The 56,084-nt window shown below is 74.6% G+C and carries 52 protein-coding genes (2 of these 52 only partly in view); 37 read left to right on the top strand and 15 right to left on the bottom strand.

Annotated features, from left to right (window positions below; all coding sequences use genetic code 11):
* A protein-coding gene (glmM, locus tag AC0VX2_RS08625; protein ID WP_029248315.1) for a phosphoglucosamine mutase crosses the window boundary here: on the top strand, positions 1 to 1,179 show its 3' portion. Its footprint begins 177 nt before the window's first position; only the last 1,179 of its 1,356 coding nucleotides appear in the window; its start codon lies beyond the left edge, outside the window; its stop codon occupies positions 1,177 to 1,179.
* Positions 1,180 to 1,187: 8 nt separating this feature from the next.
* Positions 1,188 to 1,415 carry a hypothetical protein gene (locus AC0VX2_RS08620; protein WP_010080407.1) on the top strand — a complete coding sequence of 76 codons (228 nt, stop codon included), beginning with the start codon at positions 1,188 to 1,190 and terminating at the stop codon, positions 1,413 to 1,415.
* Between the two features lie 94 nt (positions 1,416 to 1,509).
* Here the strand turns inward: AC0VX2_RS08620 and mscL are convergent, their stop codons facing one another.
* From mscL to coaA, 3 genes are read right to left on the bottom strand one after another with little or no spacing between them, the layout of a single operon-like run.
* Entirely contained in the window at positions 1,510 to 1,932 is a 423-nt protein-coding gene (gene mscL, locus AC0VX2_RS08615) for a large conductance mechanosensitive channel protein MscL (protein WP_095353616.1), read from the bottom strand.
* A 59-nt stretch (positions 1,933 to 1,991) separates the two neighbouring features.
* On the bottom strand, positions 1,992 to 2,741 hold the full coding sequence (locus AC0VX2_RS08610; RefSeq protein ID WP_041103280.1) for a M15 family metallopeptidase: 750 nt from the start codon (positions 2,739 to 2,741) through the stop codon (positions 1,992 to 1,994).
* A 3-nt stretch (positions 2,742 to 2,744) separates the two neighbouring features.
* Complete coding sequence (coaA, locus tag AC0VX2_RS08605; protein WP_044659424.1) at positions 2,745 to 3,755, bottom strand: type I pantothenate kinase; 1,011 nt, start codon at positions 3,753 to 3,755, stop codon at positions 2,745 to 2,747.
* 74 nt (positions 3,756 to 3,829) lie between these two features.
* Here coaA and galE point away from each other — a divergent pair, with 74 nt between their 5' ends.
* The 12 genes from galE to AC0VX2_RS08545 all read left to right on the top strand — a co-directional run bounded on the left by galE (position 3,830) and on the right by AC0VX2_RS08545 (position 16,563).
* Positions 3,830 to 4,885 (top strand): UDP-glucose 4-epimerase GalE, encoded by a 1,056-nt coding sequence (gene galE, locus AC0VX2_RS08600; protein WP_144820156.1) that lies wholly within the window; start codon positions 3,830 to 3,832, stop codon positions 4,883 to 4,885.
* Positions 4,886 to 4,935: 50 nt separating this feature from the next.
* On the top strand, positions 4,936 to 6,807 hold the full coding sequence (gene glmS, locus AC0VX2_RS08595; RefSeq protein WP_036315850.1) for a glutamine--fructose-6-phosphate transaminase (isomerizing): 1,872 nt from the start codon (positions 4,936 to 4,938) through the stop codon (positions 6,805 to 6,807).
* A 157-nt stretch (positions 6,808 to 6,964) separates the two neighbouring features.
* On the top strand, positions 6,965 to 9,094 hold the full coding sequence (gene glgX, locus AC0VX2_RS08590) for a glycogen debranching protein GlgX (RefSeq protein WP_036315853.1): 2,130 nt from the start codon (positions 6,965 to 6,967) through the stop codon (positions 9,092 to 9,094).
* Positions 9,091 to 9,822 carry a hypothetical protein gene (locus AC0VX2_RS08585; protein WP_036315856.1) on the top strand — a complete coding sequence of 244 codons (732 nt, stop codon included), beginning with the start codon at positions 9,091 to 9,093 and terminating at the stop codon, positions 9,820 to 9,822. Before glgX ends, AC0VX2_RS08585 begins: the two co-directional genes overlap by 4 nt.
* Positions 9,819 to 10,199, top strand: a complete 381-nt coding sequence (locus AC0VX2_RS08580) for a holo-ACP synthase (RefSeq protein WP_010080417.1) — start codon at positions 9,819 to 9,821, stop codon at positions 10,197 to 10,199. Before AC0VX2_RS08585 ends, AC0VX2_RS08580 begins: the two co-directional genes overlap by 4 nt.
* Complete coding sequence (locus AC0VX2_RS08575) at positions 10,196 to 11,773, top strand: NAD(P)H-hydrate dehydratase (protein ID WP_036315859.1); 1,578 nt, start codon at positions 10,196 to 10,198, stop codon at positions 11,771 to 11,773. The genes AC0VX2_RS08580 and AC0VX2_RS08575 overlap by 4 nt, the downstream gene beginning before the upstream one ends.
* The gene (gene alr, locus AC0VX2_RS08570) at positions 11,770 to 12,975 is read left to right on the top strand and encodes an alanine racemase (RefSeq protein ID WP_036315861.1); all 1,206 of its coding nucleotides are present in this window, start codon (positions 11,770 to 11,772) and stop codon (positions 12,973 to 12,975) included. Before AC0VX2_RS08575 ends, alr begins: the two co-directional genes overlap by 4 nt.
* The gene (gene tsaE, locus AC0VX2_RS08565) at positions 12,972 to 13,598 is read left to right on the top strand and encodes a tRNA (adenosine(37)-N6)-threonylcarbamoyltransferase complex ATPase subunit type 1 TsaE (RefSeq protein WP_036315863.1); all 627 of its coding nucleotides are present in this window, start codon (positions 12,972 to 12,974) and stop codon (positions 13,596 to 13,598) included. Before alr ends, tsaE begins: the two co-directional genes overlap by 4 nt.
* A 10-nt stretch (positions 13,599 to 13,608) precedes the next feature.
* Entirely contained in the window at positions 13,609 to 14,280 is a 672-nt protein-coding gene (gene tsaB / locus AC0VX2_RS08560; RefSeq protein WP_036315870.1) for a tRNA (adenosine(37)-N6)-threonylcarbamoyltransferase complex dimerization subunit type 1 TsaB, read from the top strand.
* Entirely contained in the window at positions 14,277 to 14,864 is a 588-nt protein-coding gene (locus AC0VX2_RS08555) for a GNAT family N-acetyltransferase (protein ID WP_036315873.1), read from the top strand. The genes tsaB and AC0VX2_RS08555 overlap by 4 nt, the downstream gene beginning before the upstream one ends.
* 26 nt (positions 14,865 to 14,890) lie before the next feature.
* Entirely contained in the window at positions 14,891 to 15,982 is a 1,092-nt protein-coding gene (gene tsaD / locus AC0VX2_RS08550; protein ID WP_070708738.1) for a tRNA (adenosine(37)-N6)-threonylcarbamoyltransferase complex transferase subunit TsaD, read from the top strand.
* A 50-nt stretch (positions 15,983 to 16,032) separates the two neighbouring features.
* Positions 16,033 to 16,563, top strand: coding sequence for a hypothetical protein (locus AC0VX2_RS08545; protein WP_036315877.1), 531 nt, complete (start codon positions 16,033 to 16,035; stop codon positions 16,561 to 16,563).
* Positions 16,564 to 16,571: 8 nt separating this feature from the next.
* Here AC0VX2_RS08545 and AC0VX2_RS08540 read toward each other — a convergent pair whose 3' ends face one another.
* The 5 genes from AC0VX2_RS08540 to AC0VX2_RS08520 all read right to left on the bottom strand — a co-directional run bounded on the left by AC0VX2_RS08540 (position 16,572) and on the right by AC0VX2_RS08520 (position 21,582).
* Positions 16,572 to 17,603, bottom strand: a complete 1,032-nt coding sequence (locus AC0VX2_RS08540; RefSeq protein ID WP_036315880.1) for a cation diffusion facilitator family transporter — start codon at positions 17,601 to 17,603, stop codon at positions 16,572 to 16,574.
* Complete coding sequence (locus AC0VX2_RS08535) at positions 17,600 to 18,094, bottom strand: transglycosylase SLT domain-containing protein (RefSeq protein ID WP_036315883.1); 495 nt, start codon at positions 18,092 to 18,094, stop codon at positions 17,600 to 17,602. Before AC0VX2_RS08535 ends, AC0VX2_RS08540 begins: the two co-directional genes overlap by 4 nt.
* 5 nt (positions 18,095 to 18,099) lie before the next feature.
* On the bottom strand, positions 18,100 to 19,131 hold the full coding sequence (locus AC0VX2_RS08530; RefSeq protein WP_036315887.1) for an NAD-dependent epimerase/dehydratase family protein: 1,032 nt from the start codon (positions 19,129 to 19,131) through the stop codon (positions 18,100 to 18,102).
* Positions 19,128 to 20,303, bottom strand: coding sequence for an alcohol dehydrogenase catalytic domain-containing protein (locus tag AC0VX2_RS08525; RefSeq protein WP_036315890.1), 1,176 nt, complete (start codon positions 20,301 to 20,303; stop codon positions 19,128 to 19,130). Before AC0VX2_RS08525 ends, AC0VX2_RS08530 begins: the two co-directional genes overlap by 4 nt.
* An 82-nt stretch (positions 20,304 to 20,385) precedes the next feature.
* On the bottom strand, positions 20,386 to 21,582 hold the full coding sequence (locus AC0VX2_RS08520; protein WP_069941271.1) for a glutamate--cysteine ligase: 1,197 nt from the start codon (positions 21,580 to 21,582) through the stop codon (positions 20,386 to 20,388).
* A gap of 69 nt (positions 21,583 to 21,651) precedes the next feature.
* On the opposite strand from AC0VX2_RS08520, the gene AC0VX2_RS08515 reads away from it, so the two are divergent.
* The 5 genes from AC0VX2_RS08515 (at position 21,652) to AC0VX2_RS08495 (ending at position 27,106) form a co-directional block, all read left to right on the top strand.
* A complete protein-coding gene (locus tag AC0VX2_RS08515; RefSeq protein WP_069941272.1) occupies positions 21,652 to 22,983 on the top strand; it encodes a THUMP-like domain-containing protein in 1,332 nt (443 codons plus the stop codon).
* Between the two features lie 170 nt (positions 22,984 to 23,153).
* On the top strand, positions 23,154 to 24,218 hold the full coding sequence (locus AC0VX2_RS08510) for a siderophore ABC transporter substrate-binding protein (protein WP_069941273.1): 1,065 nt from the start codon (positions 23,154 to 23,156) through the stop codon (positions 24,216 to 24,218).
* Positions 24,215 to 25,273, top strand: a complete 1,059-nt coding sequence (locus AC0VX2_RS08505; protein WP_081339222.1) for an ABC transporter permease — start codon at positions 24,215 to 24,217, stop codon at positions 25,271 to 25,273. The genes AC0VX2_RS08510 and AC0VX2_RS08505 overlap by 4 nt, the downstream gene beginning before the upstream one ends.
* Positions 25,266 to 26,354 carry an iron chelate uptake ABC transporter family permease subunit gene (locus tag AC0VX2_RS08500; protein WP_036315899.1) on the top strand — a complete coding sequence of 363 codons (1,089 nt, stop codon included), beginning with the start codon at positions 25,266 to 25,268 and terminating at the stop codon, positions 26,352 to 26,354. The genes AC0VX2_RS08505 and AC0VX2_RS08500 overlap by 8 nt, the downstream gene beginning before the upstream one ends.
* Positions 26,351 to 27,106: an iron ABC transporter ATP-binding protein gene (locus AC0VX2_RS08495; protein WP_002857584.1), complete on the top strand. Its 756-nt coding sequence runs from the start codon at positions 26,351 to 26,353 to the stop codon at positions 27,104 to 27,106. Before AC0VX2_RS08500 ends, AC0VX2_RS08495 begins: the two co-directional genes overlap by 4 nt.
* A gap of 205 nt (positions 27,107 to 27,311) precedes the next feature.
* Here AC0VX2_RS08495 and AC0VX2_RS08490 read toward each other — a convergent pair whose 3' ends face one another.
* Entirely contained in the window at positions 27,312 to 28,289 is a 978-nt protein-coding gene (locus AC0VX2_RS08490) for a hypothetical protein (RefSeq protein ID WP_070708754.1), read from the bottom strand.
* A gap of 634 nt (positions 28,290 to 28,923) precedes the next feature.
* Here AC0VX2_RS08490 and groES point away from each other — a divergent pair.
* The 3 genes from groES (at position 28,924) to AC0VX2_RS08475 (ending at position 33,013) form a co-directional block, all read left to right on the top strand.
* A complete protein-coding gene (gene groES, locus AC0VX2_RS08485; RefSeq protein WP_002857590.1) occupies positions 28,924 to 29,220 on the top strand; it encodes a co-chaperone GroES in 297 nt (98 codons plus the stop codon).
* Positions 29,221 to 29,328: 108 nt separating this feature from the next.
* Positions 29,329 to 30,936, top strand: a complete 1,608-nt coding sequence (gene groL, locus AC0VX2_RS08480) for a chaperonin GroEL (protein WP_113913789.1) — start codon at positions 29,329 to 29,331, stop codon at positions 30,934 to 30,936.
* Between the two features lie 121 nt (positions 30,937 to 31,057).
* Entirely contained in the window at positions 31,058 to 33,013 is a 1,956-nt protein-coding gene (locus tag AC0VX2_RS08475) for a BCCT family transporter (RefSeq protein ID WP_144860249.1), read from the top strand.
* Position 33,014: 1 nt separating this feature from the next.
* On the opposite strand, the gene AC0VX2_RS08470 is transcribed toward AC0VX2_RS08475, so the two are convergent.
* The gene (locus AC0VX2_RS08470) at positions 33,015 to 34,448 is read right to left on the bottom strand and encodes a dicarboxylate/amino acid:cation symporter (RefSeq protein WP_069941276.1); all 1,434 of its coding nucleotides are present in this window, start codon (positions 34,446 to 34,448) and stop codon (positions 33,015 to 33,017) included.
* A gap of 185 nt (positions 34,449 to 34,633) precedes the next feature.
* Here AC0VX2_RS08470 and guaB point away from each other — a divergent pair, with 185 nt between their 5' ends.
* The 7 genes from guaB (at position 34,634) to AC0VX2_RS08435 (ending at position 44,693) form a co-directional block, all read left to right on the top strand.
* The gene (gene guaB, locus AC0VX2_RS08465; RefSeq protein WP_036317607.1) at positions 34,634 to 36,178 is read left to right on the top strand and encodes an IMP dehydrogenase; all 1,545 of its coding nucleotides are present in this window, start codon (positions 34,634 to 34,636) and stop codon (positions 36,176 to 36,178) included.
* A 92-nt stretch (positions 36,179 to 36,270) separates the two neighbouring features.
* Positions 36,271 to 37,407, top strand: a complete 1,137-nt coding sequence (locus AC0VX2_RS08460; protein ID WP_002857600.1) for a GuaB3 family IMP dehydrogenase-related protein — start codon at positions 36,271 to 36,273, stop codon at positions 37,405 to 37,407.
* 47 nt (positions 37,408 to 37,454) lie between these two features.
* Positions 37,455 to 38,420 (top strand): SURF1 family protein, encoded by a 966-nt coding sequence (locus tag AC0VX2_RS08455; RefSeq protein ID WP_036384661.1) that lies wholly within the window; start codon positions 37,455 to 37,457, stop codon positions 38,418 to 38,420.
* Positions 38,417 to 38,965, top strand: a complete 549-nt coding sequence (locus AC0VX2_RS08450; RefSeq protein WP_010080440.1) for a DUF3817 domain-containing protein — start codon at positions 38,417 to 38,419, stop codon at positions 38,963 to 38,965. Before AC0VX2_RS08455 ends, AC0VX2_RS08450 begins: the two co-directional genes overlap by 4 nt.
* A gap of 22 nt (positions 38,966 to 38,987) precedes the next feature.
* Complete coding sequence (gene guaA / locus AC0VX2_RS08445) at positions 38,988 to 40,607, top strand: glutamine-hydrolyzing GMP synthase (RefSeq protein WP_158530772.1); 1,620 nt, start codon at positions 38,988 to 38,990, stop codon at positions 40,605 to 40,607.
* A gap of 98 nt (positions 40,608 to 40,705) precedes the next feature.
* Positions 40,706 to 44,464 (top strand): DUF4011 domain-containing protein, encoded by a 3,759-nt coding sequence (locus tag AC0VX2_RS08440; protein WP_221845118.1) that lies wholly within the window; start codon positions 40,706 to 40,708, stop codon positions 44,462 to 44,464.
* A complete protein-coding gene (locus AC0VX2_RS08435; RefSeq protein WP_069941280.1) occupies positions 44,454 to 44,693 on the top strand; it encodes a hypothetical protein in 240 nt (79 codons plus the stop codon). The genes AC0VX2_RS08440 and AC0VX2_RS08435 overlap by 11 nt, the downstream gene beginning before the upstream one ends.
* Before the next feature lie 20 nt (positions 44,694 to 44,713).
* Here AC0VX2_RS08435 and AC0VX2_RS08430 read toward each other — a convergent pair whose 3' ends face one another.
* Both AC0VX2_RS08430 and AC0VX2_RS08425 read right to left on the bottom strand, forming a co-directional pair.
* A complete protein-coding gene (locus AC0VX2_RS08430; protein WP_044659459.1) occupies positions 44,714 to 44,992 on the bottom strand; it encodes an FmdB family zinc ribbon protein in 279 nt (92 codons plus the stop codon).
* A gap of 88 nt (positions 44,993 to 45,080) precedes the next feature.
* A complete protein-coding gene (locus AC0VX2_RS08425) occupies positions 45,081 to 45,746 on the bottom strand; it encodes a 5-formyltetrahydrofolate cyclo-ligase (protein ID WP_233490681.1) in 666 nt (221 codons plus the stop codon).
* A gap of 57 nt (positions 45,747 to 45,803) precedes the next feature.
* Here AC0VX2_RS08425 and AC0VX2_RS08420 point away from each other — a divergent pair, with 57 nt between their 5' ends.
* The 3 genes from AC0VX2_RS08420 (at position 45,804) to AC0VX2_RS08410 (ending at position 48,676) form a co-directional block, all read left to right on the top strand.
* Positions 45,804 to 46,430, top strand: a complete 627-nt coding sequence (locus AC0VX2_RS08420; protein WP_100059236.1) for a GNAT family N-acetyltransferase — start codon at positions 45,804 to 45,806, stop codon at positions 46,428 to 46,430.
* Between the two features lie 76 nt (positions 46,431 to 46,506).
* Positions 46,507 to 47,418, top strand: coding sequence for a hypothetical protein (locus AC0VX2_RS08415; protein ID WP_145015312.1), 912 nt, complete (start codon positions 46,507 to 46,509; stop codon positions 47,416 to 47,418).
* A gap of 22 nt (positions 47,419 to 47,440) precedes the next feature.
* Complete coding sequence (locus AC0VX2_RS08410) at positions 47,441 to 48,676, top strand: phosphotransferase (RefSeq protein ID WP_145015311.1); 1,236 nt, start codon at positions 47,441 to 47,443, stop codon at positions 48,674 to 48,676.
* 64 nt (positions 48,677 to 48,740) lie between these two features.
* On the opposite strand, the gene AC0VX2_RS08405 is transcribed toward AC0VX2_RS08410, so the two are convergent.
* Complete coding sequence (locus tag AC0VX2_RS08405; protein WP_144820147.1) at positions 48,741 to 50,576, bottom strand: hypothetical protein; 1,836 nt, start codon at positions 50,574 to 50,576, stop codon at positions 48,741 to 48,743.
* A 158-nt stretch (positions 50,577 to 50,734) separates the two neighbouring features.
* Here AC0VX2_RS08405 and AC0VX2_RS08400 point away from each other — a divergent pair, with 158 nt between their 5' ends.
* From AC0VX2_RS08400 to AC0VX2_RS08380, 5 genes are all read left to right on the top strand, one after another.
* On the top strand, positions 50,735 to 51,211 hold the full coding sequence (locus tag AC0VX2_RS08400) for an NUDIX hydrolase (RefSeq protein ID WP_036316610.1): 477 nt from the start codon (positions 50,735 to 50,737) through the stop codon (positions 51,209 to 51,211).
* The gene (locus AC0VX2_RS08395) at positions 51,208 to 52,344 is read left to right on the top strand and encodes a glycine betaine ABC transporter substrate-binding protein (RefSeq protein WP_036316612.1); all 1,137 of its coding nucleotides are present in this window, start codon (positions 51,208 to 51,210) and stop codon (positions 52,342 to 52,344) included. Before AC0VX2_RS08400 ends, AC0VX2_RS08395 begins: the two co-directional genes overlap by 4 nt.
* Before the next feature lie 83 nt (positions 52,345 to 52,427).
* Entirely contained in the window at positions 52,428 to 53,666 is a 1,239-nt protein-coding gene (locus AC0VX2_RS08390; RefSeq protein WP_036316613.1) for a pyridoxal phosphate-dependent aminotransferase, read from the top strand.
* Positions 53,659 to 54,576: a PPK2 family polyphosphate kinase gene (locus tag AC0VX2_RS08385; protein WP_036316615.1), complete on the top strand. Its 918-nt coding sequence runs from the start codon at positions 53,659 to 53,661 to the stop codon at positions 54,574 to 54,576. Before AC0VX2_RS08390 ends, AC0VX2_RS08385 begins: the two co-directional genes overlap by 8 nt.
* Positions 54,577 to 54,703: 127 nt before the next feature.
* Entirely contained in the window at positions 54,704 to 55,288 is a 585-nt protein-coding gene (locus AC0VX2_RS08380; protein ID WP_010080458.1) for a type 1 glutamine amidotransferase domain-containing protein, read from the top strand.
* Between the two features lie 117 nt (positions 55,289 to 55,405).
* Here AC0VX2_RS08380 and AC0VX2_RS08375 read toward each other — a convergent pair whose 3' ends face one another.
* Positions 55,406 to 55,693: an exodeoxyribonuclease VII small subunit gene (locus AC0VX2_RS08375; protein WP_043281217.1), complete on the bottom strand. Its 288-nt coding sequence runs from the start codon at positions 55,691 to 55,693 to the stop codon at positions 55,406 to 55,408.
* Positions 55,690 to 56,084 carry the end of an exodeoxyribonuclease VII large subunit gene (xseA, locus tag AC0VX2_RS08370; RefSeq protein WP_221846258.1) on the bottom strand. The gene runs 919 nt beyond the window's last position, so only the last 395 of its 1,314 coding nucleotides appear in the window; its start codon lies off the right edge, out of view — the gene reads right to left on this strand; it ends in the stop codon at positions 55,690 to 55,692. The genes AC0VX2_RS08375 and xseA overlap by 4 nt, the downstream gene beginning before the upstream one ends.

Genomic DNA, 56,084 nt, shown 5'->3' with positions numbered 1-56,084 from the left:
ATCGCGGCCGCCGTGCAGGCGGGTCTGGCGTCCTCGGGCGTGGACGTGTGGGACGCCGGCGTGCTGCCGACTCCCGCCGCCGCCTATCTCGTGGGGGACCTGGACGCCGACTTCGGCGTGATGATCTCCGCCTCCCACAACCCGGCCCCGGACAACGGCATCAAGTTCCTCGCGCGCGGCGGCGAGAAGCTGACCGACGCGCAGGAGGACGAGATCATCCGTCACCTCGAGGGCGTGACGCCGCGGCGGCCCCAGGGCGCGGACGTGGGCCGCGTGCGCGTCTTCGCGGACGCCGAGGACCGCTACGTCCTCCACCTCCTGCAGACCCTCCCGCACCGGCTGGACGGGCTCAAGGTCGTCCTGGACTGCGCACACGGCGCGGCCGCCGGCTGCTCGCCCGAGGCGTTCCGCGCCGCCGGCGCGGAGGTCGTGGTGATCGGCGCGTCCCCGGACGGACTCAACATCAACGACGGCTACGGCTCCACCCACCTCGAGAAGCTCCAGGCGGCCGTGCGCGAGCACGGCGCGGACCTCGGCATCGCGCACGACGGCGACGCCGACCGGTGCCTCGCCGTGGACGAGCGCGGCGAGGTCGTCGACGGCGACCAGATCATGGGCGTCATGGCCGTGGCACTCAAGGACCGCGGCGTCCTGCGCGACGACACCCTGGTCGTGACCGTCATGTCCAACCTGGGCCTGAAGCTGGCCATGGGCCGGGAGGGCGTCCAGCTCGTCGAGACCCAGGTGGGCGACCGCTACGTCCTGGCCGGCATGAAGCTCGGCGACTACTCGCTCGGCGGCGAGCAGTCCGGCCACGTGATCTTCTCGGACCACGCCACCACCGGCGACGGGGTCCTCACCGGCCTGCAGCTCGCCTCGCGCGTCGCCGAGACCGGCACCCCGCTCTCCGAGCTGGCCGCGGTGATGGACCGGCTGCCCCAGGTCCTCGTGAACGTGCGCGGCGTGGACAAGTCCCGCGCCGCCGAGGACGAGGCCGTCCAGGCGGCGGTGGCCGAGGCGGAGGCCCGCCTCGGCGAGACCGGCCGCGTGCTGCTGCGCCCGTCGGGCACGGAGCCGGTCGTGCGCGTCATGGTCGAGGCCCCGGACGAGGAGACCGCCGGCCGGGAGGCCCAGGTGCTGGCCGACGTCGTGCAGCGCGAGCTGCGCCTGCACGACTGACCGGACCGATGACGTCGGACGCGGCCCCCCGGCCCCGCCGCTGGACCCTGTTCGCGGGGCTGCTCGCGGGGCTGGCGGTCCTGTGGTCGGCCGCGTTCCTCGCCGTGGACGCGCCCGTGTGCGCGCGGCAGAGCGCCCCCGTGGAGTGGTTGCCGTGCCTGGATCCGGACCGGCAGGACTCGGAGGTCGCCCCGGACGCCGGGTCCAGCGCGGACCGGACGACGTCGCGTCCCTGAGGGCACGGCCCCCGCGCCGCCGCGGGCATGAAGGAAGGGCCCGGGGCGACTCGCGTGAGTCGTCCCGGGCCCTTCGGCGTCGGACAGGGGGAGATCAGAGGGTGGTGGTCCCGGAGGTGGGGCCGCCGCGGCGCTCGGCGAGCAGGTCGCGGATCTCGGTGAGCACGGCGACGTCGGCGGGCACCTCCTCCTCGGCGGGGTCGATGCCGAGGCGGCGGTTGCGGGCCTCGGTCATCTTGTTCATCGGCATCACGATGGCGAAGTACACGGCCGCGGCGATGAGCAGGAAGTTGACGATGGCGGTGAGCAGCACGCCGAACTTCACGTCGTTGCCGTTGACCGTCAGCACGGCGAACGAGTCGAAGTTCGGCGAGCCCACGGCGGCGGCGATGAGCGGCATGAGGACCGCCTCGACGAGCGCGTTCACGATCTTGCCGAAGGCGGCGCCGATGATGACGGCGACGGCAAGGTCGAGGACGTTGCCCTTCATGATGAAGTCTTTGAATCCCTGGAGCATGGGGAGAATCCTACGTGTGGCGAATTCGGCGCGGTACACCGTCGAGCGAGTCGTGCGTCTCAGTCCGCGTAGTCCGGCGCCGGAGGCAGGCCCCACGCGGTCTCGAGGACGCCGCCGGCCGCCTCGACCCGGGCCGCCTCCGCGGACCCGACGTAGCGCAGGTGCCACGGCTCGTGGGCGAAGCCCGTCACGTCCTCGGCCCCGACGGGATAGCGGATGACGAACCCGTACTCGGCGGCGTGCGCGGCCACCCAGCGGCCCGCGGCAGTGTCGCCGAAGCACGCTTCCAGGTCACACGCGGGGGTCGCGGCGTCGCCCACGTCCCAGGCCAGGCCGGTCTGGTGCTCGGAGTACCCCGGACGCGCCGAGACGCGGTCGGCCTCGGCGCGGCCCAGCTCGTCGACCCAGTGGCCGTACGTCCGGACCTGGTAGTCGTACGAGCGGTAGGCGCTCAGGGTGGTGAGGCGGTGACCCGCCGCCGCGGCGGCATCCAGCAGGTCACCGGCCGCCGTCGCGGCCTCCGCCCGCAGGGACAGCTCGCTGCCGGGCACGGCCACCAGATCCGAGGGCGCCCAGTCGGGCGGAGCCACGGGGCGGGTCTTGTTCACGACGACGTCGAGGGCGGCCGGGTCGGCGTGCGTGCTCGACGACGGCGCCGTGCTCGAGGCGGCGCCGGACGACGCGGCCGCGCTCGCGGCGCCGGACGTCGGCGTCGTCGGCGTCGAGGACGGGCCCGCGGCGGGCGTGCCGCAACCGGCCACGAGCAGCGCGAGCGCGGCCAGCGCGGCGAGAGGGAGGGTGCGACGCATGGATCAGACCTTCCTCAGCAGCACGCGGGTCACCTCGTGTTGCGCGTTCTTCGTGAGCACCAGCCGGGCGCGCCCGCGGGTCGGGCGCACGTTCTGCTCGAGGTTCGGGCCGTTGATGGAGTCCCAGATGGACTCGGCCGTCGCCTGAGCCTCGGCGTCCGACAGGGAGGAGTACCGGTGGAAGTAGCTGCGCGGGTCGGCGAAGGCCCCCGAGCGCAGACCCATGAACCGGTCGATGTACCAGGACCGGATCCAGGACGCGCGCGCGTCCACGTACACCGAGAAGTCGAAGAAGTCGGAGACGGAGAGCCCGGCGGTGCCGTCGGCCCGGGTGCGCGGCGGGGCCAGCACGTTGAGTCCCTCCACGATCAGCACGTCGGGACGGTGCACCACCTGTTCCTCGCCCGGCACGATGTCGTAGGTGATGTGCGAGTACACGGGCGCGCGCACCTCCTGCGCCCCGGACTTGACGTCCGCCATGAAGCGCAGCAGCGCGCGGCGGTCGTAGGACTCGGGGAAGCCCTTGCGGGACATGATGCCGCGCTCGTGCAGCACCGCGTTGGGGTGCAGGAAGCCGTCCGTGGTGACCAGCTCGACGCGCGGCGTCGTCGGCCAGCGGCGCAGCATCTCCTGGAGCACGCGCGCCGTCGTCGACTTGCCGACGGCGACCGACCCGGCCACCCCGATCACGTACGGGGTGCGCCCCGTCCGCTCGCCGAGGAACGCGTTGGTCGCGCTGCGCAGGGCCGCGGAGGCCTCCACGTTGATGCTCAGCAGGCGCGAGAGCGGAAGGTAGACCTCGGCAACCTCGCGCAGGGACAGATGCTCGCCGAGGCCGCGCAGACGCTCCACGTCCGCCTGGTCGAAGGGCTGCGCCATCTCCGAGGCGAGACGGGCCCAGGTCTGGCGGTCCAGCTCCACGAAGGGGGAGCGCTGGTGGCCGTCGGGCACGGCGTCCGCGGGCTCCTCGGGGCCCACGAGGGGCAGCTCGGAGGTCGGGGGGGTGTAGGTCACCCGATCCATTATGGCCGCGGCCCGCCCGGAGCGGGCCCCCGCGTGACGTCACAGGGCCCGGATAGGATCGGCCCATGCGCGTTCTCGTGACCGGCGGTGCCGGATACCTCGGATCCCACACCGTGCTCACGCTGCTCGAGGCGGGCCACGACGTCCTCGTCCTGGACAGCCTGGTCACGGCGACGACGACGGCGCTCGAGCGTGTCGCCGAGCTCGCCGGGACGCGCCTGGGCGGGTCGCGGCTGCGCCTGCACGTGGCCGACATCCGCCGCCCCGAGGACTACCGCGGGGCGCTCGCGGACTTCGGCCCGGCCGCACTCGTGCACTTCGCCGGGCTGAAGTCGCCCACCGAGTCGATGACCCGCCCCGCCGCCTACTACGACGTGAACGTGGGCGGCACGGCCGCCGTCGCCGAGGCCGCGCTCGCGGCCGGCGTCCGCACGGTCCTGTTCTCCTCCTCCGCGACCGTGTACGGCGACCGCGCGCCGGTGCCGGTCGCCGAGGACGCGGCCACGGACCCGGTCTCGCCCTACGGGCACTCCAAGCTCATGGCGGAGCAGGTGCTGCGCGACGTCTGCGCCACGGTCGACGGCGGCGGGCTGGCGATGCTGCGCTACTTCAACCCGGTCGGCGCGCATCCCTCCGGGCGGCTGGGCGAGGACCCGAGCGGGGTGCCGGCGAACCTCATGCCCTTCGTGGCGCGGGTGGCCTCCGGCGCGTACCCCGAGCTGCGGGTGTTCGGCGCGGACTTCGACACGCGCGACGGCAGCGCCGTGCGCGACTTCATCCACGTGATGGACCTCGCGGAGGCGCACGTGGCCGGGCTCGAATGGCTCGCGGCCCGGGTGGCGACCGGGGGCGGTACGACGACCCGGGTCTGGAACATCGGCCGGGGCGAGGGCGTCACCGTGTTCGAGATGGTGCGCGCCTTCGAGGCGGTCACGGGCGGCCGCATCCCCTACCGCGTGGTCGAGCGCCGGCCCGGGGACATCGCCGAGTCGTGCGCGGCCGTGGACGCGATCGGCGCCGAGGTGGGCTGGCACGCCCGGCGCGATGTGACCGCGATGGTGCGGGACCTCTGGGCCTGGCAGGAGGCCAATCCCGCGGGGTTCTCGTCCCGGGCGGAGTGAGCCGGCCCGCCGTGCGCGGAAGACGGGTCCGGCCCGGTATTCTCGTGCGCATGTGCGGAATCGTCGGATACATCGGCCAGCCCCAGTCGGATCGTGAGCACGGCGCTCTCGACGTCCTGATGGAGGGCCTGCGTCGTCTCGAATACCGCGGATACGACTCCGCCGGTGTGGCCGTGGTGGACGGCGGTCAGCTGTACCACCGGAAGAAGGCGGGCAAGCTCGCCAACCTCGCCGAGGAGCTCGCCGAGCACCCCATCCCCACCGGCCTCGTCGGCATCGGCCACACCCGGTGGGCCACCCACGGCGGCCCCACCGACCGCAACGCCCACCCGCATGTGGCGGACGAGGGCCGGCTGGCGCTCATCCACAACGGCATCATCGAGAACTACGCCGAGCTGCGCGAGGAGCTGCTCGCGAAGGGGGTCGAGTTCCTCTCCGAGACGGACACCGAGGTGGCCGCCCACCTCCTCGCCGACGTCTACCGGCACGCGGCCGGCCAGGACCTGACCCGCGCCATGCAGCTGGCCTCCCAGCGCCTCGAGGGTGCCTTCACCCTGCTGGCCGTGCACGTGGACCACCCGGACCGCGTGGTGGCCTCGCGCCGCAACTCGCCGCTCGTCGTCGGCCTGGGCGAGGGGGAGAACTTCCTCGGCTCGGACGTCTCCGGCTTCATCGACTTCACCCGCGAGGCCATCGAGCTCGAGCAGGACCAGGTCGTGACGATCACGGCCGACGCCGTCGAGATCTCGGACTTCCGGGGCGGCCCCGCCGACGGCAAGCGCTTCACCGTGGACTGGGACGCCTCGGCCGCGGAGAAGGGCGGCTTCGAGACCTTCATGGAGAAGGAGATCCACGACCAGCCCCAGGCCGTGCAGGACACCCTGCTGGGCCGCACGGACGCCGCCGGCGCCCTGATGCTGGACGAGCTGCGGATCGACCCCGAGGAGCTCAAGGCCGTCGACAAGATCATCGTCCTGGCGTGCGGCACGTCCGCCTATGCGGGCACGGTGGCCAAGTACGCCATCGAGCACTGGTGCCGGATCCCCGTGGAGGTGGAGCTCTCCCACGAGTTCCGCTACCGCGACCCGATCATCGACCCGCACACCCTCGTGGTGTCCATCTCCCAGTCCGGCGAGACCATGGACACCCTCATGGCGGTCCGCTACGCCAAGGAGCAGGGCGCCCGCACCGTGTCCATCTGCAACACCAACGGCTCCACGATCCCGCGCGAGTCGGACGCCGTGCTCTACACGCACGCCGGCCCCGAGATCGCCGTCGCCTCCACCAAGGCGTTCCTGGCGCAGATCACCGCCGCCTACCTGCTGGGCCTGTACCTGGCCCAGCTGAACAAGAAGCTGTTCAGCGGCCAGATCAAGGACATCCTGGCGGACCTCGGGGCGATCCCCGGCAAGATCGAGGAGATCCTCGCCGCCAAGGACCAGGTCAAGGAGCTCGCCCGCTCCATGGCCGACGCCACCTCCGTCCTGTTCCTCGGCCGCAACGTTGGCTACCCGGTGGCCATGGAGGGCGCGCTCAAGCTCAAGGAGCTCGCCTACATCCACGCCGAGGGCTTCGCCGCGGGCGAGCTCAAGCACGGCCCGATCGCCCTGATCGACGACGGCCAGCCGGTCTTCGTGGTCATGCCCTCGCCCCTGGACCGTCACTCGCTGCACGCCAAGGTGGTCTCGAACATCCAGGAGGTCCGCGCCCGCGGCGCCCGCACCTTCGCCGTCGCCGAGCGCGGCGACGCGGCCGTGCGCGGCCAGGCCGAGGTCGTCTTCGAGGTCCCCGAGACCCAGCCGATGCTCATGCCGCTGCTGACCACGGTCCCGCTGCAGATCTTCGCCCTCGAGCTCGCCACGGCGAAGGGCTACGACGTGGACCAGCCGCGCAACCTCGCCAAGTCCGTCACGGTGGAGTGATCCGCCGCTGAGGCCACCGAGACCTCTCCTGCCGGGCCCGGCCGCCACACAGCGGCCGGGCCCGCGACGCGTCCGGGACGGTGTCCTCCCGCCCCAGTAGACTCCCCGAGGAGGCCCGCCGCACCCGGCGGGCCGCACGACGAGACCCCGGAGAGTCATGCACACAGTGGAGATCGGCCAGCCGTACCCCCTCGGGGCCACCGTGGACGAGACCGGCACCAACTTCGCCCTCGCGGTCTCCCGCGAGGTGGAGGCGGTCGAGCTGTGCCTCGTCGCCGACGACGGCACGGAGACGCGCATCCCTCTCGAGGAGCGGCACGGCACCACGTGGCACGCCCACGTGGCGGGCATCGGCCACGGGCAGCGCTACGGCTACCGCGTGCACGGCCCCTGGGACCCCGCCCGCGGCCTGTGGCACAACCCGGCCAAGATCCTCGTGGACCCGTACGCGCGGGCGTTCACCGGCGACTACGAGTGGGGCCAGCAGCACCACTCGTACGACTTCGACGAGCCGGACCGCATCGACACCTCGGACAACCTGGGCACGAGCATGCTCGGCGTCGTCGTCGCCGAGGACTTCGACTGGGGCGATGACGCCCCACCCGCCGTCGAGCTCACGGACACGGTGATCTACGAGACCCACGTCAAGGGCATGACCAAGCTGCACCCCGCCGTCCCGGAGGAGCTGCGCGGCACCTACGCGGGCATGGCCCACCCGGAGGTGGTCCGCCACCTGACCGAGCTCGGGGTGACCGCCGTCGAGCTGATGCCCGTGCACCAGTTCGTCAACGACGCCACCCTGCAGGAGAAGGGGCTGAGCAACTACTGGGGCTACAACACGCTCGGCTTCTTCGCCCCGCACGCCGCCTACGCCTCCTCCTCGGAGGTGGGCGGCCAGGTCCGCGAGTTCAAGCAGATGGTGAAGGACCTGCATGCCGCCGGTCTCGAGGTGATCCTCGACGTGGTCTACAACCACACGGCCGAGGGCAACGACAAGGGCCCCATGCTCAGCCTGCGCGGGCTGGACAACGCCGGCTACTACCACCTCGTCGAGGGTGACGAGCGGCACTACATGGACTACACGGGCACCGGGAACTCGGTGGACCTCTCCAGCCCCAAGGCCCTCCAGCTGGTCATGGACTCCCTGCGCTACTGGGTCACCGAGATGCACGTGGACGGCTTCCGGTTCGACCTGGCCACCACCCTCACCCGGGTGGAGGGGGAGCAGGGCCCGGACATGTTCTCCGGGTTCTTCGACGTGGTCCGCCAGGACCCGGTGCTGCGCACCGTCAAGCTCATCGCCGAGCCGTGGGACGTGGGCTGGGGCGGCTACCAGGTGGGCAACTTCCCCGGCCTCTGGTCCGAGTGGAACGGCATGTACCGGGACGCGGTACGCGACTTCTGGCGCGGCGAGCCCGGCACCCTCGGCGAGTTCGCCACCCGCCTGACCGGCTCGGCCGACCTGTATGAGGGGGACGGGCGCGGCCCCGGTGCGTCCGTGAACTTCGTCACGGCCCACGACGGCTTCACGCTGCGCGACCTCGTCTCCTACAACGAGAAGCACAACGAGGCCAACGGCGAGGACAACAACGACGGCGAGGCGCACAACCGCTCGTGGAACTGCGGCGTGGAGGGGGAGACCGACGACCCCGAGGTCGTGACGCTCCGCGCCCGCCAGCGCCGCAACTTCCTGGCCACCCTGCTGATCAGCCAGGGCGTGCCCATGATCAGCCACGGCGACGAGCTGGGCCGCACCCAGGGCGGCAACAACAACGTCTACTGCCAGGACAACGAGATCTCGTGGATCGACTGGTCCGCCATGGACGACTCGCTCGTGGCGTTCACCCGCGACCTGATCGCGCTGCGCCGTGACCACGCGGTGTTCCGCCGTCGCCACCACTTCGACGGTCGCCCCGCGGCCCGCGACGTCGAGGCGCCCCTGCCGGACATCGTGTGGCTCGAGCCGGACGCGACCGCCAAGACGGAGGACGACTGGGGCGCCGAGGCCCGGTCGATCGGCTTCTACCTCAACGGGCACATGCTCACCCGCGGGGACGAGGAAGGGGAGGAGCCCTACCGGGACTTCTACGTCCTCATGAACGCGTGGTGGGAGCCCGTGCCGTACACCCTGCCCGGGCCCACGTTCCCGGCGGAGTGGGAGGTCGTCGTGGACACCTCGTCCCACGTCGCCCCGGACGGCACCCGCCCCCGCGTGCGTGCCGGGGACGTGCTTGAGCTCCCGGCCCGCTCCACCGTCGTGCTGCGGCAGGTGCCCGAGGGCGCATGAACGAGCGGGTCGACCGGGGGCGCGTCCGCCGTAGCCTGCCGCGGTGGGCGCGGGCCCTCTGCGCCACCGTGGCCACCCTGGCGGCGCTGGCACTGGCCTTCGGCGCGGGGTGGGCCACGCACGCCGTGACGGACCCGCACCCGGACGACGCACCGCGTGTGGACGCCCTCCTCGTCCTCTACAGCCAGCCCCGCGTCTACGACGCCGCGATCGAGCTCGCCGCGTCCGGCCTCACCGACCGGCTCTTCGTCTCCGCGTACCTGGGGCCGGACGGGCACGAGAAGCTGTGCGGCGGCCCGGAGGAGCGCGACCCGCGGCTGGCCGGCGTCACCGTCGAGTGCTTCGCGCCCGATCCGGTGACCACCCAGGGCGAGGTCATCCACGCGGGCGAACGCATGCGCGAGCTCGGCCTGCACCACCTGGGCGTGCTCACCTTCCACCAGCACGTGGAGCGCGCGCGGCTGCTGGCGGAGCGGTGCTTCACCCCCGAGGAGGGCCGTGTGTCCCTGTACGCGTTCGACGCCGGCTTCGACCGGCTCGGCCGCCTGCAGCACGGCGTCTACGGCGTGCTGGCCTACGGGAAGGCGATGCTCACGCCGGGCTGCGACCAGCAGCTGCCCGGCGTGCTGCAGTGGCCGCTCGACCTGGCCAAGCGACTGCGCGGGCAGCCCGTCGGGGACGAGGCCGGCGCCGTCGTCGTGGGCGCCCGGCGGGCGGGGGCGGTGTGATCGTCGGCGTGGGGGTGGACGTGGTGGACGTCCCGCGGTTCCGGGCGCAGCTCGAGCGCACCCCGGCGCTGCGCGCACGCCTGTTCACCGAGGATGAGCGGGACCTGCCGCTGCGCTCGCTGGCCGCGCGCTTCGCCGCCAAGGAGGCGATCGCCAAGGCCATGGGCGCCCCGCCCGGGATGATGTGGCACCACTGCTGGATCCCGCGCCCGGACCACGGCGACGGCCGCCCCACCGTGCACCTGACCGGCACCGTGCAGGCCCAGGCCGAGGCCCTGGGCATCACCCACTGGCACCTCTCCCTCAGCCATGACGGGGACGTCGCCACCGCCTACGTGGTCGCCGAACGCCGCGCGGCCGAGGAGGAGTCCGCATGACCGCCGATGACCTGACCCGCATCGCCGTGACCGGCTCGGCCGTGCGCACGGCCGAGGAGCCCCTGCTCGCGGCCGGCCGCGGCCCGGAGCTGATGCGCGCCGCCGCCTGGGCCCTGGCCGGGCACGCCGCCGCCCTGCTGCGCGAACGTGGCCCGGTGGCCGGGACGACCGTGGCCGCCCTCGTCGGCCCCGGCAACAACGGCGGGGACGCGCTGTTCGCGCTCGCGTTCCTGCGGCGCCGCGGCGTGGCCGCGGTCGCCGTGCCCGTCCGCCGGGACGACGACGGCGCCCCGCGCTGGCACGCCGAGGGCTGGGCCGCGCTGCGGGCGGTCGGGGGGCGCTGCGCCGATGCGGTGCCCTTCGAGGCGGCGCTCGTGGTGGACGGCGTGCTCGGCACGGGCTTCAGCGGAGAGTATGCGCTGCCCGCCGCGGCGCGCGCGTTGCCGGCGGATGCGCTCGTGCTGGCGTGCGACGTGCCCTCCGGCGTCGACGCGGACACCGGCGAGGTGCGGGGGGAGGCCCTCCGCGCGGCCGCGACCGTGACGTTCGGCGCCCTCAAGTCCGGCCTCGTCCTCGGGGAGGGGGCAGGCCGCGCGGGCACCGTGCACGTGGCGGACATCGGGCTGGGACCGCACCTGCCGACGTCGCCGGCCGCGCGGCTGGGCGTGATGGACGAGGCCGCAGCACGGACCGCCCACCTGGCCCCCGCGGCCGAGGCCCACAAGTACACGCGCGGCGTGGTGGCCGTCGTCGCCGGATCGGAGCGCTACCCGGGGGCCGCCGTGCTCGCGAGCGCGGGCGCGCTGCACACGGGCGCGGGCATGGTGCACCACGCCGGCCCGCAGACCACCCGGGACCTGGTGCTCGCCGCCCACCCCGAGGCGCTGGTCTCGGCGGAGGGGCCCGAGCCGTCGCGCGCGGACGCCTGGGTGGCCGGCCCCGGCCTGGACACCGAGCACGACGCGCGGCGGCGCTGGGCCGGCGTCCTCGCCGCGCTCGAGGAGCGGCCGGAGGCGGCCCTGGTCGCCGACGCTTCCGCCCTGGACCTGGTCACCGCCGCCGAGCTGCGGTCGCTGCGCGCGGCCGGCACGCCCGTGGTCCTGACGCCGCACGCCGGGGAGTGGTCCCGCCTGCGCGAGCGCGTCCCCGCGGACGGTGCCGACGCCGCCGACCCGCTCGCCGCGTTGCGGGCGTGGACGTCCGAACACGGCGCCACGGTCCTGTTCAAGGGCCCGCGCACCCTCGTGGTCGCCCCGGACGGCGAGGCGTGGGTCGTGACCGGCGGCGGGCCCGACCTCGCGATGGGCGGCACCGGCGACGTGCTCTCCGGGGCGATCGGCGCCGTCCTGGCCGCGGACGTGGCGCGGCGCTCGCGGGCGCGCCGGGCCGGGGAGGATCCGGGCCCGGCGCCCACGGCCCGGCTCGCGGCCGCCGCCGCCTGGCTGCATGCCCGGGCCGGGGCCGACCAGGCCCGCGCCGGGCGGATCACCACGGCCACGCTGCCGGCCGCGCTGGGCGCGCGCGTCGCGCGCCTGTGGTGGCCGGACGACGCCGAGCCGGAGGCCGTCCGATGAGCCGCGCCGACGTGGCCCCGGCGGACACCGAGCGCGCCGTACGCATCGACCTGGCGGCCGTCCGGCACAACGTGGGCGTGCTGCAGGAGCGGATCCGCCGCCCCGACGGCAGCCGGCCGCTGCTGACCGCCGTCGTCAAGGCCGACGCCTACGGCCACGGCGCGGTGGCCGTCGCCCGCGCCGCCGCGGCCGCCGGCGCGGACCGGCTCGGCGTGGCCCACGTGCGCGAGGCCCTGGCCCTGCGCGCGGCGGGGGTGCGCCTGCCCGTGCTCGCGTGGCTGCACACCGGGGCCACGGACTTCGCCGCCGCGGTGGAGGCGGAGGTGACCCTCGGCGTCTCGGGCTGGGACCTCGACGCCGTCGCCGACGCCGTCCGCGGGCTGCGGGCCCGCGGCGGGGCCGGACCCGAGGCCCGCGCGGTCCTGCACCTGAAGGCGGACACCGGCCTGGGCCGCCACGGCTGCACGCCCGAGCGGTGGCCCGCCTTCGTCGCGCGTGCCGCCGAGCTCGAGGCCGCGGGCCTCGTGCGGGTGGAGGGCGTGTTCTCCCACCTCGGCGTGGCGGACGAGCCGGACCGGGCCGCCGAGACCACGGCGCAGCTGCTGCGGTTCGAACGGATGGCCGCCGAGGCCGCCGAGACGCTCGGCCACCCACTGCTGCGGCACCTGGCCAACACGCCGGCCACCCTCGCCCGGCCGGACACGCACCTGGACATGGTGCGCGTCGGCCTGGGCCTGTACGGGCTCTCCCCGTTCGCGGGCGTCACCGCCGCCGAGCTCGGGCTGCGCCCGGCCATGTCCCTCGTCACCGTCCTGGCCAACGTCAAGGCCGTCCCCGCCGGGCAGGGCGTGTCCTACGGGTTCCGCCACGTCACGGCGGAGCCCACCACGCTCGGGCTCGTGCCCGTCGGCTACGCCGACGGCGTCCCGCGCGTCGTCGAGGGCACGCGCGTCCACGTCGGCGGCCGGGCCGTCCCCGTGGTGGGCCGCATCGCGATGGACCAGTTCGTGGTGGACCTCGGCCCGGACGCCGCGGACGCGCCCGGCGACGCCGTCGAGCTGTTCGGACCGGCCTCCGGCATTCCGGTGGAGGAGTGGGCCGCGGCCGCCGGGACGATCAACTACGAGCTGGTGACCCGCATCGGGGGCCGCGTGGACCGGCAGCACGTGGACCCCACGCCGACCCAGGAGGCCCGCCCATGAGCGACCACGCGATCCCCGCCCCCGGCGCGACCCTGCCCGAGCCCGTGCTGACGGCGACGGTCCCGCTCGAGGGCGCCGACGGCACCCGGGCGTTCGGCCGCGCCCTCGCCGGGGTGCTCCGCGCCGGCGACGTGCTGATCCTCACGGGCGACCTCGGCGCGGGCAAGACGACCTTCACCCAGGGGCTGGCCAGCGGATTCGGCGTGGCCTCCGGCGTGGTCTCGCCGACGTTCGTCCTCTCCCGCGTCCACCCCGCCCCGGCCGACGCCCCGGCGGGCACCCCGGACCTCGTGCACGTGGACGCGTACCGGCTGCGCTCGGCGGGGGAGCTCACGGACCTCGACCTGGACGCGAGCGTCGACCGCTCCGTGACCGTCGTCGAGTGGGGCCGGGGCATGGCCGAGTCCCTCGCCGGGTTCCCCGAGGACCCGGACGCCTCGTGGCTGGACATCGAGATCGTCCGGGCCCGCGGGGGTGAGGACGCCCCCGCGGCCCCGGCGGGGGAGGGCGAGGACGGCATCGTCACCGACTTCTCCGACGAGGACGGAGGCCAGGCCGAGGAGCTGCGTTCGGCCGTCGTGACCGGCCGCGGCCCGCGCTGGGCCGGCGTCGTGCTTCCGTAGACTGGCGGCCATGGCCCTGCTCCTCGCGATCGACTCCTCCGCCGCCGCCTCCGTCGCCGTCCTGCGGGACGGTGAGGAGCTCGCGCGCTGGGCCACGGACGACACCCACGCCCACGCCGAGGTGCTCGCCCCCGCGGTGCAGACCGTGCTCGGCGAGGCCGGCGTCACCGGCACCGCGCTGGACGCGCTCGCGGTCGGTGTCGGCCCCGGACCCTTCACGGGGCTGCGCGCGGGCCTGGCGACGGCGGCCGCCCTCGGCCTGGCGTGGGACGTGCCCGTGCACGGGGTCCGCAGCCTCGACGCGCTCGCCCACGCGGCCGGCGTCGACGCCTTCCGCCACGGGATCGAGGAGTTCGTGGTCGCCACGGACGCCCGCCGCCGCGAGGTCTACTGGGCCCATTACGCGCAGGTCGGCGGGCAGCCGACGCTGCTGCACGGCCCCTTCGTCTCGCCGGCGGACGAGGTCACCCCGCTGCCCGTCTACGGCGCGGGGGCCGGGCTCTACCCCGAGGCGCTGCGCGCGGTGCCGGACTGGGAGTCGGCCACGCCGTCCGCCGTCGGGGTGGGGCAGGTGGCCGAGCTCGCCCTGCGGCGCGGCCGAGGCCTCGTGCCCGCCGAGCCGCTCTACCTGCGCGAGTCCGACGCCAAGGTCCCCGGCCCCCGCAAGCGGGCGGGCGCGTGAGCCCGGCCGAGCCGGCCCCGACCGGCGACGGGCGCCCCGCCGAGGACGGGCACGGGCTGCCGCCCGGGTACCTGCTGCGCCCCATGACCGTGTGGGACGTCCCCGAGGTGCTCGCCCACGAGGCCACGCTCTTCCCGCTCGACGCCTGGCCCGCGCACTTCTACGAGGAGGAGCTCGCCCAGACCGGCCCCGCCGGCGGACGGGACGCGCACGGCCGCCCGCCCACCCGGGACTACCGCGTGGTCGTCCGCGACGTGGCCGCGCCCGGCTCCGCGGACGAAGACGGCCCCGCGCCCGGCGAGATCGTCGGCTACGGCGGGATCATGGTGGTCGGCGACGTCGCCGACGTGCAGACCGTGGGCACGGTCGCGGCGGCGCAGGGGCGGGGGATCGGCGCGGCTCAGCTGCGCTGGATGGCCGCGGAGGCCGCGGCGCGCGGCGCGAGCGCCCTGATGCTCGAGGTCCGGGCCTCCAACGCCGTCGCCCGGCGGCTCTACGCACGCCACGGATTCCAGGAGCTGCACGTGCGCCGCCGCTACTACCCGGGCGGCGAGGACGCCGTGATCATGCGCAAGGCCCTGTGACCGGGCCGCTCACTAGACTGGAGCCCATGCCCACCGCCACCGCAGCCCCCCTCGTGCTCGGCATCGAGTCCTCCTGCGACGAGACCGGCGTCGGCGTCGTCCGCGGCACCGCCCTGCTGGCCCACGAGGTCGCCTCCTCCGTCGAGGAGCACGTGCGCTTCGGCGGCGTGATCCCGGAGATCGCCGCCCGCGCCCACCTCGAGGCCCTCGTGCCCACGATCCGCCGCGCCCTGGACACCGCCGACGTCACCCTCGCGGACCTCGACGCGATCGCCGTCACCTCCGGCCCGGGTCTGGCGGGCGCGCTCATGGTGGGGGTCGCGGGGGCGAAGGCGCTGGCCACGGCCCTCGGCACGCCCCTCTACGGCATCAACCACCTCGTGGCGCACGTGGGCGTGGGCATGCTGGACGGCGTGCGGCCCGCGCAGTGGGACGACCTGCCCGCGGACCTGGGCGCGCTGCTCGTCTCCGGCGGGCACACCGAGATCCTGCGCGTGGGCCGGATCAGCTCCGAGGTCGAGCTGCTGGGCTCGACCATCGACGACGCGGCCGGCGAGGCGTACGACAAGGTCGCCCGGCTCATCGGGGCGGGCTACCCCGGGGGCCCCGTGATCGACCGGCTCGCCGCCCAGGGCGACCCGACGGCCTTCCGCTTCCCGCGCGGGCTCACCGCGGGCAAGTTCGTCGGCAGCGCCGAGGAGCCCGGCCCGCACCGGCACGACTGGTCGTTCTCCGGGCTGAAGACCGCCGTCTCCCGGGCCGTGGAGCAGTTCGAGGCCCGCGGCCTCGAGGTGCCGCGCGCGGACATCGCCGCCTCCTTCCAGGAGGCCGTCGCCGACGTGATCACCGCCAAGGCCGTCCGCGCCTGCCGCGAGCACGGGCTCACCCACCTGATGCTCGGCGGCGGCGTCGCGGCGAACTCGCGCCTGCGCGCCCTGCTCGCCGACCGGTGCCGCTCCGCCGGCATCGAGCTGACCGTCCCGCCCGTGAACCTGTGCACCGACAACGGGGCGATGGTCGCCGCGCTCGGCGCACGCCTGGTGCGCGACGGCGTCGCCCCCTCCGACGCGTGGTTCGGCGCGGACCCGGGACAGCCGGTCGAGATCGTCAGCGTCTGACCGCGCCCGGCCTCTTGCCGCCACGCCCACGCGTTCCGTAGACAGGGCCCGTGACCGGCCTTGACCACCCCCGCCCCGAGCCCACCTCTGCCGCCGTGGACGAGGAGATGCTGGAGGACTTCCTCAATCAGCACCTGCTCGGCTCCCGCTCCGGTGTGAAGGCGTTCCGCGCCGCCGAGCAGACCTGGGCCGGCACCCCGCAGGAGGCCGCGCTGCGCCGCATCGGCGACGGCGTCCAGGAGGACCAGGACCGCCTCGAGGCGCTCATCGGCGAACTGGGCCTCCGCACCCCGCTGGTGGACCGGGCCGCCGGCGCGGCGGCCGAGGTCGGCGGACGCCTCAACCCCGTGAACGCGCTGCGCACGCGCGGCTCCGCCTGGACACAGGTCGAACTGGACCTGCTGCAGGGGATGCTCCAGGCCAAGCTCTCCATGTGGCGCGTCCTCGAGCAGCTGGCGCCGCACCTGCCGGCGGTCGATGCCGCCGAGATGCGCGGGTTGTGTGAGAAGACCGCGGAGCAGCGGCGCGAGGTCGAGCGCATCACCTCCGCCACCCTCGAGGGCCGGTTCCTGGCCGGCTGAGGCCCGGGCTACTCCTCGCCCGTCTGATGCTCCCCGGACCGACCGCCGTGCACCTCGGCGGGCAGCTCGTCCACCGGGGCGACGACGACGTCCTGCAGCTTCCAGTCCAGGGCGGCGATCGCGTCCCGCAGCGCGCAGCAGCGGCCCACCGTCACGTCCGCCCCCTCGTGCGGCACCACGAACATCTCGACGTGGAACACGTGGCCCTCGTCCCGGACGCGGGCGCCCGCGTGGCGTACCCACGGCTCCGCCCAGGCGACCCGCTCGGCACGGTCGATGAGCGGGTGCGGCCGGGCGCCGTCGATCGTGGCGGCGCGGCGATCCGCCAGGTTCGTGACGGCCTCCTTCAGGTTCTTCCAGCCGTCCAGCACGATGCTCACGCCCACGAAGATCGCCGCAGCGGAGTCCGCCCACCACCAGCCCAGGCCGATGCCGGCCACGCCGACGATGGTGGCCACGCCCGTCTGCCAGTCCGCCTTGTTCATGTCCGCGTCCGCGTGCAGCACGCGGTCGTGGAGCTGCTCGGCCAGCCTGAGCTTCTTGTGGCCGAGGATCATGGGCCCGGGCACGGACAGGGCCATCACGGCCATCATGAACCAGCCCTGCCACACGGTGTGCCCGAACAGGTCGAACGTGCCGATGGGCGGGTGCTCCGCCATCACCAGGCCCAGCACGGAGTCGCCGACGAGGACCACGCCCATCACGGACAGGGCGACGGCGGCCACGAGGTGCCCCACCCCGACGGACCGGTGAGAGCCGTAGGGCCGGGCCCGCGTCGGGGCCATGCGGGCCACGCGCAGGGCGATGAGGAACGCGATCGGCGGGATCAGGGACAGCAGGTCCTCGATCCACGCGGCACGCATGGCCTGCGAGGAGCCCATCACGACCGCTACGAGGACGATCGTGACCACCAGCACCCCCAGCGTCGCCCATTCGAGCCGCTTGGCCTGCTGGACCACGCGCTCGATCTCCGGGGGCAGCTCCGTGGCGCCGAAGCGGCGCCCGCTCGGCCCCGTCTCCCGGGTGTTCCGCCGCGTCATCGGGCCTCCTCCGCTGCGCGCTGGTCGAAGTACGCCTCGAGGGCCGTGAGCATCTGATTCTCACCCAGGGGCACGGCCATCACGAGCTTCACCGGCTCGCCGTCCGGACCCTGCGCCTCGGCGTAGTCGCGGGTGATGCTCGCGTGCGACGTCCACGGGGACGCCGACGTCAGGCCGCCGGCCACCAGGTCCACGTCGCCCTTCTCCAGCGCGGTCATGAGCGCCTCCTCCCCGGCCACGGTCCACTCGACGCGTGCGTCGTGCGCCGCCGCGAACCCGCGGATCAGGTCGGGCTCGGGGCCGACGGGCTCGGCGCCCGAGGCGTCCACGTGGGGCGGGTGGTGCACGACGCCGGCGCGCAGCACCCCGCCCGTGACGCGGTCCAGGGTGCCGTCCGGGTCGGCGGGGTAGCCGGAGGAGGTGCAGGCGGTGAACCCGAGGGCGGCGCCCCCGAGCAGGCCCGTCAGGGCGGCCCGGCGGGTGAAGGTCATCGCCCTCATTCCGTGGGCGAGTGCGAGCGGTGCCCGGCGTTGCCCAGACCTTCGGCACCGTCGAGATGGTCAAGCACGAGGCGGACCGCCTCCCGGGCGTCGGTGGTCTCGGACCAACCGGTCGCGGCGCGCAGGGCCGTGGTGTCCATGATGGGCACCGCTGCGGCCATGTCCACCCACCCCGGGTCGGTGGGCTGCAGCCGTGCCCGGTAGCTCAGCGCCGCGGCCGCGCGGAACAGGCCCACGGGCAGCTCCAGGATGCGGCGCGCCCCGAGGACGGTGCCCATGGTGTGCGCGTCCAGCACGGGGTCGGCGGCCACATTGAAGGCGCCGCCCGCCCGGTGGACGATCACGCGCCAGTACGCGTCCGCCACGTCCTGGGCCGTGAGCGCCTGGAATCGCAGGCCCCGCGGGAACGGGAGCACCGGAGTGCGCAGGCGGGCGACCAGCCGGGCGGGGACGAGGTCGCCCAGGAAGTAGTCCTTGATCTCGGGCCCGGCGGCGGACTGGAAGATCAGCCCGGGGCGCAGCCGGGTCACGAGCAGCTCGGGGTGCTCGGCCTGCACGCGGTCGAGGATCGACTCGACCTCGGCCTTCTGCGCGGCGTAGTGCGAGGTGGGGACCCCGGTGGTGGGATGGGACTCGGGCACGGCTCGGCCCTTCGGCCCGGGCCCGTACGCGCCCACCGAGGACGCGTAGACCAGGTGGGGCACGCCCGCCTCGGCCACGGCCCGGAACACCCGCTCGTTGCCGGCCACGTTGACGGCGCGCAGGTGGTCGCGGTCGCGGTTGGGGCGGATCACCCACACCAGGTCGACGACGGCGTCGGCGCCGGCCACGATCTCGCGCAGCCGCCCCGCCGCCGTGGGCTCCGCCACGTCCAGGCGGTGCCACTCGACGCCGTCGTAGGGCGCTCCGGCCCGGTCCGGGCCGCGCCGGCTCACGCCCACGATCGAGCTCACCTCGTCCGCGGCCTGGAGGCGGTGCAGGACAGCGGTGCCGACGTTACCCGTCGCGCCCAGGACGACGATCCTCACGGCTTCAGGACCACCTTGACGCAGCCGTCCTCCTTCTTCTGGAACGTCTCATAGAGGGCGGGCGCGTCCTCGAGCGAGGCGGTGTGCGTGGTCAGGTCGAGCACGCCGAGGGGGTCGGACGGGTCGTCGAGCAGGGGCAGCAGGTCGTCCACCCAGCGACGGACGTTGCACTGGCCCATCGTCAGGGTGACCTGCTTGTCGAACAGGGTGAGCATCGGCATCGGGTCCTTCATGCCGCCGTAGACCCCGGAGAGCGACACCGTGCCGCCGCGCCGGACCGCGTCGATCGCGGTGTGGAGGGCGCTCAGGCGGTCGACGCCGGCGGTCTTCATGGCCGCCCGGCCGAGCGCGTCGGGCAGCAGGCCCACGGCGGTGTGGGCCGCATGCCCCGCCGGGGAGGCGTGCGCCTCCATGCCGACCGCGTCCACGACCCCGTCGGGACCGCGGCCGCCGGTGCGCTCGCGGAGCACCTCGGCCTCGCCGCCGTCGGCGTCCAGGACCTCGATGCCGTGCCGGGCCGCCATCACGCGGCGCTCGGGGACCGGGTCGACACCGATCACCCGGTACCCCAGGTGCACGCCGATGCGCGCCGCCAGCTGGCCGATGGGGCCGAGGCCGAGCACCGCGAGCGTGCCGCCGTCGGGGACGTTCGCGTACTGGACCCCCTGCCAGGCGGTGGGGACGACGTCCGAGAGGAACAGCCACTGCTCATCCGGACCGGTGTGCGGCACCTTCACGGGGCCGTAGTCCGCGTGGGGCACGCGCAGCAGCTCGGCCTGTCCGCCGGGGACGGAGCCGTAGAGCCGGGAGTAGCCGAAGAGTGCGGCGCCGGAGCCCTGCTCCCGCACCTGGGTGGTCTCGCACTGCGACTGCAGCCCGCGCTGACACATCCAGCACCGGCCGCAGGAGATGGTGAAGGGCACGACCACCCGGTCACCGGGCCGGATGTGGGTGACCTCGGACCCGACCTCGCGGACGATGCCCATCGGCTCGTGACCGATCACGTCCCCCGCGTCCATGAACGGCCCCAGGACCTCGTACAGATGCAGGTCCGACCCGCAGATGCCGGTCGAGGTGACCTCGATGATCGCGTCCGTCGGCTCCTGGATCCGAGGATCCGGGACGTCCTCGACGGCGACGTTGCGCTTTCCCTGCCATGTCAGTGCTCGCATGGTGCGACCGTAGCCGCGCCGGGCGGGCCGGCGGAAGCGTGCAGGCGCGGCGGGGCCGCAGCCTCGCCGGGGGAGCGGCCGCTCAGCCGGCGCGGCCGTCCAGCGACGCGCGGGTGCGGGCGGCGGCGTCCAGCACGACCGCGCGCAGCGGGGCCACCGCGTCATCCGTGTCCTCACCCGCGGCCGGCGGGCCGGCCAGGGCCTGTGCCTCCACACGACGCTGACGCGCGGCGCCGCCGTCGTCGATCATCGCCTGGACGCCGGCGAGCTCCGCCGCGCAGCCCAGCCGCTCGGCGACCGGGGTCAGTCGCTCGATCTCCGCCGGCAGGTGCTCCGCCAGCGGGACCTGGGTGCCCCGGGCGTCCACGATCACGGTGGCGTCCATGCCGTACCGGGCGGCGCGCCACTTGTTCTCCTGCACGTGCCACGGCGGCAGGACCTCGACCGTCTCACCGCGCTCCAGGCTCGCGGACAGGTCATCCACGAGGCACTGCGTGTAGGCGGTCACGGCGGCGATCTCCTCGAGCGTGGCCAGGCCGTCGCACGCGCGCATCTCCACCGTGCCCAGGCGGGGCACGGCCCGCACGTCCCAGCGGCACTCGGTGACGTCCGCGATCATGCCCACCTGCTCCATCTGGGCCACGCAGCGCTCGAAGTCCTCCCACTCCTGGAACTGGAACGGCAGGCCGGCCGTGGGCAGCTGCTGGAACAGGAGGGTGCGCTGGGACTGGTAGCCCGTGTCCGTGCCCGCCCAGAAGGGGGAGGAGGCCGAGAGTGCGAGCAGGTGCGGCACTCGGTTGACCAGGCCGTTCACCACCGGCATGGCCTTGGAGACGTCGTCCAGGCCCACGTGCACGTGCACGCCGAAGATCAGCAGCTGCCGACCCCAGTACTGGGTGAGATCCAGCATGCGGTCGTAGCGCTCACTGGGCGTCGAGGGCTGCGCGATCGCGTCCGCGAACGGGTGCGTGCCCTGGCAGAACAGGGAGATGCCCCGCGCAGCCGCGGCGTCGGCCACGCGCGCGGCGATCCGGCCGAGGTCCGCCGTCGCGGCGTCGACGCGCTCGTGCACACCCGTGACGAGCTCCACCGTGTTCTGCAGGAGCTCGCTGGTCATGTGCGGGTTCACGTCGTCCTCGGCGAGGCCCTCGGTCACATGCAGGGCGCGCAGCAGGTCCGGGGCCTCGGAGCGCAGCTCGCCGGACACGGCGTCCACGAGCGCGAGCTCCCACTCGATTCCGAGAGTGGACTGCGCGGAGTCGGCGAAGGGCAGAGTTATGCCGCCCATCCTAGAAGCCCGTGCCGGGTCTGCGCCCGGGGTCCACGCTTCGGACCTAGGGTGGGGCGCATGGCCCGCCCCCGCCCCGCCTCCCGCCCGCCGCGCCCCACGGCCGCCGCCTCGGAGGCGGACGCCACCGCCCTGGCCCCCGTCCTCGAGCCGGAGGGCCGCGCGCTCCTCGACTCCCTCGCCGGGTACCGGGAGGCCGACGCGCTCGCGGTCTCCTCCCGCCTGCGTGCGGCCGGGCATCCTCCGGAGCGCGTGGCCGCCGCGCTGACCCAGGCCGCGCTGCGGTCCCGGGCGGAGGTCCGCCTCGGGCGGCAGGCGCGCCGGATGCTGTTCACCCGCGACGGCTTGGAGCAGGCCACCCGCCCGCTGGTCGCGGGCCTGCACGCGGACCGGCTGGCGGCCGCGGGGGCCCGGTGCGTCGCCGACCTCGGCTGCGGTCTCGGCCTGGACGCGCGCGCCTTCGCCGACCGGGGCCTGGACGTCGTGGCGGTGGAGCGGGACGCCGTCGTCGCCGCGGCCGCCGAGGTGAACCTCGCCGGCCTCGGCGGTGCGCGTGTGGTGCACGGCGACGCCGTGGCCTGGGCCCGCGCCCACGTGCCCGCCGAGGCGGACGCGGTGTGGCTGGACCCCGCCCGCCGTCAGGTCGGCGGGGGCGGGTCCGCGCGCGTGTTCGACCCCGAGGCGTTCTCCCCGCCCCTGAGCGTCGTGACGGACATCGCCGCGACGGGCGTGCCGGTCGGGGTCAAGCTCGGCCCGGGGCTTCCGCACGAGGCCGTGCCGGAGGGCGCCGAGGCCGAGTGGGTGAGCGTCGACGGCGACGTCGTGGAGGCCGCCCTGTGGTTCAACGCGGCGGCCCGCCCCGGGGTGCGGCGGGCGGCGCGCGTCATGACCGTCCGGGGCGGGAAGACGACGACGGCGCAGCTCGTCTCCGGCGCGGACTTTGGCGACTCGCCCGAGGTCGAGGCCGTGGGGGAGGAGGGCATGGCGGGGCTCGTCGGCGCGGTCCTGCACGAGCCGGACGGCGCCGTCATCCGGGCCGGACTCGTGACGGACCTGGCCGCGTCCTGGCCCGTGCCGACGCGGCAGCTGGACCCCCACCTGGCCTACCTCGTCGCGCCCGAGCCGGTGCGGGACGGCCTGGCCCGCGCCCATCGGATCGAGGCGGTGCACGGCTTCCACCTGGCCTCCCTGCGGCGCTGGGCGAAGGAGACCGGGGTGGGCCGGCTGGACGTGAAGAAGCGGGGCATCCGCGAGACGCCCGAGGAGGTGCGTCGCGCCGTCCTCGGCGGGGCGAAGCCGGGCCGGCGTGGCGGGGCCGGACGGCACGCCACCCTCGTGCTGGCGCGCGTGGGTCGGTCGCGGTTCGCCCTCGAGGTGACGCCGTTGGACTGACGGGGCTCGAGGCCGGGGGCCCCGGGCGGCGGGAGCCGTCGAACCCCCGTTGGGGGATTACGGCACCCTCGTGTACGGTATTCGACTGAGGCAAGGCTCACCTCTACGGGAGCGCGCCCACCACCCCGACTGCTCATCCCGGGGCAGCCCCGCCGCCCAGAAGGAGAACCATGCCGCGTTCCGCCCGCGCCCCCCGCCTCGCCCGTCTCGCCCTGACCTCGGTGGCGGCCCTCGCCCTCGTCGGCTGCTCCGCCGGCGGCGCGGCCACGGGCTCGTCCTCCGCGAGCGCCTCCGGCGAGTCCTCGGCCTCCGCGAGCGCCGCCGGCGGCTCCTCGGCCGCCTCGGGCGGCATCGCGACCGGGGTCACCGTCACCGACATGTCCGGCGCCGAGGTCACCCTGCCGGAGGAGGTCGACTCCGTCATCGCCACGGACAACCGCACCTTCCGCACGCTGGACGACTGGGGCGTCGAGCTGTCGGCCGCGCCGAAGCAGATCATGTACAAGGGCGAGGGCGGGCCCTCCTACCTCCAGGACGACTCGGTCGCCGACATCGGCAACCACCGGGAGCCGGACATGGAGCTGTTCGTCACCGCCGAGCCGGACGTCGTGTTCAACGGCCAGCGGTTCAACGAGCGCAAGGCCGAGATCGACGAGCTGACCGGCGACGCCGCCGTCGTGGACACGGACTTCGACGTCACGCAGACCCCCATGGACGAGGGCCTGAAGGAGCTGACCACCCTGCTGGGCGAGGCCACCGGCCACGAGGCCGATGCCGAGAAGCTCATCGCCGACTTCGACGCCGCCACCCAGCGCGCCAAGGACGCCTACGACCCCGAGCAGACCGTCATGGGCCTCATCGCCTCGGGCGGAGAGCTGTCGTACGTCGCGCCCAGCACCGGTCGCGCCATCGGCCCGTTCTTCGACATGCTGGAGCTGACCCCGGCCCTCGAGCAGTCGGGCACCGACAACCACCAGGGCGACGACATCTCCGTCGAGGCCATCGCGAAGTCGAACCCGGACTGGCTGATCGTCATGGACCGCGACGCCGCCATCGGCGAGGAGAACGCCACCGCCGCCGAGCTGATCGAGCGCTCCGAGGCCCTCCAGGACGTGACCGCGGTGAAGGAGGGCAACATCGTGTACCTGCCCGCCGACTTCTACGTCGCCGAGGACATCCAGAACCACACCACCGTCATGGAGGACCTCGCGAAGGCCTTCGAAGGCGCGCAGTGACTCTCGACGTGCGTCACCACGTCGCCGACGCCCCGCCCCGGCTCGAGGAGCCGGGGCGGGGCGACCGCGTGTGCTGGGTCCCGCCCGCCGTCCTGCGGCCCGAGCGCACCCGCTGGCAGCGCACCTGGCCGCTGCTGGTCGGCGTCGTGGTGACCGCGGCCCTCGTCGTGGTCTCGCTGTTCGTGGGCGTGTACGACGTCGGCGCGGAGGGCGGACGCGAGATGTTCGCCATCACGCGCGTGCCGCGCACGGTCGCCCTCGTGCTGGCCGGCGCCTCGATGGCGATGTGCGGGCTGATCATGCAGCTCATGACGCAGAACCGCTTCGTGGAGCCCAGCACCACGGGCACCACCGAGTGGGCCGGCCTCGGCCTGCTGGTGACCATGGTGCTCGTGCCGGGTGCGGGCCTGGTGACCCGGATGGTCGGGGCCATCCTCTTCGCCTTCGTCGGCACCCTCGTCTTCTTCCTCTTCCTGCGGCGGGTGCGCCTGCAGTCCTCCCTCATCGTGCCGATCGTGGGCATCATGCTCGGCGCCGTCGTGGGCGCCGCGTCGACGTTCCTCGCCCTCCAGACGGACATGCTGCAGCAGGTGGGCGCGTGGTTCGCGGGCTCGTTCACCTCCGTGGTCCGCGGCCGGTATGAGCTGCTCTTCCTCGTGCTGATCGTGTGCGTGGCGGTCTTCGTCATCGCGGACCGCTTCACCGTGGCCGGCCTCGGCAAGGACGTCGCCACGAACGTCGGCCTCAACTACGGCGCCGTGATCCTCACCGGCGTGGCCATGGTGGCCGTGGCCACCGGCGTGGTCACCGTGGTGATCGGGGCCCTCCCGTTCCTGGGGCTCGTGGTCCCCAACCTCGTGTCCATGGTGCGCGGCGACAACCTGCGGACGAACCTGCCCTGGGTGGTCATGGTCGGCGTGTGGATCGTGATCGTCTGCGACCTGATCGGGCGCACCGTGATCGCCCCGTTCGAGGTGCCCATCTCGCTGATCCTGGGCCTCGTGGGCGCGATCGTGTTCCTCGCCCTGCTGCTGAGGCAGGCCAAGCATGGCTGAGCCGCTCGCGACCGCCCCGGGTCGCATCCCCGCCCCGCCCGGTGGCGCCACCGCGGCCGGGCCCGTCGAGGCCGACGCCCCGCGCCGGTCCGGCGCGTTCGTCACCGCCGCCGACCGCCGGAGGTATGCGGTCGTCGTCGCCGTGCTGGCCGCCGTCGCCGTGCTCTCCACCGCCGGGATCCTGCTGTGGGGCAACGAGGCCGAACCCGGTTCGCGCGCGTTCTGGATGATCGCGCGGATGCGCGTGGAGTCCCTGGGCGTGATCGGCATCGTGGCGCTGTGCCACTCCTTCGCGACCGTCACCTTCCACACGGTGACGGGCAACCGCATCATCACGCCCTCGATCATGGGGTTCGAGGCGCTCTACACGGCCGTGTCGACCGTCGCCGTGTACGTGCTGGGAGCCGCCGGCGTCGCGGTGCTGACCGGGGTGGGGCCGTTCCTCGCCCAGGCCGCGCTCATGGTGGCGCTGGCGACGGCCCTGTACTCGTGGCTGCTCTCCCGGCCCTACGGCAGCGTCCATCTGATGCTGCTCGTGGGCGTGGTGCTGGGCGGCGGGCTGGCCGCGCTGAGCACGTTCATGCAGCGACTGCTGGACCCGAACTCGTTCGACCTGCTGAGCGCGCGGCTCTTCGGCAACATCTCCAACGCCCGGACCGAGTACGTGGCGATCGCCGCGCCCATCGCCGTCGTCGTGTGCGCGCTGCTGTGGCTGCGCTCCCGCCGCCTGAACACGGTGGCGCTCGGCGCCGACGCCGCGACCAACCTGGGCCTGCACCACCGGCGCGAGCTCATGGTGACGCTGCTGCTGGTCTCCGTGCTGATGGCCATGACCACCGCGCTCGTGGGCCCGATGACGTTCCTCGGCTTCCTCGTGGCGACGCTGGCGTACAGCCTCGTCGACACCCACGACCACCGGTTCATCCTCCCGGTGGCGGCGCTGGCCGGGTACGCGGTGCTCACGAGCGCCTACTTCGTGCTGCGGCACGTGTTCTACGCGGGGGGTGCGGTCACGGTGGTCATCGAGCTGATCGGCGGCATCACCTTCCTGGTCGTCGTGATGAGAAAGGGACGTCTGTGATCGAGCTGCGCGGCGTGGTGAAGCGCCACAGCGATGAGGTGTGCATCGGACCCGTGGACCTGGACATCCAGGCCGGGGGAGTGACCGCGCTCGTGGGGCCCAACGGGGCGGGCAAGTCCACGCTGCTGACGATGATCGGCCGGCTGCAGGACGCCGACGCCGGGACGATCGCCGTGGGCGGGCACGACATCACCACGACGCCGTCCCGGAAGATCGCGCAGACCCTGTCCATCCTGCGGCAGGAGAACCACTTCGTGACGCGGCTGACCGTGCGGCAGCTCGTGGGGTTCGGGCGCTACCCGTACACGCGCGGCCGGCTGACCCTGGAGGACGAGCGGCACGTGTCCGACGCGATCGACTTCCTCAACCTCGGCCCGTTCGAGAACCGGTACCTCGACCAGCTCTCGGGCGGCCAGCGGCAGCGGGCGTACGTGGCGATGGTGCTGGCGCAGAACACCGAGTACGTGCTGCTGGACGAGCCGCTGAACAACCTGGACATGCAGCACTCGGTGCAGATGATGCAGCAGCTGCGTCGGGCGGCCGACGAGCTGGGCCGGACCGTGGTGATCGTGCTGCACGACATCAACTTCGCCGCCCACTACGCCGACCGGATCGTGGCCATGGGCGACGGCCAGGTGGTGGAGACCGGCACCCCGGCCGAGATCCTGCGCCCTGAGGTGCTGGAGCGGATCTTCAAGACCCCCTGCAGCGTGGTGGACGGACCGCACGGGCCGCTGGCCGTGTACTACTGAGCGGGGCGACGGTGAGGCCGGCCCGGGTCGGTCCGGGCGGGGGTCGGGTGCCCGGCCGACGCGAGCGTTCCGTGGGCAGAACCCGCCGGGTCTCGCCTTCCGGGGGCAGAACCCGCGTGTTTCCAGGTTCCGTGGGCAGAAGCACCCTCGCTTCTGCCCACGGAACCCCTGCGCATGGACGGCAGGGCCATACGCGACGACGACGTCAGGCATCCCAGCCGTTCGAGACCTGTGCCCGTCGTCTGAGGACGGCCTCGATCACCCGCGCATATCCCTCGCCGACGTCCCGGCCCGTGACGTGCAGGGTCATCTGCCCACGCTCCGCGTAGTACTGGTCTCGCCGGGCGTCCCGGGCGTGTTGCTCGGCACTCCGGTGCACCTCGCCGTCGTACTGGAGGACGAGCCGGCAGTCCTCGAACCACAGATCGGCCTCGGGGGCGTCCCGCCGCCCGGGGTCGAACACGTGCTGCAGCGTCGGCTCGCCCAGCCCCGCCTCGACGAGCGCCAGCCTCAGCCGGGTCTCCTGCGGCGAGTCGGCACCCACCCGTACGCGCTCGAGCGCCGCCGTCGCCCGCGGTCTTCCGACGAACCGCCCGAGCGGCCGCATCGCCTCGTGCAGCGCGGTGACCGTGGTGATGGGAGGCCGCCGGCCGCGCGGGGACCAGGGGTGACGGACCAGGTGGTCACCCGCCGACACGAGGGATGCCTCGTCCCAGGGGTGGCCGATCGAGCACAGATCGAGCCAGGTCCGTTCCGGCGTCGTCACCCGTAGCCCGAGCACGGAGGTGACGTGGCCGGCGGGCAGGGGTCTGCGGTGCTCCATGACGCCGGGGATCCGCGCCCGTGCGGTGCCGCGGTGCAACGTGATCTCGACGGCGGCGCGTCGCGTGGCCCCGCCCGGGGGAAGCGGGAGGCCGTGGAGGTGCGCCGCCGTCTCGTGGGAGAGAACGGCGTCGGGACGGGACCGCAGGAGGGCGGTCAGCAGGTCGAGGCCGACCCCGTGGTGCGGCGGCGGGAGCCCAGCCGACTCCCAGGTGCGCAGCGGCATGTCACGGCGACGGTGGATGCCGCGGGCGAGGCGGAGGACGTCGGACCGCCGCACCCGGCTGGGCGGCAGACCGCGTTCGAGCACGTCGCGGGTGGTGAAGACGGGGACGAGGGGGAGATCGGGGGCGAAGGACATGGGTCGACCTTGACGCGGTCGGCCCGACGACGGCCGGGCGGGCCGCGTGTCTGTGCACACCGGCGCGGGGTGGGCCGGCTGTGCAGGACTCGGCGGCGGCCGGTTGTCCCGCCGGGACGACGTCGTCATGGCTCGGTGGGCAGAACTGCGAGGAGTTCCGCCCACGCAACATCCGTGGGCAGAAGAGAGGGCGCTTCTGCCCACGGAGACCGAAAACCTGCGGATGCTGCCCACGCGATGGGCGGGGGTGCGGTTTCTGCCCACGGAGGGGGGAGGGGGGAGGGCGGGGAGTGGGGGAGGGACAGGTTGCGGGCCGCAGTCGTGACCACTCCGCGTGCTCTTGGGCCCGGAACCCGCCCCGCCCGCCGCCCCACGGCATCCCACCGCACCGCGCCCCACGCCTCCGCCCGCGGCGGACGGCGGGGACACGGCTGGCACTCATGTTGAAGGAGTGCCAGAACCCGGAGTAGAGTCAGGACTGGCACTCGGGGGTACCGGGTGCCAATGCCCGAGGTGGACCGTCCGGCACCGCGACGACGGAGGGTCTGACGCCCGTGGCGCACCCGCAGACCACAGCATCAGCGGACCGGCGAGCCCGCCGGAGCCGCATGTCGACGAAGAAGGAGTGTGCAGCATGTCTGTCTCCATCAAGCCCCTCGAGGATCGCATCGTTGTCCGCCCCCTGGAGGCCGAGCAGACCACCGCGTCGGGCCTCGTGATCCCGGACACCGCCAAGGAGAAGCCGCAGGAGGGCCAGGTCGTGGCCGTGGGCCCGGGCCGGGTCGCCGAGAACGGCAACCGCGTGCCCGTCGACGTCGCCGAGGGTGACGTCGTGCTGTACTCCAAGTACGGCGGCACCGAGGTCAAGGTCGGCGGCGAGGAGTACCTGGTGCTCTCCGCCCGCGACGTGCTGGCCGTCGTCACCAAGTGACCCCGCCGCGACGGGCCCGGTGAGCGGCGCGCACCGCACCGGTGCGCGCGCCCCGGGCCCCTCGCGTCCCCGCACCCCCTGACTCCCTGAACGAAAGGAGCGTCCGTCATGGCCAAGCAGCTGGCTTTCAACGACGACGCACGCCGCGCCCTCCAGGCCGGCATCGACAAGCTCGCCGACACCGTCAAGGTCACCCTCGGCCCCAAGGGCCGCAACGTGGTGCTCGACAAGGCGTGGGGCGCCCCCACCATCACCAACGACGGCGTCACGATCGCCCGTGAGGTGGAGCTGGAGGACCCGTACGAGAACATGGGCGCCCAGCTCGCCAAGGAGGTCGCCACCAAGACCAACGACATCGCGGGCGACGGCACCACCACCGCCACCGTGCTGGCCCAGGCGCTCGTGAACGAGGGCATGCGCCAGGTCGCCGCCGGCGCCGCGCCGGGCGAGGTCAAGAAGGGCATCGAGGTGGCCGTGGCCGCCGTCGAGCGGCGCCTGCAGGAGAACGCCCGCCCGGTCGAGGGCCAGGAGGTGGCCCACGTGGCCGCCATCTCGGCCCAGAACGACGAGGTCGGCGAGCTGCTGGCCCGCGCGTTCGACACGGTCGGCACCGACGGCGTCATCACCATCGAGGAGTCCTCCACGACCTCCACCGAGCTGGACGTCACCGAGGGCATGCAGTTCGACAAGGGCTTCCTGTCCCCGTACATGGTCACCGACGCCGAGCGTCAGGAGGCCGTGCTCGAGGACGCCTACGTCCTGATCAACTCGGGCAAGATCTCCAACGTACAGGAGCTGCTGCCCCTGCTGGAGAAGGTCCTGCAGGCCAACAAGCCGCTGTTCGTGATCGCCGAGGACATCGAGGGCGAGGCCCTGTCCACCCTCGTGGTGAACAAGATCCGCGGCACCCTGAACGTCGTGGCCGTCAAGGCCCCGGGCTTCGGCGACCGCCGCAAGGCCATGATGCAGGACATCGCGATCCTCACCGGCGCCCAGGTCGTCTCCCCGGACCTCGGCATGAAGCTCGAGCAGGCCGACCTGGACGTGCTCGGCTCCGCCCGCCGCATCACCGTCACCAAGGACGAGACCACCATCGTCGACGGCGGCGGTGCGGCCGAGGACGTCGAGGCCCGGGTCGCCCAGATCAAGGCCGAGTCCGCCGCGACCGACTCCGACTGGGACCGCGAGAAGCTCCAGGAGCGCCTCGCCAAGCTCTCCGGCGGCATCGGCGTGATCCGCGTGGGCGCCGCCACCGAGGTGGAGCTCAAGGAGCGCAAGCACCGCATCGAGGACGCCGTGTCCTCGACCCGCGCCGCCCTCGAGGAGGGCATCGTGGCCGGCGGGGGCACCGCGCTCATCAACGCGCTGAGCGTGCTCGACACCGACGCCAACGTCCAGGCCCTGACCGGCGACGCCGCCGTGGGCGTGGACATCGTCCGCAAGGCCCTGAAGCAGCCGCTGCGCTGGATCGCCCAGAACGCGGGCGAGGACGGCTACGTGGTGGTCTCCAAGGTCGCCGAGCTGGAGCCGAACCACGGCTTCAACGCGAAGACCGGCGTCTACGGCGACCTGATCGCCGACGGCGTGATCGACCCGGTCAAGGTGACCCGCTCCGCGCTGGCCAACGCCGCCTCCATCGCGGCCCTCGTGCTGACCACCGAGACCCTCGTGGCGGACAAGCCCGCCGAGGAGGACGAGGCCGGCCACCAGCACTGACCCCTCCGTCGGCCCTGACGCGGCCGGCCGACGACGACGGCCCCTCGCCCGCCCGGGTGAGGGGCCGTCGTCGTGCGGGCGGGAGACGACCGCCGTCCGGCGCGCCCCCTATGGTGTCCCCATGGACACACCCACGCCGCCCCGTCCCACCGGGTCCCACACGACCCGGACCCCGGCCCGGCCACGGCTGCGCCGCTTCGTCCGCGAGTTCTCCTATCCGCACGGCATCCACCCGGCCCTCGTGCCGGGCGTGTCCGTGGAGGACCGCCGGGTGCGCTACGGCGTGGACCGGGTGATCCTCGCCGTCGTCGGCCTGCTGGTGGTCGGCTTCGTGGTGTGGGGCGTGCTGCAGCCGGACGCCGTGCTGGCCGTCTCGAGCGCGGCCCTCGACTGGGTGATGGTCCACGCCGGCTGGCTGTTCGCCCTGCTGGCCATCGGGATGGTGGTGTTCCTGCTGGCCCTGGCGTTCTCTCGGTACGGCGAGATCCCGCTGGGCCTGGACGGGGAGAAGCCGGAGTACTCCACGGCGAGCTGGTCGGCCATGCTCTTCGCGGCCGGCATCGGCATCGGCATCATCTTCTTCGGCCCGTACGAGCCGCTGACCTACTACCTGGCCCCGCGCCCGGGGGCGTACGAGGCGGGGAGCGAGGAGGCGGTGACGGGCGCGCTGGCCCAGGCCGCGCTGCACTGGGGCGTGAACGCGTGGGCGATCTACGCGGTCGTCGGCCTGTCGGTCGGCTACGTGTCCTACCGCCGGGGCCGGGTGCCGCTGATGAGCTCGATCATCGCGCCGCTGTTCGGCGACTCCCAGCGCAGCGACTCCGTCGGCGCGCGCCTGATCGACGGGCTCGCGATCATCGCCACACTGTTCGGCACGGCGGCCTCGCTGGGCATCGGCGCCCTGCAGATCGGCCGCGGCGTGGAGATCGTCTCGGGCTGGTCGGCGCCGGGGAACACGGTGGCGCTGGGGATCATCGTGGTGCTCACGATCGGCACCATCTTCTCGGCGGTGTCCGGTGTGGCCCGCGGCATCCGGTGGCTGTCCAACATCAACATGCTGCTCGCCCTCGGCCTGGCGCTGTTCTTCTTCGTCGTCGGCCCGACGGCGTTCCTGCTGAACACCGTGCCCGGCGTCCTGATGGACTACGTCTCCTCCGCCCCGGACGCCCTCGGCGCCTCGATGGCCCAGGGGGAGGACATGCAGGAGTTCCTCTCCAGCTGGACGATCTTCTACTGGGCGTGGTGGGTCAGCTGGGCCCCGTTCGTGGGCGTGTTCATGGCGAAGATCTCGAAGGGTCGGACCATCCGCCAGTACGTCCTCGGCGCCCTGTTCATCCCGGCCGCGGTGATCGTCGGCGCGTTCACGATCATCGGCGGCACCACCATCTGGCTGCAGCGGACGCAGGGCTCCGTGGCGCCGGACGGCACGGCCGCCTCGCTGCCCGCGCCGGCGGAGATCTTCTGGGTGGTCCTGGACCAGCTGCCCGGCGGCGGGCTGGTGGCCCCGGTCGTGATCGTCATGCTGGCGGTCTTCTTCATCACGACGGCGGACTCCGCCTCGATTGTGAACTCGCAGCTCTCGCAGCGCGGCGCCCCGGCCCCGCGCCGCACGATCACGGTGTTCTGGGCACTGTGCATGGCGGGCATCGCCGTTGTGATGCTGCTGACCGGCGGCGACACCGCGCTCACCGGCCTGCAGAACCTCATCACCATCACGGCGCTGCCGTTCACCGTGGTGCTCGTCCTCATGGCGGTCGCACTCCAGCGCGAACTGGCCAACGACCCCTTCGCGATCCGTGACCGGTACCAGCGGGCCGCCGTCGAGAAGGCGACGGTGCGGGGCCTGGTGGAGTACGGGGACGACTTCGCGTTCACGGTGGAGCGCACCCCGCCGGGCAGCTGGTACGCGGCCGGCGAGGGGTTCGACTCCACCGCCGCGGAGATCACCGACTGGTACCGCCGCACGGACGAGGACGGGAACCCCGTGGACTACGACTACGTGCTGGGCGAGTACCTGGACGAGGGGGACGGGGCCGGCGCGGACGGACCCGCCGGAGCGGGCCCGTCCGGTCGCTGACTCAGGCGCGCGGCTCCGGGGTGCCGACGAGCTCGGCGCGGGAGTCGGCGGTCGCGTGGGCGCGGGCCTCGACGATCTCCTCCTCGTCCTCGCCGAAGATGTCGCCGCGCGGGGCGTCGTAGCGGTCCCGGTCGAGGATGCCCTCCTGGGAGGCCACGAGCGCGGGGATGAGGGCCTGGCCGGACACGTTGAGGGCGGTGCGGCCCATGTCCACGATCGGGTCGACGGCCAGGAGCAGGGCCATGCCCTCGAGGGGCAGCCCGGCGGTGGACAGCGTGAGCGTGAGCATCACGGTGGCGCCGGTGGTGCCGGCGGTCGCGGCCGAGCCCAGCACGGACACGAGTGCCACGAGGGCGTACTGGCTCAGGCTCATGTCGATCCCGTAGAACTGGGCGATGAACACGGCGGCCACGGCCGGGTAGATCGCGGCGCAGCCGTCCATCTTGGTGGTGGCGCCCAGCGGGACGGCGAAGGAGGCGTAGCCGGTGGGCACGCCGAAGTTGCGCTCGGCCACCCGCTGGGTGACGGGCAGCGTGCCGAGGGAGGAGCGGGAGACGAAGCCGAGCTGGAACGCCGGCCACACGCCGGTGAAGAACTGCTTGACGGAGAGCCCGTGCAGGCGCGCCAGCACCGGGTACACCACGAGCATCACGAGGGCCAGGCCCACGTAGATCGCCACCACGAACTTGGCCAGCGTGCCCATCGTGGACCAGCCGTACGAGGCCACGGCGTTGCCCAGCAGGCCGATGGTGCCGATCGGGGCCAGGCGGATGATCCACCACAGCAGCTTCTGGATGATCGCGAGCACCGAGCGGGAGAACGTGAGGAACGGGGCGGCCTTCTCGCCGACCTTGAGCGCGGCCACGCCCACGACGATCGCGATCACGAGGATCTGCAGCACGTTGAACGTGGGGGAGGAGGCGAGCGCGCCGTCCTCGCCCGCCGTGGTCTTGACGGTCAGGCCGAGGAAGTTCGCCGGCACCAGGGAGGTCAGGAAGTCGAGCCAGCCGACGTCCTTGGCCTGGTACGACGCCGGCGCGGTCTGGCCGGTGCCCACGCCCGGCTGCAGCACGACGCCGACGGCGAGGCCGATGAGCACCGCGATCAGGCTCGTGATGGCGAACCACAGCAGGGTCTTGGCGGCCAGGCGGGCCGCGTTGGTCACCTGGGCCAGGTTGGCGATGGAGGCGACGACGGCGAAGAAGACCAGCGGGACGACCGTGGCCTTCAGCAGGCTGATGTAGATGCTGCCGACGGTGGCCAGCGTCTCGCCGAGCCAGGTCGGGTGCTCGGAGGTGTGCCCCGTCGCGCGGGCGATCAGGCCCAGGACGAGGCCGAGGACGAGGGCGGCGGCGATCTGCCAGCCGAAGTTCGACGTCCAGGCGGGGAGCCGGCGTCGGGGCGCCGGTGCGGGGGAGGACTGTGCGGTGCTCATCCGGGGAGGTTAGGCGCTCTAATACCACGACGTCGAAACGGATTGCGCCATGTGACGTCGTGGTGACGCCCGTCTCGCCCTCGCGTGGCCCAGCGCGGAGGCCCTGTGACGTGGCCCGCACCCGGGTCGCCGGTTTGACCCCCGGGCATAGAATCGCGGAAACACCCGTCCCGAAAGGCGCCTTCGTGACCAACACCAGCACCGGTCCCAGCCCCGAGCCCGTCCACTCCTCCTCGGATCCCTTCGGCTTCTTCGGCCTCACCTATGACGACGTCCTGCTGCTGCCCAACGCCACCGACGTGATCCCCGCGGACGCGGACACGGGCACCCGGCTGACCCGCAACATCCGCTTGAACATCCCCATCGTCTCCGCGGCGATGGACACCGTGACCGAGGCCCCGCTGGCCATCGCCATGGCCCGCCAGGGCGGCATGGGCATCATCCACCGCAACCTGTCCATCGAGGACCAGGCCCGCCACGTGGACACCGTGAAGCGCTCCGAGTCGGGGATGATCAAGGACCCCGTGACCATCGGCCCGGACGCCACGCTCGCGGACCTGGACGAGCTGTGCGCCCAGTACCGCGTCTCGGGCCTGCCGGTGGTGGCCGAGGACATGACGCTGCTGGGCATCATCACCAACCGCGACACCCGCTTCATCCCGCGCGAGGAGTGGGCCACCCGCACGGTGGACACCGCCATGACCCGCATGCCGCTGGTCACCGCGCAGGAGGGCATCTCGCGCGCCGAGACCATCCGCCTGTTCTCCCAGAACCGCGTGGAGAAGCTGCCGCTCGTGGACGATGCGGGCCGCCTGACCGGTCTGATCACCATCAAGGACTTCGACAAGGCGGAGCAGTACCCGGACGCCGCGAAGGACGACGAGGGCCGGCTGCTCGTCGGCGGCGCCGTCGGCTTCTTCGGCGACGGCTGGGAGCGCGCCATGGCGCTCGTCGAGGCGGGTGTGGACGCCCTCGTGGTGGACACCGCGAACGGCCACACGCACGGCGTGCTGGACATGATCGCGCGCCTGAAGAAGGAGAAGGCGGCCGCGCACGTCGATGTCATCGGCGGTCAGGCCGCGACCTACGCGGGCGCCAAGGCGATCGTCGACGCCGGCGCGGACGCCGTGAAGGTGGGCGTGGGCCCGGGCTCGATCTGCACGACCCGTGTGGTGGCCGGCGTCGGCGTCCCGCAGATCACCGCCATCTACGAGGCGGCCAAGGCCACGCGCCCCGCGGGCGTCCCGCTGATCGCCGACGGCGGCCTGCAGCACTCCGGTGACATCGGCAAGGCCCTCGTGGCCGGCGCCGACTCGGTGATGCTCGGCTCCCTGCTGGCCGGCACGGCCGAGTCCCCGGGCGACCTCGTGTTCTACCAGGGCAAGCAGTTCAAGACCTACCGCGGCATGGGGTCCCTGGGCGCCATGCAGACCCGCAACGGCACGCGCTCCTTCTCCAAGGACCGCTACTTCCAGGCGGACGTGCCGGACGAGGACAAGCTGATCCCCGAGGGCATCGAGGGCCAGGTGCCCTTCCGGGGTCCGATCGCCTCGGTGGTCCACCAGCTCGTGGGCGGCCTGCGCCAGACGATGTTCTACACGGGCGCGTCCACGGTGGCCGATCTCAAGGAGAACGGTCGCTTCGTGCGCATCACCGCGGCGGGCCTGAAGGAGTCCCACCCGCACGACATCATGATGACCGTCGAGGCCCCGAACTACCGTTCGCGCTGACCCGCACGTCGGGTCCGGGGGAGCCCCCGGACGGGGCGGCGCCGACGACACGGTCGGCGCCGCCCCCGTGGCGCCTGGGCTAGGCTGGCCCGGTGACGAACCAGATTGAGATCGGCCGCGGCAAGCGCGGCCGCCGGGCCTTCTCCCTCGACGACGTGTCCGTGGTGCCCGCGCGGCGCACCCGGGATCCCCAGGACGTCAGCCTCACGTGGCGCATCGACGCCTACACGTTCGACATGCCCGTGATCGGTGCGCCCATGGACTCCGTGATGAGTCCGGAGACCGCCATCGCGATGGGGCGGCTGGGCGGTCTCGGCGTCCTCAACCTCGAGGGCCTGTGGACCCGCCACGAGGATCCGCGCCCGCTGCTCGAGGAGATCGCCGCCCTGGAGGCCGGCCCGGCCGGGACCGAGGCCACCCGCAAGCTGCAGGAGGCCTACGCGGCCCCCATCCGCCCCGATCTGATCACCGAGCGCCTCGCACAGATCCGCGAGGCCGGCGTCGTCGTCGCGGGCTCGCTGACCCCGCAGAACACGCAGGAGTTCTACCGCACCGTCGTGGCGGCGGGCGTGGACCTGTTCGTCATCCGCGGCACCACCGTCTCGGCCGAGCACGTCTCCTCCACCCAGGAGCCGCTGGACCTCAAGCAGTTCATCTACGAGCTGGACGTGCCCGTGATCGTGGGCGGGGCGGCCGGCTACACGCCGGCCCTGCACCTGATGCGCACCGGCGCGGCCGGTGTGCTCGTCGGCTTCGGCGGCGGCGCGTCCACCACCACGCGCCGCGCCATGGGCATCCGCGTGCCGATGGCCACGGCCATCTCGGACATCGCCGAGGCGCGCCGCGACTACATGGACGAGTCCGGCGGCCGCTACGTGCACGTGATCGCCGACGGCGGCGTCTCCACCTCGGGGGAGATCGTCAAGGCGATCGCCATGGGTGCGGACGCCGTCGTCCTGGGCGCCGCCCTGGCCCGCGCCACCGACGCCCCCGGCGGCGGCTGGCACTGGGGCCTCGAGGCCGCCCACCCGGAGCTGCCGCGCGGGCACCGCACCCACGTGGGCCAGGTGGCTCCGCTCGAGGAGGTCCTGTGGGGGCCCGGCCGCCACGCGGACGGCACGTCCAACCTGATGGGCGGCCTGAAGCGCGCCATGGCCACCTGCGGCTACACCGAGCTCAAGGACTTCCAGAAGGTGGAGGTCCTCGTGACCCCCACCCAGACCGTCTGATCCCCGCCGCCCCGAGGCGGCACCCCGACCGGAAGAGTTGATACGGCGTGCTGCGCACCGCCCTCAAGCCCGTCTGGCTGGCCACCCTGGTGCTGGCCCTCGTGGCGGCCGCGGTCTTCGTGGCGCTGTCCAAGTGGCAGTTCGAGTCCGCGGAGACGAACGCGCCGCCGCCGCGCACCCAGACCGAGAACGCCGTGCCGTTCCTGGAGCACGTGCGCCCCTACGAGGCCCTGCTGGGCTCGCAGGCCGACCAGGTGGTCACGGTCGAGGGGGAGTTCGTGCCCGGCACGGACGTCCTGGTCGGCCCGCGCCTGCTGAACGGCCGCGACGGCTACTGGACGGTCACGGCCCTGCGGGTGGCCGGCGCCCCGGACGGCGAGGTCGTCCCGGTGGTCCGCGGCTGGTCGGCCGACGCCGACGTCGTGGACCCCGCGCCCGCCGGGCAGGTCACCGTCACCGGGCGCCTGCTGCCCCCGGACGGGCCGCTGCCGCGTGAGGCCGCGGCCGAGGACACCGCCGACCGGCTCCTGTACCGCAGCCTGGCCCCGGCCCAGCTGGTGAACGTGTGGGACGAGCCGTCCTACGCGGCGTTCGTGGCGGCGTTCGAGATGGTCGACGCCGCGGGCGCCGAGACGGGCGCGGCCGGCCCCGGCGGGCTCGAGCCGGTGTGGGTGGCCCCGCAGCCGGAGGAGACCCAGATCATCTGGCTCAACGTCTTCTACGCCGTGGAGTGGATGCTCTTCGCCGGCTTCGCCCTGTTCCTGTGGTGGCGGTTCGTCCGCGACGACCACGTCCGGGACGAGCACGAGCGCCGGCTCGACGAGGAGTGGGCCGCACAGTGGCGCGCCGAGGAGCTCGAGCGGCGTCGGGCGGCCGCGCGCGAGGCCAAGGAGCGGGCCTTCGCGGCGCAGGCCGCGGCGCACCCACGCCAGGACCACGACGACGACGGGGCCGCGCGCCCCGACCCCCGCGACCCGGGCCCCCGTGGGCCCCGAGAGGAGCAGAGCCGATGAGCACCCAGCACCCCGGCCCCCAGCCGGTGGACCCGGCCAGCCTGCCGGATCCCGAGGACATCACGGAGGCCGACCTGCCCGAGCCGCCCCCGCGGCCGGGCCGGGAGCAGCGCCGTTTCGCCGGCACCCAGCAGCAGATCCGCTCCGCCACCCGCCTCTACGTGGTGTGCGCGTGGATCACCGGCATCATGCTCCTGCTGCTCGTGGCGGAGATGGTGCTGAAGTACGGCATGCACGTGGAGCTCTACGCGGGGGGCACCACCCTGGACGGGGACGCCAACGGCCTGGGGCTGCACCCCACGGACAGCGTGACCGGGGGAGTGAACCTGTCCCTGTTCATCCTCATCGCCCACGGCTGGATGTACGTGGTGTACCTGCTCGCCTCGTTCCGCCTGTGGTCCCTGATGCGCTGGGAGCCGCTGCGCCTGCTGGCGATGGCCGGCGGCGGCGTCGTGCCGTTCCTGTCCTTCGTGGTGGAGAAGCGCATGACCCGCGTGGTCCGGGACGAGCTGCACCGCTTCCCGGACGCCGCGCGGCGCTACTGAGCGCCTCGACTATCCTGGACGGGTGACGCAGAACGCCCCCCACCCCGACACCCCCACCCCGCTCAGCGACGTGATGCCCACGGTGCTGGTGCTGGACTACGGCGCCCAGTATGCGCAGCTCATCGCGCGTCGTGTGCGCGAGGCCAACGTCTACTCCGAGGTCGTGCCCGCCTCCACCCCGGCGGCGCAGATCCTGGAGCGCGAGCCCGCGGCGCTGATCCTCTCGGGCGGGCCGTCGTCGGTGTACGAGCCCGGCGCCCCGCAGCTGGATCCGGCGCTGCTCGAGGCCGGGGTGCCCGTGCTGGGCCTGTGCTATGGCTTCCAGTCGATCGCGCACGCCCTCGGCGGCACCGTGGCCAAGACCGGCACCCGGGAGTACGGCTCAACCCGCCTGGACTCGGTGGATGCCGACTCCGTGCTGTTCGCGGACCAGGACCTCGAGCAGGTCGTGTGGATGTCCCACGGCGACGCCGTGACGCAGGCGCCCGAGGGCTTCGCCGTGACGGCCTCCACCGCGGGCGCCCCCGTCGCCGCGTTCGAGGACCGCGAGCGCCGCATCTACGGCGTGCAGTGGCATCCCGAGGTGGGCCACTCCTCCCGCGGCCAGCGGGTGCTCGAGCAGTTCCTGCACGTGGGTGCGGGCCTGGGCGCGGACTGGACGGCCAGCGGCGTGATCGAGGAGCAGGTCGAGCGCATCCGTGAGCAGATCGGGGACAAGCGGGCCATCTGCGGCCTGTCCGGCGGCGTGGACTCCGCCGTGGCCGCGGCCCTCGTGCAGCGCGCCATCGGCGACCGCCTCACCTGCGTCTACGTGGACCACGGCCTCATGCGCGAGGGTGAGTCCGCCGAGATCGAGCAGGCCTTCGGCGAGGCCCACGGCGGCGCCCGCCTCGTGATGGTGGACGCGCGCGAGGACTTCCTGTCCGCGCTGGCCGGCGTCACCGACCCCGAGACCAAGCGCAAGATCATCGGCGAGCGGTTCATCCGCACCTTCGAGAAGGCGCAGGCGGACATCGTCCTCGAGTCCGAGCACGACCCGGACGCCACCGAGGTCCGCTTCCTCGTGCAGGGCACGCTCTACCCGGACGTCGTCGAGTCCGGCGGCGGGGACGGGGCGGCCAACATCAAGTCCCACCACAACGTGGGCGGCCTGCCGGACGACATCGAGTTCGAGCTGTGCGAGCCGCTGCGCGAGCTGTTCAAGGACGAGGTCCGCGCCGTGGGCGCCGAGCTCGGCCTGCCCGAGGGCATCGTGCACCGCCAGCCGTTCCCGGGTCCGGGTCTGGGCATCCGCATCATCGGCGAGGTCACCCAGGAGCGCCTGGACCTGCTGCGCCGCGCGGACGCGATCGTGCGCGCCGAGCTCACCGCGGCCGGGCTGGACCGCCAGATCTGGCAGTGCCCGGTGGTGCTGCTCGCGGACGTGCGCTCCGTGGGCGTGCAGGGTGACGGCCGCACCTACGGCCACCCGGTCGTCCTGCGCCCCGTCACCAGCGAGGACGCCATGACGGCGGACTGGGCGCGGATCCCGGACGACGTCCTGTCCCGCATCTCGAACCGCATCACGAACGAGGTCGACGGCGTCAACCGCGTCGTGCTCGACGTGACCAGCAAGCCGCCGGGCACCATCGAGTGGGAGTGAGCGGCGCGTCCGGCGCCGCATCCGGCCGCCCCTGACCGGGGCGGCCGTCCGCACGAAGACCGCCTGGACCCAGGCGACGGAGGAAGGACCGCACGCACGTGACCGAGCAGGAGTTCCCGCGCCTGGCCCGCGCCCGCGCCGCCGCACGCCCCGACGAGGGGCAGACCCGCCCCGACCCGGCCGCCTGGGTGTCCTCTCTGGGCTCGGGCGCCGAGAACGACACGATGCTGCGGTTCGCGCCCTCGGCGGCCAACAGCATCGACCTCACGGAGGCGAACTCCTCCGGCGTCTCGCAGCTGCTGCTGGGGCGGCGCACCCGTCTGTCCACCCTGCTGCCGGCCGGCCCGGAGCTGGACGCGGCGCACGAGGTGTCCCTCGGCCTGCGCGCCAAGGTCCGCGAGCTGGCGGAGGAGCGCGGCATCGACGTCGGCGCGCTCGCCGTGGGCGTGGCCACGTGGACGGCCGAGGAGGACGGCCGGCGGGAGCGCCGCTCCGCCCCCGTGCTGCTGGCCCGCGTGGCCCTGACGGTGCGCCGCGGCGCCCGGGGCCGGGACGAGCTGGAGGTCCAGATCACCGAGCCGGCCCGCCTGAACCCGGCGCTCGTGCGGAACCTGCGCCGGCACCACGGCATCGCCCTGGACCCCGAGGCGTACCAGCAGGCCGCCTACGCCACGGCGCGTCTCGAGCCCGCCCCCGCGTTCGCCCGCCTGCGCGAGGAGACCGCCGCGATCGCGGACCTGCACGTCGAGGACTGCCTGCTCGTCTCCACGTTCGCGGACCTCGGGGAGACCGCCTCGCTGCCCGCCTCCCTCGAGGATCTGCCCGTCGTGCAGGCCCTGTACGACGCCAGCACCGGCATGGTGCCGCGCCCGGCGGCGCTGCAGCCCACGGGCGCGCCCGCGGAGGACGACGTCGCCCCGGCGGACGAGCGCCTCGTCGTCGACGTCGACGCCGCCCAGGCCCGCGTGCTCGAGCACGCCGCGGCGGGGGAGTCCCTCGTGGTGGCGGCCGCCCCCGGCACCGGGCAGACCCAGACCGCCGCCGCCCTGGCCGCACGCCTGGCCTGGGAGGGCCGGCGCGTGCTGGTCGTGGCCGAGCGCTCCGCCGCCCTGGCCGACGTGCTCGACCGCCTCGAGGAGGCGGACCTGCGCTCGATCGCGCTCGATGTGCCCGCCAACGCGGACCCCGAGCTGCTCCGCCGCCAGCTCGTGCAGGCCGTCCTGCGCTCCGAGCGGGCCGTGGACCCCGACACCGCCCGGGACGAGGCCGCGCTGACCGAACGGCGGCGCCGGCTGCAGGAGCACGTCGGCTCGCTGCACCACGTCCGCCCCCGCTGGGGCTGCTCGCCGTTCCAGGCGATGCAGGCCCTGGCCGCCCTGACCGGGCTCGAGACGCCGCCGGCCACCACCGTGCGCCTCAAGCGCTCCGTGCTGGACTCCACCGTGAACCGGCAGGCCGTGGGCGAGCAGCTCGTGCGCGCCGGTGAGCTCGGCGCCTTCTCGGCCGCCGCCACCGAGAGCCGTTGGTTCGGTGCGCGCGTGCGCAACGTGCAGGAGACCGAGGCCGCCTCGGAGCTGGCCGACGAGCTGGCGGCCGCCCTGCACACCACCCGGCGTGCCGTGGACACCGCCGCCGCCCAGGCCGGCCTGCGCCCCGAGCGCACGGTGGCCGGCTGGGCGGAGCAGGCGGACCTCTACCGCCGTGTGGCCCGCACCCTCACCGAGTTCACCCCGGAGGTGTTCTCCCTCGACGTGCCCCAGCTGGTCGCGGCGACCGCCACCAGCTCGTGGCGGCGCCTCCACCTGGTCGAGATGTCCTCGGTGGCCCGGTCCCGCCTGCGCCGCGCGGCGAAGGACGCGGTCCGCCCGGGCGTGCAGCCCACCGACCTGCACGGCGCCCTCGTGGACGCCGCCGCCGTCCTGGAGGACTGGAACCGCCACGCCGCCGAGCCGGGCACTCCCCCGCAGGTGCCGGACCAGGGCGAGCACGTGATGGGCCACGTCGGCCAGGTGCGCGAGCACCTGCGCCGGCTCGAGGGCGTCCTCGCCCCGGAGGCCGTGGCCGAGGGGCCGCTGGACGAGCGCGACGTGGACGACCTCGTGGCCGCCGTCGACGGGCTCGTGGCGGACCGCGACACCCTGGCCACGCTGCCCGAGCGCACCCTCGTGCTGGACAGCCTGCGCGACCACGGCCTGGCGGAGCTGCTCGAGGACCTGCGCGAGCGGGAAGTGCCCACCGAGGCCCTGACCGCCGAGCTCGAACTGGCGTGGTGGCAGTCCGCGCTCGAGGCGATGATCTCCGGGGACGACTTCCTCGCCATGATGAGCGGCACGGACCTGACCGAGGTCGAGCGCGGGTTCCGCGACCTGGACCGCGCCCATCTCGAGCGCGGCGGCGCCCGGCTCTCCGCCGCGCTGGCCGCGCGCTGGCGGGAGGCACTGCGCACCTATCGCGCGGACGCGGCCGTGCTGCGCACCCTGCTCAAGCAGGGCAGCCCCACGGTCGAGTCCCTGGCCACGATCACCCCCGAGCTCCTGCAGCCGCTCGTGCCGGTGGTCACCACCTCGCCCATGGCCCTGTCCGATTTCCCCCCGGAGTGGCGCGCCGACGTCGTCGTGCTGCTGGAGGCCGACGCGACCGCCCTGGCCACCGCGATGGGCGCGCTCACCCGCGCCCCCCAGGTGGTGGCCCTCGGCGACCCGGTGATCGGGCGCCCGCAGTCGTTCCAGGTGTCCGTGGACCCGACGGCGACCGCCGGGCCCCTGCGCCCGCTGCGCTCGGCCCACGACGCGCTGGACGAGGTGCTGCCCACCCTGCCGCTGCGCACCGTGCACCGTCCCCTCGAGCGGCGCCTCGTGCGCCTGCTCTCCGCGCTCGCCTATGACGGCGCCCTGGACGCGCTGCCCACCGCGGGTGAGGCCACCGGCCGGGATCGCGCCGTCACGGCCGAGTACCTGCCCGAGGGCACCGGCATCCCGATGACCGGCGGCGACGTGGTCGAGTCCACGAACGCCGAGGTCGCCCGCACCGTGGAGCGCGTGTTCGAGCACATCCGCGACCGGCCCGAGCAGTCCCTGGCCGTGGTCACGGTGTCCGAGCAGCACGCCCGCCGCGTGGCCGCCGCCGTGCAGGCCACGGCCGCGCAGGCGCCGTGGGCCCACGAGTTCCTCGCCCGCGGCCGCGGCGAGGACGCCGCCGAGGCCGAACCGTTCGTGATCGTGCCGGTCGTGCGCGCCGCCTCCGTGACGCGCGACGCCGTGATCCTCACCCCCGGCTACGGCCGCACCCCGCACGGCCGCGTGGTGCACCACTTCGGCGCCTTCTCCGACCCGGACGGCGAGCGCATGGTCACGGTCGCGCTCACCCGCGCCCGCCGGCGCCTGCACCTCGTCTCCGCGCTGCGCGCCGCGGACCTGGACGAGGACCGGCTCGACGGCGGCGCCCTCTGGTTCCTGCGGCTGCTCGAGGCCTACCTGGGCGACGACGCCGCGGACCCGGTGGGCATGGTGGGCGACCCGCTGCTGGCCGATCTGCGCGACCGGCTCGAGGAGCACGGCGCCCGCGTCCTGCCCCGCTACGCCGGCGTCATGGACCTGGCCGTGCTCGATCCGCGCGCGGACGAGGCGCCCCGTCCGCTGGCCCTGGCCGGCGACGGCGGCGAGGTGTACCGCGCCCTCACGGTGCGGCAGCGCTCGCGGACCCTGCCCGAGGGGCTCGAGGCCCGCGGCTGGGAGCCCCGGACCCTGTGGGCGATCGACGTGTTCGCGGACCCGGAGTCCGTGGCCCGCGAACTGGCCGACCGGCTGGGCGTGGAGCCGACGGACGAGACGGACGAGACCGACGACGATGTCCGCTGACGGCGCGCCGCGCCGCCGCGGCCCGCGCCGGGCGGACGCCCCGGGCACCGGGCCGGCAGCCGCCGACGGCCGCGAACCGCGCCTGCCCGGGATGCCCCGGCTGACCGGCCAGGCCGGGACGTCGCCGGCGACCACGCCGACCGGGAACGCGGCCGGGGTCGAGACCGGTGCGGCCGAGGCCGAGCGCGATCGCTGGCTGCGCGAGCAGCGCCCGCCCCACTGGGGCTGAGCCGGCCCGATCCGGCCGGGTCAGTCCGCGGCGGCGGAGGCCGGGGACGACGTCGAGGACGTCGAGGACCCGGCGGCCGAGTCCGAGGTCGAGCCGCCGGACGAGCCGGTGCCCCCGGTGCCAGAGCGCGAGTCGGTCCGGTAGAACCCGGAGCCCTTGAAGCTCACGCCGACCGAGCCGTACTGCTTGCGCAGGACGCCGCCGCACGCGGGGCACTCGGTGAGGGCGTCGTCGGTGAAGGCCTGGACGACGTCGAAGGCGTGGCCGCAGTCCTTGCAGCGGTAGGCGTAGGTGGGCATGCTCAGCTCCAGCTCGCTCGGGGCGCGCCGGGGCGCGCGGTTCTGGGGGGATCCGACCCCCGATGCTACTCCGCGCCGCGGGCCGGGCTCAGACCCAGCGCAGCCCGGCCGCGGTGACGACGCCGTCCACGGGCCGGTCCGTGGGCTCGGCGGGGATGGCGCCCGCCGGCAGCAGCTCGTCCTCGAACACGAGGGCCACGGTCGGCACGCTCCGCGGCAGCTCGGCGAGGAAGCGGTCGTAGTAGCCCCCGCCCTGGCCCAGGCGCATCCCGTCCTCGGCCACCGCGAGCGCCGGCATGACCACCGCGGTCGCCGCCGCCAGCGCGTCGGTCCCGAGTCGTTCGCCCACGGGCTCGTCCACGGGGGCGTTCGCCGCGCGCGCCGTTGCGACGTCCGGGTGCCACGGAGCCCAGCTCAGGCGGCGTTCCGGCTCGATCACGGGGACGAGCACCCGCGCCCCCGCGGCCAGCAGGCGGGTGCGCAGCCCACCGGTGTCCGGCTCGGTGGCCATCGGCAGCACGGTGGCCACCACCGGGGCGGTCCCGTCCGCGGTCGCCGCGGCCACGCGCGGACCCAGCCACGCCCACAGGTGCTCGACGGCGTCCGCGGACTCGGCGGCGCGGCGTGCGGGGGAGCGGTCGCGGCGGGCGGTGCGCAGGCGCGCACGCAGGGCGGCCTTGGCGTCCACGACGTCGTCGACGCCGGCGACGGGGCCCGTGGCGGCGGGCTCGGGCACGGGAGGGGGAGTGCGCATGTCCCCATGATGCCCGCCGCACCGGTGCCGCGCCCGGCCGCGCATAGGATCGACGCCATGTCCTGGCAGCGTTCCCCCTGGCCCGTGACCCTGCGGCACGGCACCCTCGCCCTACGGCCGCTGCGGCGGCGGGACCGGGAGGCGTGGGAGGAGCAGCGGGCGCACAACCGGGAGTGGCTGACGCCGTGGGACGCGACGAGCCCCGTGCCGGGCGCGGGCCCGGCGTCGTTCGGGCAGATGGTCCGCTGGCACGGCCGGCAGGGCCGGGACGGCAGCGCCTACACGTGGGGCATGGTCCTCGACGACGACCGCCCGGACCGGGACCGCCTGGTGGGGCTGCTGTCCCTGGGCGGGATCCAGTACGGCTCGGTGCTCTCCGGCTCGATCGGCTACTGGATCGACCGTCGCCAGGCCGGCCGGGGGCTGACGCCGACGGCTGTGGCCATGGCGACGGACTGGGCGTTCCGCAGCGCCGGCCTGCACCGGGTCGAGGTCAACATCCGCCCGGAGAACGCGGCCAGCCTGCGGGTCGTGGCGAAGCTCGGCCTGCGCGACGAGGGCCTGCGGCGCGCGTACCTGCACGTGGACGGCGCCTGGCGGGACCACCGGACGTTCGCGGTGACCGCCGAGGAGGTCCCCGACGGCCTGCTGGCCCGGTGGCTGGCCTCCCGGCCGCGCCCCTGAGCGGTCGACGGGACACGCCGAGTGCGGACACGCCCCGATGGCCGGACCGGTCCGCCCCCGGCGCTAGGCTGACCGCATGGACGAGACCACCGCGCCGACGAGGGCCGTGCAGGCCGCGCTCGACGCGCTGGCCGACGCCCGGGTGAGCGCGTCGCTGGTCATCGTGGCCCTCGTGGCCTTCCTGGCCTGGCGGCTCGTGCTGCGCCGCCATCGTCTCGCGTCCGCCCCCGCCCGCCCGTCGATGCCGAGGTCCTTCATGCACCGCCTGCAGAGCTCGCCCGCCGTCCGTGCCCTGACCGCCCGGTTCTCGGGCCCCATGAGCGCCGCCGCCGACGCGGCGCGCGCCGCCCGCGGCCGGACCGGCCTGCACATCCGGTGGGGGCGCACGGCGCTGTTCCTCGCCGCCCTCGTGGCCCTGCTCGTGTTCCTCGCGGCCGGTCTCGCCGCGGCGTTCGGCGCGGGCACGCTGTCCCTGGCCGGCTGGTCGCTCCTGTTCGCCGTGGCCGGGCTGGCCCGACTGCGGGCCCTCGCGGTCCGCGACCGCACCCGTCGCGCCCGGCCCGCCGCCGTCGTCGTCCCGGAGCGCCCCGCCGCCCCGGCGGCCGAGGAGCGGCAGGCCCCGCCCGCGGACCCCGAGCGGGACCGCCGCGTGCTGGAGACCGTGCTGGCCTTCGAGACCGAGGCGCCGCGCCCGGCCGCCGCACCCGCCGCACCCCGGGTCGAGCCCGTGGTGGTGACCGCCTCCGCCGCCGCCCCCGCAGCGGACCGTGCGGTGACCATCCCCACGGTGCCGCGCCCCACCTACCTGGACGCCCCGGAGATGGCCCGCCCCCTGCCGGCGCCGCTCGAGACCCCCGCCCCCACCGGCGCGGACACCCGGCCCCAGGACGCCGCGGGCACGGCGGACGATCAGATCAGCGCCGCCGCCGAGCAGGACATCGCCGCCCTGGACCTGGACAACGTCCTGGCGCGGCGCCGGGCCTGCTGAGCCCCGCCGGGCGGCCGCGCCCGTGAGCATCGACCGAGCCGCCGCGCGCCAGGCCGTCCGCGCGTCGGGTGAGCGCTGGCTGCGCACCCGAGCCGACGCCCTGCACCTGCAGCGGGGACGTCGGCTCGCGCGCGTCCTGGACCTGGACGTGATGACCGGACGCGCGGGCGACGCCCGCGTGCGCTCCCGCACCCTCGTCCTCGCCCGCGACCCCCGGCACCCCGCCGCCCCTGCCGCGGCGTGCCCGCCCGTCCTGGGCGAGCGCGGGATCCTGGAGGACGGCACCCTGTGGTGGTGGGCCTCCGCCGACCCCGCCCTGCCGGGCCTCACGCTGACCGCCGACCCGGACGCGCTCGCGGCCCTGCTCGGCACGGCGCCGGGCCGGGCCCGCCTCACGTGGCGCGGCTACCGGCCGCGGGACCGGGCGGTCCTGGCAGTCGAGGCGACCGGCGACGACGGCGTCGTGGCCCGCACGTTCCTGAAGGTGCTCCCGCCCGCGCGCGCCGCACGGGTCGCCCGGCGCATGGCCGCGGCGGGGGCGGCCGGGGTGCCGGTGCCCGCCGTCCTCGCGGCGCCGGAGCGCGGGGTGCTCCCGCTCGCGAGCGTGCCGGGCCTGCCCTGGCGGGCGCTGCTGGCCGGGCCCGAGGCCGCCGCACTCGACCCCGCGCGGGTCGCCGCGCTGCTGGACCGGCTGCCGCCGGTGCCCGAGGAGCCCCCCGGCCCGGCGGGCCCCCCGGCCGGGGCGGCCGGGGGCGCCGACGCGGATGACGGCGGACCCGCCGTCCTGCTCGAGCACGCCACGTGGGCCGCCGTCGTGCTGGACCCCGAGGCCCAGGACGAGGCCGCCGCCCGGGCGGACCGGATCCGCGCGGCGCTCGCGGCCGGGGACCCCGGCCCGCGCGTGCCCGTGCACGGCGACCTGCACCCGGGGAACCTGCACGTGGACGCCGCGGGGGAGCGGATCACCGGCGTGCTGGACGCCGACGACCTGGGCAAGGGGCACCGCGTGGACGACTGGGCCGTCCTGATCGCCCATCTCGAGGCGGGCGCCGTGGACCTCGGTGCCGGCGGCGCCGCGCTGCGCGCCGTGGCCGCACGGTTCCGGCGCCACGCCCGCAGCGAGGTCGACGAGGTGGCGCTGGCGGCCCGCGTCGCGACCGTGCTCGCCGGCCTCGCGGCGCAGCCGACCGCGCCCCGCGCCGTGCGGTCCGCCCGCCGGGCCGCCGCCGACGCCGCCCTGGCCCGCGTCGGCCTCTGAGCTGCGACGGCTGCCGCCACAGTCGGGCCGGGCCGCCGGGCCGGGCCGCCCCCTCGAGCGGCGGTCAGTCCGCGCCGAGCCCCTCCCGGAGCGCGTCGAGCTCGTCTCGGACGCGCGCGGCGCCGTCGTGGTCCCCGAGGGCGGACAGGCACTGGTGCAGGCCCGTGAGCGCGCCGAGGCGCACGAGCGTGGAGTCGGTGGAGTCGCACACCAGGCGGAAGAGCGTCGCGGCCTGCTCGGGGCTGCCGTCCTCGGCCACCACGTAGGCGGCGAAGAGCTCGGCCTGCGCGGCGCCCTCGCGGTCCCCGGCGGCCGTGAACAGGTCGGCGGCCTGCAGCGCGGTGGCGATCGCCTCCGGCCCCCGCTCGAGCGACCACAGGGCCCGGGCGCGGGTGTCCGTGTAGTCGGCCACCTGCCAGTCGGCGCCGGCGTCCCGCACCAGGGCGAGCGCCTCCTCGAGGAGGTCGAGGCCCTCCGCCTGGCCGGACTCGCACAGCAGGTACCCGTGCGCGTGCAGCGCGGCCGGCAGCACCGCCGGGTCCTCGTCCACCGCCTGGCGCGCGGCCGCGACCGCCCGCTCGAACAGGTCGAGGGCGGAGGGCCGGGTGCGTTCGTCGCGCTCGCGGTTCACGAGGGCGCCGGCGGCCAGGAGCGTGCGCGCGGCGTCCTCCCACTGGCCGTGGGCCTCGAACAGGCCGGCCGCCTCCCGCCACAGGGGCAGCGCGTTCTCGGCGCGGTCCTGGTCGTGGTGGGCGTGGCCGAGGTCCACGAGGGCGCGGGCCTGCTCGACGTCCCGGCCGTGGGTGGCCTCGCGGCGCACCAGCCGGGCGAGCAGGGGCTCGGCCTCGTCGGCGCGGCCGGCGAGCACGAGCTGGTGCGCCCACCAGTAGCTCAGGCTCGAGGCCTCCGGCGCCTCGGCCTTCTCCGCATGCACGGAGGCCAGCTCCCACGCGGCCACGGCGACCTCCTCGTACCCGTCGAGGTCGCCGGCCACGCGCCCGGCCAGGGCCGCCGCGGAGGCGGCGCCGCGCCGCAGCCCGACCGAGGCCATCCGCTCCGCCGCCTCGAGCGCCAGGTCGAGGGCCGCCGTCGGACGGTCCAGCTCGTGGGCGGCGATCGCCCGCACCGTGGTGGCGGAGGCGAGGACGGCCCGGGCGGCGGGCAGCGCGGTGACGACGGCGGCCGCCGCGTCCGCCTCGGCGTGCTCGCCCCGCCACAGGTGCAGGCGGGCGAGCAGCAGATGCGCGCTGGACCACGAGCCGGTGGGCAGCAGGGCACCGGCCGCGCGCAGCCCGCCCAGGACGGCGATGACGCGGCGGGCCAGCTCGAGCGCGGCGTCCAGGTCCCCGGTGTGCACGCGGTGCACGGCCAGGGCCAGGGCGGCCTCGGGCAGGACGGTGTCCCCGGGGTCCTCGCCGGGAGCGCCCGGCTCGTCCTCCACGACGCCGGCCAGCACCGCCGCCTCGACCGTGTCCGGGTCGCGCACGAGGGCGCCGCCGAGCTGGGACTCGAGCCCGGCCTGCCGGGGCCGGCCGAGGTGGCGCAGCAGCGCCGCCCGGGCCTCCACCCAGCGGGTCAGGGCGGCCTCGTCCCCGACCTGGCCCGCGGCGACGGCGAGCGCCCGCAGCAGGGCGAGGCGGACGTCGTCCTGGCCGGGCCCGAGCGCGGCGAGACCGGAGTCGGCGAGGCGGGCGGACTCCCGGGGCTCGTCGCGCAGCGCGGCCTCGAGGGAGAGCTCCCACCAGCCTCGGGCGTCCAGGGCGGTCGGGGCGTCGGGCGCCGCGGTGCCGCGGGCCTGCCGGAGCAGGGCGCGCACCCGGTCCAGGGCGGCGTCGACGGCTGGCTCCACGGGGCCGCCGGAGGGGTCGTCCCGGCGGGGCGGGTCCTGCGGGGTGTCCACGGGCGCTGCTCCTTCCGGGGGTGGGACGGGTGGTCCTCCAGCCTAGGGCGCGGGTCGGTGGACCGTGCCGCTGTTCGCGGTGGGCGGTGCTCGTAGACTGGCCGGGCCGCGGCGTCGCCCGCCGCGGGCCGTCCCACCGCCGCCAGGAGCCCGCAGCCATGAGCACCACCCCCGCCGCCCCGGACGCCGCCGGAGCGCACCCCGCCGGCCCGTTCCAGACCCGCGCCGGCGCCTACGCCCTGATCGTGGACGGCGGCCGCGTCCTGCTCAGCTCGTGGCAGGGGCCCGAGTTCCTGCAGTGGACGCTGCCCGGCGGCGGCATCGAACTCGGCGAGAGCCCGGAGGAGGCGTGCCTGCGCGAGGTCTGGGAGGAGACCGGCCACACCGCCGAGCTCACGGGCCTGCTGGGCGTCACGACCGGGACGATCCCGGTGGAGAAGCGCCTGCGGGGCGAGCCGCTGCCCCTGCTCACCGTGCAGGTCCTCTACACCGCCCGCATCACGGGCGGCGTCCTGCGCCCTGAGGTCGGCGGATCCTCGACGGACGCACGCTGGTTCGACCTCGCGGAGCTCAGCGAGCTGCGCACCGCCTCCTGGGTCACCGAGGCGCTCGCCCGTGCCGGGGTGGACACGTGAGCCGCCCCGCCCACCGCCGCCCGACGGCCCTCGCCGCCTCCGCCCTCGTGCTGTCGCTGGCCCTGGGGGCGTGCGCGCGGCAGGCGGACGCCCCGCCGACGCCCTCCGCGTCAGGCACCCCGATCACGGTCGTGCACGGCGGCGAGGGCCTGGAGGGCGCCGTCGCGGCGGTCCTGGCCCGTCACCTGCGCCTGCACGGCCACGCCGTGGCGGACGAGGACGGCGTCGCCGTGGAGCAGTCGGCGTGGTCCGCCGCCGGCGGGGACACGGTCGCCGTCGTGGACACCCTGGCCCTGGCCACCGCCGCCGACCCCGCAGCGGCGCTGCCGTCCCCGCCGTCGCCGGCGTCGACGCCGACCGGGATGGAGGCCGGCCCGTCCACGGACGCCGTGCCCACCGCCTCGGCCACCGCCTCGACCGCCGCCCCGAGCCCCACCGCGCTGCCCGTCGGCGACCCCGCGGCCGACGCCCCGGCGGCCGGGCGCGTCCTGGAGACGCTGCTCGCCGGGCAGACGTCCGCGGCGGGGACACCGCAGGACGAGGCCCCGGCGGTGCTGTCCTCGTCGGCGGGCGTGCTGCGCCTGACCGCGGTCGTCACCCAGACCACCGCGGCCCGGCTCGAGCTCGAGTCGATCACGGACCTCAACGGCCGGTGCGAGTCGCTCACCGCCGTCGCACCCCCGCCCCTGACCGCCGCGGCGGATCCGGACGCGGCCACGGCCCTGCGCGCCCGCCTGGACCGGCTCGCCGGCTGCCGACCCGAGACCTGGCTGGCCGACACCGAGGACCCGAGCGCCGCCCTCGTCGCGGACGAGGCCCAGGTCGCGCTGCTGACCGACACGGATCCGGAGATCGACGCGAACACGCTCGTCCCGCTCGAGGACGACGGCCGCGTGCTCCCGGAGGGGCGGCTGACCGCCGTCGGCTCCGCCGCGACGCTGGATGACGACGCCGAGCGGCGCATCGCCGAGGTGATGTCCGCCCTCGACGGCGACGGTCTGCGGGAGCTCGAACGGCTCACCACGGGCGCCGACCCGCTTCCGGCCGCCGAGGCCGCGCAGTACTGGCTGGTGGACCATGGCCTGGAGGACGCGCCTGAGGACTGGTTCGTGCCCCGCGGCTCCTGGTTCTGAGCCCGCACGGAGGCGGGGTGCCGGCCCGCGTCGCACGAGCTCGACTGTGATGCACACCGCCCGGGGGGTGCCATGATGGGGGCATGCCCACCCCGCATCCCCGCCAGATCCGCCAGTCCGCCAAGCTGCTGAACGTCCGGTACGACGTGCGCGGCCCCATCCTGGAGGAGGCGCAGCGGATGGAGGCCGCGGGCCACCGGATCATGAAGCTGAACATCGGCAACCCGGCCCCGTTCGGCTTCGAGGCGCCGGACGCCGTCCTGGCGGCGATGCACCAGCACCTGCCGCACGCGCAGGGCTACTCGGACTCCAAGGGCATCTACTCGGCGCGCACCGCCGTCTCGCAGTACTACGAGTCCCGGGGCATCCGGGACATCGGCGTGGACGACGTGTTCATCGGCAACGGCGTCTCCGAGATGATCACGATGGTCCTGCAGGCCCTGGTCGACGACGGCGACGAGATCCTCGTCCCCTCGCCCGACTACCCGCTGTGGACCGGCGCCACCACCCTGGCCGGGGGCCGGGCGGTGCACTACCGCTGCGTCGAGGAGGAGGGCTGGGAGCCCGACCTCGAGCACATCGAGTCCCTCGTCACGGAGCGCACCAAGGGCATCGTCCTGATCAACCCGAACAACCCCACCGGCGCGGTCTACTCCCGCGCCGTGCTGCAGGGCATCGTGGACGTGGCCCGCCGCCACAACCTCGTCCTCATGGCGGACGAGATCTACGAGAAGATCACCTACGACGGCGCCCGCCACATCAACGCCGCCGGCCTGTCCGACGACGTGCTCACCCTGACGTTCTCAGGCCTGTCCAAGGCGTACCGGGTGGCGGGCTACCGCTCCGGCTGGGTGGCCGTGTCCGGGCCGAAGCACCGGGCCGCCGACTTCCTCGAGGGCCTGACCCTGCTGGCCAACATGCGGATGTGCGCCAACGTGCCCGCGCAGCACGCCATCCAGGTGGCACTGGGCGGCTACCAGTCCATCAACGACCTCGTCCTGCCCGGCGGCCGGCTGCTCGAGCAGCGCAACCTCGCCCAGGACCGCCTGAACGCCATCCCCGGCGTGTCCGTGCAGCCGGCCCACGGCGCCCTCTACCTGTTCCCGCGGCTGGACCCGGAGGTCTACGCGATCGACGACGACGAGGCGTTCGTCATCGAGCTGCTGCGGGCGAAGAAGATCCTCGTCTCGCACGGCGGGGCGTTCAACTACCCGCACAGCGACCACTTCCGGCTCGTCACGCTGCCCAGCGTGAAGGACCTGGACGTGGCCCTGGACCGCCTCGAGGACTTCCTCGAGGACTGGAGGGAGCGCCATGGCTGACACCCCGGCCACCGAGGCGGGCCGTCCCGCCCGTGCCACTGATGACGGCGTCTTCGGCGCCCCCGCCCGGGAGCTGTTCGCCGCCCGCCGCGGGGACGAGGTCCGGGGCCCGGCCGACGTCGACGCCGCCGCGACGCCCGGCTACGGCGGGGACAAGGCGAAGGGCAAGAAGGACCTGGCCGCGCGCGGCGCGGTGCTCGCCGACCTGCAGGAGCTGCTGTTCGCCCAGTCGGTGCGCGACGCGCCCGTGGGGGAGGTGCCGTCCCTGCTGGTGGTCCTGCAGGGCATGGACACCGCCGGCAAGGGCGGGATCATGCGCCACGTGATCGGGGCGATGGATCCGCTGGGCGTCCACGTGCACGCGTTCAAGGCGCCGACCCCGGAGGAGCGCGCCCACGACTTCCTGTGGCGCATCCGACCGCACCTCCCGCGGCCCGGCCTGGTCTCCGTGTTCGACCGGTCGCACTACGAGGATGTGCTCGTGCACCGCGTGCGCGGGCTCTCCCCTCTGGCCGAGGTGGAGGAGCGCTACGGGGCCATCCGCGAGTTCGAGGCGGCCGTGCGCGCCGCGGGGACACGGATCGTCAAGGTGATGCTGCGGATCTCGCCGGAGGAGCAGGCCAAGCGCCTGCTGGCCCGCCTGGACGACCCCACGAAGCACTGGAAGTTCAGCGAGAGCGATCTCGATGACCGCGCGTACTGGGACCAGTACATGGACGCGTACCGGATCGCGATCGAGCGGACGGACACCGAGGACGCGCCGTGGTTCATCGTGCCGGCGGACCGCAAGTGGTTCGCGCGGCTGGCGGTGCAGCAGCTGATCATCGAGACCCTGCAGGGGATGGGGCTGGACTGGCCGAAGGCCGACTTCGACGTCGCGGCCGCCCGCCGTCGCCTGCTGGCGGGCTGAGCGCCGCCGTCGTCGCGCTGGGCGGGCAGTGGTGGCCGGACCTTGCCGAGCACGGGGCCGCGGTGAGTCGATGTACGGACACCGGGCGCCGCAGAGGCGCTCCGGATCCGATCCGAAAGGTGGACCCATGACTGAGAACGCCAACCAGAATGCCCCGCTGACCGGCAAGACCGTCGCGTTCCTCGCGACCAACGGCGTCGAGCAGGTCGAGCTGACCTCCCCGTGGGAGGCCGTGATCGCCGCCGGCGCGACCCCCGTGCTCGTCTCGCCGGAGTCCGGCACCATCACCGCGATGCAGTCCGACTGGGATCACGGCGAGTCCTTCGACGTGAACACGACGGTGAAGGACGCCAAGGCCGAGGACTTCGACGGCCTCGTGATGCCGGGCGGCACCCTGAACGCGGACGCCATGCGCGTCAACAAGGACGCCCAGGCGTTCGTGCGTGCCTTCTTCGAGCAGCACAAGCCGGTGGCGGCCATCTGCCACGCCCCGTGGACCCTGATCGAGGCCGGCGTCGTGGAGGGCCGCCGCCTGACCAGCTACCCGTCCCTGAAGACTGACCTGAAGAACGCGGGCGCCCAGTGGGTGGACGAGGAGGTCGTCGTGGACAACGGGCTGACCACCTCGCGCTCCCCGGACGATCTCGACGCCTTCAACGCCAAGGTCGTGGAGGAGCTGAGCGAGGGCAAGCACGAGGACCAGACCGCCTGACCGACGTCGGGCGCGAGTCGCGTGGGGGCGGGGGCCGGTGGCCCCCGCCCCCACCGTTTCCCGAACGAAAGCGGGGCGGAGGCCGCCGTTTCCCGAACGAAAGTGGGGGGGGCGTGGTCAGTCGACGTCGGGGGCGGCCTCGCCGCGCACCTGGTCGAGGCGGGCGCGGGCGCCGTCCAGCCAGGCCTGGCAGCGGTCGGCCAGCGCCTCCCCGCGTTCCCACAGGGCCAGGGACTCCTCGAGGCCGGCGCCACCGGCCTCCAGCCTCCCCACGGTCTCCATCAGCTCGGCGCGCGCCTGCTCGTAGCTCATCCGGGCCACGTCCGAGACGTCCGCGGAGGTGAAGCCCTCCACGCCGCTCGGGCGGCCCGGGTCCTGCGTCTGCTCCATGCCCTGCTCACTCATGCCTGTCGTGTCCTCTCGTGGGATGGGGTCGGGGTGGGCCGATGCGTCGCGACGACGTCCGCGGCGATCCGTCCGACCGCCACGAGGATGTCGAGCCGGTCGTCCGGGGCGACCTGGTCCGCGTCGCGCACGACCTGTCCGGCGTGCTGGACCACGGCGTAGCCGCGGTCCAGGGTGCGCTGCGGGGACAGGGCGCGGACGCGGGCGCGCAGCTGCGTGAGTGCGTCCTCCTCGCGGACGAGCCGGTGGCCCAGGGCGGACCGGCCGCGCTCGCGCCACCGGTCCGTCTCCTCCTGCCGGGTGTCCACCATCACGTGCGGACGGGCCAGCACGGGCCGGGAGCGCAGGGCCGCGAGCCCCTCGGCCTCGGCGCGCACGCGGCGCTCGACGG

This window comes from Micrococcus sp. iso_239 (assembly GCF_056173395.1).
This window is presented reverse-complemented; position numbering and strand designations above follow the sequence as displayed.

What these genes read in the sequence shown, in the direction of transcription:
- AC0VX2_RS08620 (WP_010080407.1), top strand. Translation starts at nt 1,188, where the DNA reads ATGACGTCGGACGCGGCCCCCCGGCCCCGCCGCTGGACCCTGTTCGCG.
- mscL (WP_095353616.1), bottom strand. Translation starts at nt 1,932, where the DNA reads ATGCTCCAGGGATTCAAAGACTTCATCATGAAGGGCAACGTCCTCGAC.
- AC0VX2_RS08610 (WP_041103280.1), bottom strand. Translation starts at nt 2,741, where the DNA reads ATGCGTCGCACCCTCCCTCTCGCCGCGCTGGCCGCGCTCGCGCTGCTC.
- galE (WP_144820156.1), top strand. Translation starts at nt 3,830, where the DNA reads ATGCGCGTTCTCGTGACCGGCGGTGCCGGATACCTCGGATCCCACACC.
- glmS (WP_036315850.1), top strand. Translation starts at nt 4,936, where the DNA reads ATGTGCGGAATCGTCGGATACATCGGCCAGCCCCAGTCGGATCGTGAG.
- glgX (WP_036315853.1), top strand. Translation starts at nt 6,965, where the DNA reads ATGCACACAGTGGAGATCGGCCAGCCGTACCCCCTCGGGGCCACCGTG.
- AC0VX2_RS08585 (WP_036315856.1), top strand. Translation starts at nt 9,091, where the DNA reads ATGAACGAGCGGGTCGACCGGGGGCGCGTCCGCCGTAGCCTGCCGCGG.
- AC0VX2_RS08575 (WP_036315859.1), top strand. Translation starts at nt 10,196, where the DNA reads ATGACCGCCGATGACCTGACCCGCATCGCCGTGACCGGCTCGGCCGTG.
- alr (WP_036315861.1), top strand. Translation starts at nt 11,770, where the DNA reads ATGAGCCGCGCCGACGTGGCCCCGGCGGACACCGAGCGCGCCGTACGC.
- tsaE (WP_036315863.1), top strand. Translation starts at nt 12,972, where the DNA reads ATGAGCGACCACGCGATCCCCGCCCCCGGCGCGACCCTGCCCGAGCCC.
- tsaB (WP_036315870.1), top strand. Translation starts at nt 13,609, where the DNA reads ATGGCCCTGCTCCTCGCGATCGACTCCTCCGCCGCCGCCTCCGTCGCC.
- tsaD (WP_070708738.1), top strand. Translation starts at nt 14,891, where the DNA reads ATGCCCACCGCCACCGCAGCCCCCCTCGTGCTCGGCATCGAGTCCTCC.
- AC0VX2_RS08540 (WP_036315880.1), bottom strand. Translation starts at nt 17,603, where the DNA reads ATGACGCGGCGGAACACCCGGGAGACGGGGCCGAGCGGGCGCCGCTTC.
- AC0VX2_RS08535 (WP_036315883.1), bottom strand. Translation starts at nt 18,094, where the DNA reads ATGACCTTCACCCGCCGGGCCGCCCTGACGGGCCTGCTCGGGGGCGCC.
- AC0VX2_RS08525 (WP_036315890.1), bottom strand. Translation starts at nt 20,303, where the DNA reads ATGCGAGCACTGACATGGCAGGGAAAGCGCAACGTCGCCGTCGAGGAC.
- AC0VX2_RS08515 (WP_069941272.1), top strand. Translation starts at nt 21,652, where the DNA reads ATGGCCCGCCCCCGCCCCGCCTCCCGCCCGCCGCGCCCCACGGCCGCC.
- AC0VX2_RS08510 (WP_069941273.1), top strand. Translation starts at nt 23,154, where the DNA reads ATGCCGCGTTCCGCCCGCGCCCCCCGCCTCGCCCGTCTCGCCCTGACC.
- AC0VX2_RS08500 (WP_036315899.1), top strand. Translation starts at nt 25,266, where the DNA reads ATGGCTGAGCCGCTCGCGACCGCCCCGGGTCGCATCCCCGCCCCGCCC.
- AC0VX2_RS08490 (WP_070708754.1), bottom strand. Translation starts at nt 28,289, where the DNA reads ATGTCCTTCGCCCCCGATCTCCCCCTCGTCCCCGTCTTCACCACCCGC.
- groES (WP_002857590.1), top strand. Translation starts at nt 28,924, where the DNA reads ATGTCTGTCTCCATCAAGCCCCTCGAGGATCGCATCGTTGTCCGCCCC.
- groL (WP_113913789.1), top strand. Translation starts at nt 29,329, where the DNA reads ATGGCCAAGCAGCTGGCTTTCAACGACGACGCACGCCGCGCCCTCCAG.
- AC0VX2_RS08475 (WP_144860249.1), top strand. Translation starts at nt 31,058, where the DNA reads ATGGACACACCCACGCCGCCCCGTCCCACCGGGTCCCACACGACCCGG.
- AC0VX2_RS08470 (WP_069941276.1), bottom strand. Translation starts at nt 34,448, where the DNA reads ATGAGCACCGCACAGTCCTCCCCCGCACCGGCGCCCCGACGCCGGCTC.
- AC0VX2_RS08450 (WP_010080440.1), top strand. Translation starts at nt 38,417, where the DNA reads ATGAGCACCCAGCACCCCGGCCCCCAGCCGGTGGACCCGGCCAGCCTG.
- AC0VX2_RS08435 (WP_069941280.1), top strand. Translation starts at nt 44,454, where the DNA reads ATGTCCGCTGACGGCGCGCCGCGCCGCCGCGGCCCGCGCCGGGCGGAC.
- AC0VX2_RS08430 (WP_044659459.1), bottom strand. Translation starts at nt 44,992, where the DNA reads ATGCCCACCTACGCCTACCGCTGCAAGGACTGCGGCCACGCCTTCGAC.
- AC0VX2_RS08425 (WP_233490681.1), bottom strand. Translation starts at nt 45,746, where the DNA reads ATGCGCACTCCCCCTCCCGTGCCCGAGCCCGCCGCCACGGGCCCCGTC.
- AC0VX2_RS08420 (WP_100059236.1), top strand. Translation starts at nt 45,804, where the DNA reads ATGTCCTGGCAGCGTTCCCCCTGGCCCGTGACCCTGCGGCACGGCACC.
- AC0VX2_RS08415 (WP_145015312.1), top strand. Translation starts at nt 46,507, where the DNA reads ATGGACGAGACCACCGCGCCGACGAGGGCCGTGCAGGCCGCGCTCGAC.
- AC0VX2_RS08400 (WP_036316610.1), top strand. Translation starts at nt 50,735, where the DNA reads ATGAGCACCACCCCCGCCGCCCCGGACGCCGCCGGAGCGCACCCCGCC.
- AC0VX2_RS08390 (WP_036316613.1), top strand. Translation starts at nt 52,428, where the DNA reads ATGCCCACCCCGCATCCCCGCCAGATCCGCCAGTCCGCCAAGCTGCTG.
- AC0VX2_RS08385 (WP_036316615.1), top strand. Translation starts at nt 53,659, where the DNA reads ATGGCTGACACCCCGGCCACCGAGGCGGGCCGTCCCGCCCGTGCCACT.
- AC0VX2_RS08380 (WP_010080458.1), top strand. Translation starts at nt 54,704, where the DNA reads ATGACTGAGAACGCCAACCAGAATGCCCCGCTGACCGGCAAGACCGTC.
- AC0VX2_RS08375 (WP_043281217.1), bottom strand. Translation starts at nt 55,693, where the DNA reads ATGAGTGAGCAGGGCATGGAGCAGACGCAGGACCCGGGCCGCCCGAGC.